61 protein-coding genes (2 of these 61 only partly in view) are annotated in these 54,700 nt (G+C 61.0%); 38 read left to right on the plus strand and 23 right to left on the minus strand.

The features are described 5' to 3' along the window. From ftsY to JTP94_RS27520, 4 genes are all read left to right on the plus strand, one after another. Positions 1–183, plus strand: partial view of a signal recognition particle-docking protein FtsY gene (gene ftsY / locus JTP94_RS27505; RefSeq protein ID WP_204853572.1) — the 3' end only. 1,290 nt of this gene lie to the left of the window's left edge; 183 of the gene's 1,473 nt are visible here — the last part of the coding sequence; its start codon lies off the left edge, out of view; it ends in the stop codon at positions 181–183. Between the two features lie 38 nt (positions 184–221). Further along, positions 222–899: a septation protein A gene (locus JTP94_RS27510; RefSeq protein WP_409456639.1), complete on the plus strand. Its 678-nt coding sequence runs from the start codon at positions 222–224 to the stop codon at positions 897–899. Beyond that, positions 896–1,486 carry a DUF2585 domain-containing protein gene (locus JTP94_RS27515; RefSeq protein WP_204853576.1) on the plus strand — a complete coding sequence of 197 codons (591 nt, stop codon included), beginning with the start codon at positions 896–898 and terminating at the stop codon, positions 1,484–1,486. The genes JTP94_RS27510 and JTP94_RS27515 overlap by 4 nt, the downstream gene beginning before the upstream one ends. Before the next feature lie 124 nt (positions 1,487–1,610). Beyond that, complete coding sequence (locus JTP94_RS27520) at positions 1,611–2,006, plus strand: Rap1a/Tai family immunity protein (RefSeq protein WP_204853580.1); 396 nt, start codon at positions 1,611–1,613, stop codon at positions 2,004–2,006. Between the two features lie 42 nt (positions 2,007–2,048). On the opposite strand, the gene JTP94_RS27525 is transcribed toward JTP94_RS27520, so the two are convergent. The 5 genes from JTP94_RS27525 to ccmA all read right to left on the minus strand — a co-directional run bounded on the left by JTP94_RS27525 (position 2,049) and on the right by ccmA (position 5,229). Further along, positions 2,049–2,663, minus strand: coding sequence for a DsbE family thiol:disulfide interchange protein (locus JTP94_RS27525; protein WP_204853590.1), 615 nt, complete (start codon positions 2,661–2,663; stop codon positions 2,049–2,051). Continuing rightward, positions 2,660–2,833 carry a heme exporter protein CcmD gene (gene ccmD / locus JTP94_RS27530; RefSeq protein ID WP_204853593.1) on the minus strand — a complete coding sequence of 58 codons (174 nt, stop codon included), beginning with the start codon at positions 2,831–2,833 and terminating at the stop codon, positions 2,660–2,662. Before ccmD ends, JTP94_RS27525 begins: the two co-directional genes overlap by 4 nt. A gap of 1 nt (position 2,834) precedes the next feature. After that, positions 2,835–3,596: a heme ABC transporter permease gene (locus JTP94_RS27535; protein ID WP_204853595.1), complete on the minus strand. Its 762-nt coding sequence runs from the start codon at positions 3,594–3,596 to the stop codon at positions 2,835–2,837. Between the two features lie 78 nt (positions 3,597–3,674). Next, a complete protein-coding gene (gene ccmB / locus JTP94_RS27540) occupies positions 3,675–4,334 on the minus strand; it encodes a heme exporter protein CcmB (protein ID WP_204853597.1) in 660 nt (219 codons plus the stop codon). Between the two features lie 247 nt (positions 4,335–4,581). Beyond that, on the minus strand, positions 4,582–5,229 hold the full coding sequence (gene ccmA / locus JTP94_RS27545) for a heme ABC exporter ATP-binding protein CcmA (protein ID WP_204853599.1): 648 nt from the start codon (positions 5,227–5,229) through the stop codon (positions 4,582–4,584). 263 nt (positions 5,230–5,492) lie between these two features. On the opposite strand from ccmA, the gene acnA reads away from it, so the two are divergent. The 3 genes from acnA (at position 5,493) to JTP94_RS27560 (ending at position 9,928) form a co-directional block, all read left to right on the plus strand. Continuing rightward, positions 5,493–8,183 (plus strand): aconitate hydratase AcnA, encoded by a 2,691-nt coding sequence (acnA, locus tag JTP94_RS27550; RefSeq protein ID WP_204853600.1) that lies wholly within the window; start codon positions 5,493–5,495, stop codon positions 8,181–8,183. 266 nt (positions 8,184–8,449) lie between these two features. Beyond that, positions 8,450–9,193, plus strand: coding sequence for a thioredoxin family protein (locus JTP94_RS27555; RefSeq protein ID WP_204853601.1), 744 nt, complete (start codon positions 8,450–8,452; stop codon positions 9,191–9,193). 333 nt (positions 9,194–9,526) lie between these two features. Next, positions 9,527–9,928: a DUF2794 domain-containing protein gene (locus tag JTP94_RS27560; RefSeq protein ID WP_034509026.1), complete on the plus strand. Its 402-nt coding sequence runs from the start codon at positions 9,527–9,529 to the stop codon at positions 9,926–9,928. A gap of 481 nt (positions 9,929–10,409) precedes the next feature. Here JTP94_RS27560 and JTP94_RS27565 read toward each other — a convergent pair whose 3' ends face one another. The 4 genes from JTP94_RS27565 to JTP94_RS27580 all read right to left on the minus strand — a co-directional run bounded on the left by JTP94_RS27565 (position 10,410) and on the right by JTP94_RS27580 (position 15,278). Continuing rightward, on the minus strand, positions 10,410–10,967 hold the full coding sequence (locus tag JTP94_RS27565; RefSeq protein ID WP_204853602.1) for a GNAT family N-acetyltransferase: 558 nt from the start codon (positions 10,965–10,967) through the stop codon (positions 10,410–10,412). Positions 10,968–11,087: 120 nt separating this feature from the next. Beyond that, on the minus strand, positions 11,088–11,828 hold the full coding sequence (locus tag JTP94_RS27570; protein WP_034509023.1) for a Bax inhibitor-1/YccA family protein: 741 nt from the start codon (positions 11,826–11,828) through the stop codon (positions 11,088–11,090). A gap of 196 nt (positions 11,829–12,024) precedes the next feature. Next, positions 12,025–14,565 (minus strand): ABC transporter permease, encoded by a 2,541-nt coding sequence (locus JTP94_RS27575; protein WP_204853603.1) that lies wholly within the window; start codon positions 14,563–14,565, stop codon positions 12,025–12,027. 2 nt (positions 14,566–14,567) lie between these two features. After that, positions 14,568–15,278 carry an ABC transporter ATP-binding protein gene (locus JTP94_RS27580; protein WP_204853604.1) on the minus strand — a complete coding sequence of 237 codons (711 nt, stop codon included), beginning with the start codon at positions 15,276–15,278 and terminating at the stop codon, positions 14,568–14,570. Positions 15,279–15,360: 82 nt separating this feature from the next. On the opposite strand from JTP94_RS27580, the gene JTP94_RS27585 reads away from it, so the two are divergent. Beyond that, positions 15,361–16,011 carry an arylesterase gene (locus JTP94_RS27585; RefSeq protein ID WP_204853605.1) on the plus strand — a complete coding sequence of 217 codons (651 nt, stop codon included), beginning with the start codon at positions 15,361–15,363 and terminating at the stop codon, positions 16,009–16,011. Positions 16,012–16,079: 68 nt separating this feature from the next. Further along, positions 16,080–16,676, plus strand: a complete 597-nt coding sequence (gene thpR, locus JTP94_RS27590) for an RNA 2',3'-cyclic phosphodiesterase (RefSeq protein ID WP_204853613.1) — start codon at positions 16,080–16,082, stop codon at positions 16,674–16,676. On the opposite strand, the gene JTP94_RS27595 is transcribed toward thpR, so the two are convergent. Next, positions 16,607–17,089: a low molecular weight protein-tyrosine-phosphatase gene (locus JTP94_RS27595; protein WP_204853616.1), complete on the minus strand. Its 483-nt coding sequence runs from the start codon at positions 17,087–17,089 to the stop codon at positions 16,607–16,609. The two genes, thpR and JTP94_RS27595, sit on opposite strands and share 70 nt — an antisense overlap. A gap of 35 nt (positions 17,090–17,124) precedes the next feature. On the opposite strand from JTP94_RS27595, the gene JTP94_RS27600 reads away from it, so the two are divergent. The 3 genes from JTP94_RS27600 to JTP94_RS27610 all read left to right on the plus strand — a co-directional run bounded on the left by JTP94_RS27600 (position 17,125) and on the right by JTP94_RS27610 (position 18,769). Further along, positions 17,125–17,430 carry a 4a-hydroxytetrahydrobiopterin dehydratase gene (locus JTP94_RS27600; protein ID WP_204853626.1) on the plus strand — a complete coding sequence of 102 codons (306 nt, stop codon included), beginning with the start codon at positions 17,125–17,127 and terminating at the stop codon, positions 17,428–17,430. A 66-nt stretch (positions 17,431–17,496) separates the two neighbouring features. Continuing rightward, entirely contained in the window at positions 17,497–17,886 is a 390-nt protein-coding gene (locus JTP94_RS27605) for a YkvA family protein (protein ID WP_204853627.1), read from the plus strand. Between the two features lie 334 nt (positions 17,887–18,220). After that, complete coding sequence (locus JTP94_RS27610; RefSeq protein WP_037196846.1) at positions 18,221–18,769, plus strand: invasion associated locus B family protein; 549 nt, start codon at positions 18,221–18,223, stop codon at positions 18,767–18,769. A 22-nt stretch (positions 18,770–18,791) separates the two neighbouring features. Here the strand turns inward: JTP94_RS27610 and JTP94_RS27615 are convergent, their stop codons facing one another. Beyond that, on the minus strand, positions 18,792–19,055 hold the full coding sequence (locus JTP94_RS27615; protein WP_204853628.1) for a hypothetical protein: 264 nt from the start codon (positions 19,053–19,055) through the stop codon (positions 18,792–18,794). On the opposite strand from JTP94_RS27615, the gene rlmN reads away from it, so the two are divergent. Beyond that, entirely contained in the window at positions 19,036–20,271 is a 1,236-nt protein-coding gene (rlmN, locus tag JTP94_RS27620; RefSeq protein WP_204853629.1) for a 23S rRNA (adenine(2503)-C(2))-methyltransferase RlmN, read from the plus strand. The genes JTP94_RS27615 and rlmN overlap by 20 nt on opposite strands. Before the next feature lie 5 nt (positions 20,272–20,276). Continuing rightward, complete coding sequence (locus tag JTP94_RS27625; protein ID WP_204853630.1) at positions 20,277–20,705, plus strand: hypothetical protein; 429 nt, start codon at positions 20,277–20,279, stop codon at positions 20,703–20,705. Here the strand turns inward: JTP94_RS27625 and JTP94_RS27630 are convergent. Together JTP94_RS27630 and JTP94_RS27635 are read right to left on the minus strand one after the other, a co-directional pair. Beyond that, a complete protein-coding gene (locus tag JTP94_RS27630; RefSeq protein WP_204853631.1) occupies positions 20,689–21,330 on the minus strand; it encodes a LysE family translocator in 642 nt (213 codons plus the stop codon). The two genes, JTP94_RS27625 and JTP94_RS27630, sit on opposite strands and share 17 nt — an antisense overlap. A gap of 63 nt (positions 21,331–21,393) precedes the next feature. Beyond that, entirely contained in the window at positions 21,394–22,248 is an 855-nt protein-coding gene (locus JTP94_RS27635) for an SDR family NAD(P)-dependent oxidoreductase (protein WP_204853632.1), read from the minus strand. A gap of 183 nt (positions 22,249–22,431) precedes the next feature. Between JTP94_RS27635 and JTP94_RS27640 the strand changes: the two genes are divergently transcribed. Then, entirely contained in the window at positions 22,432–23,655 is a 1,224-nt protein-coding gene (locus JTP94_RS27640; protein ID WP_204853633.1) for an argininosuccinate synthase, read from the plus strand. Between the two features lie 181 nt (positions 23,656–23,836). On the opposite strand, the gene JTP94_RS27645 is transcribed toward JTP94_RS27640, so the two are convergent. After that, positions 23,837–24,319, minus strand: a complete 483-nt coding sequence (locus tag JTP94_RS27645) for a MarR family winged helix-turn-helix transcriptional regulator (protein WP_204853634.1) — start codon at positions 24,317–24,319, stop codon at positions 23,837–23,839. A gap of 160 nt (positions 24,320–24,479) precedes the next feature. Here JTP94_RS27645 and JTP94_RS27650 point away from each other — a divergent pair, with 160 nt between their 5' ends. From JTP94_RS27650 to ppa, 5 genes are all read left to right on the plus strand, one after another. Next, on the plus strand, positions 24,480–25,121 hold the full coding sequence (locus tag JTP94_RS27650) for a LysE family translocator (RefSeq protein ID WP_034509003.1): 642 nt from the start codon (positions 24,480–24,482) through the stop codon (positions 25,119–25,121). Positions 25,122–25,219: 98 nt separating this feature from the next. After that, the gene (locus JTP94_RS27655) at positions 25,220–27,283 is read left to right on the plus strand and encodes a M3 family metallopeptidase (RefSeq protein WP_204853635.1); all 2,064 of its coding nucleotides are present in this window, start codon (positions 25,220–25,222) and stop codon (positions 27,281–27,283) included. A gap of 174 nt (positions 27,284–27,457) precedes the next feature. Next, the gene (gene typA, locus JTP94_RS27660; RefSeq protein WP_204853636.1) at positions 27,458–29,284 is read left to right on the plus strand and encodes a translational GTPase TypA; all 1,827 of its coding nucleotides are present in this window, start codon (positions 27,458–27,460) and stop codon (positions 29,282–29,284) included. Positions 29,285–29,489: 205 nt separating this feature from the next. Next, entirely contained in the window at positions 29,490–29,996 is a 507-nt protein-coding gene (locus JTP94_RS27665; RefSeq protein ID WP_034509000.1) for a GNAT family N-acetyltransferase, read from the plus strand. A gap of 96 nt (positions 29,997–30,092) precedes the next feature. Then, positions 30,093–30,623: an inorganic diphosphatase gene (ppa, locus tag JTP94_RS27670; RefSeq protein ID WP_034508998.1), complete on the plus strand. Its 531-nt coding sequence runs from the start codon at positions 30,093–30,095 to the stop codon at positions 30,621–30,623. On the opposite strand, the gene JTP94_RS27675 is transcribed toward ppa, so the two are convergent. Together JTP94_RS27675 and JTP94_RS27680 are read right to left on the minus strand one after the other, a co-directional pair. Further along, positions 30,624–30,938, minus strand: coding sequence for a DUF167 domain-containing protein (locus JTP94_RS27675; RefSeq protein ID WP_204853637.1), 315 nt, complete (start codon positions 30,936–30,938; stop codon positions 30,624–30,626). After that, positions 30,935–31,258 carry a YggT family protein gene (locus JTP94_RS27680; RefSeq protein ID WP_155295073.1) on the minus strand — a complete coding sequence of 108 codons (324 nt, stop codon included), beginning with the start codon at positions 31,256–31,258 and terminating at the stop codon, positions 30,935–30,937. The genes JTP94_RS27675 and JTP94_RS27680 overlap by 4 nt, the downstream gene beginning before the upstream one ends. Positions 31,259–31,373: 115 nt before the next feature. On the opposite strand from JTP94_RS27680, the gene JTP94_RS27685 reads away from it, so the two are divergent. Beyond that, a complete protein-coding gene (locus tag JTP94_RS27685) occupies positions 31,374–32,630 on the plus strand; it encodes an MFS transporter (protein WP_204853638.1) in 1,257 nt (418 codons plus the stop codon). Positions 32,631–32,639: 9 nt separating this feature from the next. Continuing rightward, positions 32,640–33,260 (plus strand): poly-gamma-glutamate hydrolase family protein, encoded by a 621-nt coding sequence (locus JTP94_RS27690; RefSeq protein WP_204853639.1) that lies wholly within the window; start codon positions 32,640–32,642, stop codon positions 33,258–33,260. 13 nt (positions 33,261–33,273) lie between these two features. Here JTP94_RS27690 and JTP94_RS27695 read toward each other — a convergent pair whose 3' ends face one another. From JTP94_RS27695 to hemC, 6 genes are all read right to left on the minus strand, one after another. Then, complete coding sequence (locus JTP94_RS27695; RefSeq protein WP_204853682.1) at positions 33,274–33,999, minus strand: glutamine amidotransferase; 726 nt, start codon at positions 33,997–33,999, stop codon at positions 33,274–33,276. Further along, on the minus strand, positions 33,992–34,477 hold the full coding sequence (locus tag JTP94_RS27700; protein ID WP_204853640.1) for a TerB family tellurite resistance protein: 486 nt from the start codon (positions 34,475–34,477) through the stop codon (positions 33,992–33,994). Before JTP94_RS27700 ends, JTP94_RS27695 begins: the two co-directional genes overlap by 8 nt. Positions 34,478–34,529: 52 nt before the next feature. Further along, positions 34,530–36,137 (minus strand): heme biosynthesis protein HemY, encoded by a 1,608-nt coding sequence (locus JTP94_RS27705; protein ID WP_204853641.1) that lies wholly within the window; start codon positions 36,135–36,137, stop codon positions 34,530–34,532. Between the two features lie 15 nt (positions 36,138–36,152). After that, positions 36,153–37,415: a COG4223 family protein gene (locus tag JTP94_RS27710; RefSeq protein ID WP_204853642.1), complete on the minus strand. Its 1,263-nt coding sequence runs from the start codon at positions 37,413–37,415 to the stop codon at positions 36,153–36,155. Between the two features lie 79 nt (positions 37,416–37,494). Continuing rightward, on the minus strand, positions 37,495–38,226 hold the full coding sequence (locus JTP94_RS27715) for a uroporphyrinogen-III synthase (RefSeq protein WP_204853643.1): 732 nt from the start codon (positions 38,224–38,226) through the stop codon (positions 37,495–37,497). A 6-nt stretch (positions 38,227–38,232) separates the two neighbouring features. Then, the gene (gene hemC / locus JTP94_RS27720) at positions 38,233–39,162 is read right to left on the minus strand and encodes a hydroxymethylbilane synthase (protein WP_204853644.1); all 930 of its coding nucleotides are present in this window, start codon (positions 39,160–39,162) and stop codon (positions 38,233–38,235) included. Between the two features lie 84 nt (positions 39,163–39,246). Between hemC and tsaD the strand changes: the two genes are divergently transcribed. The 6 genes from tsaD (at position 39,247) to JTP94_RS27750 (ending at position 43,019) form a co-directional block, all read left to right on the plus strand. Beyond that, on the plus strand, positions 39,247–40,344 hold the full coding sequence (gene tsaD, locus JTP94_RS27725) for a tRNA (adenosine(37)-N6)-threonylcarbamoyltransferase complex transferase subunit TsaD (RefSeq protein ID WP_204853645.1): 1,098 nt from the start codon (positions 39,247–39,249) through the stop codon (positions 40,342–40,344). After that, on the plus strand, positions 40,341–41,330 hold the full coding sequence (locus JTP94_RS27730) for an NAD(P)H-dependent glycerol-3-phosphate dehydrogenase (RefSeq protein WP_204853646.1): 990 nt from the start codon (positions 40,341–40,343) through the stop codon (positions 41,328–41,330). Before tsaD ends, JTP94_RS27730 begins: the two co-directional genes overlap by 4 nt. Before the next feature lie 70 nt (positions 41,331–41,400). Then, complete coding sequence (locus tag JTP94_RS27735; protein WP_204853647.1) at positions 41,401–41,583, plus strand: hypothetical protein; 183 nt, start codon at positions 41,401–41,403, stop codon at positions 41,581–41,583. Between the two features lie 30 nt (positions 41,584–41,613). Next, entirely contained in the window at positions 41,614–41,907 is a 294-nt protein-coding gene (locus JTP94_RS27740) for a YciI-like protein (protein WP_204853648.1), read from the plus strand. Positions 41,908–41,910: 3 nt separating this feature from the next. Then, positions 41,911–42,351: an EVE domain-containing protein gene (locus JTP94_RS27745; protein ID WP_204853649.1), complete on the plus strand. Its 441-nt coding sequence runs from the start codon at positions 41,911–41,913 to the stop codon at positions 42,349–42,351. 17 nt (positions 42,352–42,368) lie between these two features. Further along, a complete protein-coding gene (locus JTP94_RS27750; RefSeq protein ID WP_204853650.1) occupies positions 42,369–43,019 on the plus strand; it encodes a methyltransferase in 651 nt (216 codons plus the stop codon). 71 nt (positions 43,020–43,090) lie between these two features. On the opposite strand, the gene JTP94_RS27755 is transcribed toward JTP94_RS27750, so the two are convergent. After that, a complete protein-coding gene (locus JTP94_RS27755) occupies positions 43,091–43,489 on the minus strand; it encodes a hypothetical protein (RefSeq protein ID WP_204853651.1) in 399 nt (132 codons plus the stop codon). A 303-nt stretch (positions 43,490–43,792) separates the two neighbouring features. Between JTP94_RS27755 and sdhC the strand changes: the two genes are divergently transcribed. The 10 genes from sdhC to JTP94_RS27805 all read left to right on the plus strand — a co-directional run. Beyond that, the gene (sdhC, locus tag JTP94_RS27760) at positions 43,793–44,191 is read left to right on the plus strand and encodes a succinate dehydrogenase, cytochrome b556 subunit (protein WP_204853652.1); all 399 of its coding nucleotides are present in this window, start codon (positions 43,793–43,795) and stop codon (positions 44,189–44,191) included. Between the two features lie 65 nt (positions 44,192–44,256). Beyond that, positions 44,257–44,637, plus strand: a complete 381-nt coding sequence (gene sdhD / locus JTP94_RS27765) for a succinate dehydrogenase, hydrophobic membrane anchor protein (protein WP_034508964.1) — start codon at positions 44,257–44,259, stop codon at positions 44,635–44,637. A gap of 7 nt (positions 44,638–44,644) precedes the next feature. After that, a complete protein-coding gene (gene sdhA, locus JTP94_RS27770) occupies positions 44,645–46,486 on the plus strand; it encodes a succinate dehydrogenase flavoprotein subunit (RefSeq protein WP_204853653.1) in 1,842 nt (613 codons plus the stop codon). A gap of 17 nt (positions 46,487–46,503) precedes the next feature. Then, the gene (locus JTP94_RS27775; protein ID WP_204853654.1) at positions 46,504–47,283 is read left to right on the plus strand and encodes a succinate dehydrogenase iron-sulfur subunit; all 780 of its coding nucleotides are present in this window, start codon (positions 46,504–46,506) and stop codon (positions 47,281–47,283) included. A gap of 393 nt (positions 47,284–47,676) precedes the next feature. Further along, complete coding sequence (locus JTP94_RS27780) at positions 47,677–48,198, plus strand: protease inhibitor Inh/omp19 family protein (RefSeq protein ID WP_204853655.1); 522 nt, start codon at positions 47,677–47,679, stop codon at positions 48,196–48,198. 61 nt (positions 48,199–48,259) lie between these two features. Continuing rightward, on the plus strand, positions 48,260–49,423 hold the full coding sequence (gene zapE, locus JTP94_RS27785) for a cell division protein ZapE (RefSeq protein WP_204853656.1): 1,164 nt from the start codon (positions 48,260–48,262) through the stop codon (positions 49,421–49,423). A gap of 180 nt (positions 49,424–49,603) precedes the next feature. Beyond that, positions 49,604–50,566, plus strand: coding sequence for a malate dehydrogenase (mdh, locus tag JTP94_RS27790; protein ID WP_204853657.1), 963 nt, complete (start codon positions 49,604–49,606; stop codon positions 50,564–50,566). 27 nt (positions 50,567–50,593) lie between these two features. Then, complete coding sequence (gene sucC, locus JTP94_RS27795; RefSeq protein WP_204853658.1) at positions 50,594–51,790, plus strand: ADP-forming succinate--CoA ligase subunit beta; 1,197 nt, start codon at positions 50,594–50,596, stop codon at positions 51,788–51,790. Positions 51,791–51,796: 6 nt separating this feature from the next. Further along, complete coding sequence (gene sucD / locus JTP94_RS27800) at positions 51,797–52,699, plus strand: succinate--CoA ligase subunit alpha (RefSeq protein WP_204853659.1); 903 nt, start codon at positions 51,797–51,799, stop codon at positions 52,697–52,699. Positions 52,700–52,870: 171 nt separating this feature from the next. Beyond that, positions 52,871–54,700 carry the 5' portion of a 2-oxoglutarate dehydrogenase E1 component gene (locus JTP94_RS27805; protein WP_204853660.1) on the plus strand. It continues 1,155 nt past the right edge of the window, so only the first 1,830 of its 2,985 coding nucleotides appear in the window; it begins with the start codon at positions 52,871–52,873; its stop codon lies beyond the right edge, outside the window.

Consider the following 54,700-nt stretch of genomic DNA (forward strand, 5'->3'; position numbering starts at 1 on the left):
GGGCTGATCATGACCAAGCTCGACGGAACGGCGCGCGGCGGCATCCTTGTGGCGATCTCGGCCAAACACAAGCTGCCGGTCTATTTCATCGGCGTCGGCGAGGGTGTAGACGATCTCGAGCCGTTCGAGGCCGAGGATTTCGCCAACGCCATCGCAGGGACAGGTGCCGGAAGCAGCCAATGAATGACAAGAACAAATTCGACGATAGCGAAAGTGCCGCAATGACGACCAGCGACAACGAACTCACCCCAAGTGCTGCCGACAAGCATCATCCGCTGTTGAAGCTGGTGCTGGAACTCGGGCCTTTGCTGGTGTTCTTCTTCGGCAATCTGCGCGGCGAGTGGCTGGGGCAGCAGTTTCCGGCGCTGGCGGCGCTTGGCGGCCCCCTCTTCGTCGCCACCGGCCTGTTCATGGCGGCAACGGTGATCTCGCTCGTCGTCTCGAAAGTCATGCTCGGTCATCTGCCGCTGATGCCCTTCGTTTCAGGCATCGTCGTCCTCGTCTTCGGCGCGCTCGGCATCTACCTGCAGAACGAAACCTTCATCAAGATGAAGCCGACCATCGTCAATGCCCTGTTCGGCTTTGCCCTGCTCGGCGGGCTCGCCTTTGGCAAATCGCTGCTCGGCTACGTCTTTAACGCCGCCTTTCAGCTCGACAGCGAGGGTTGGCGCAAGCTGACGCTTCGCTGGGGCCTCTTCTTCCTGGTGCTTGCCGTGCTCAACGAAGTCGTCTGGCGCTTGTCAAACTGGTACTACCTGCCTGACGCAAAGGCCGCGGATAATCTCTGGGTGAACTTCAAGGTCTGGGGAACGATGCCGATCACCATCCTCTTCACGTTGTCGCAGATGCCGCTGATCATGAAGCATACGATCGAGCAGCCGGCGGAAAGCGGGAAATGACCGAAGCAGTCGACGCGCAAAACCGCTACCGGCAGCAGAGCTTCTGGTTCATCGCCTGCGCTCTGGTTCTGCTCGTGCAGATCGTGGCGGAATATATGATGGGTCGCGTGCCGATCTGCACCTGCGGCTACGTGAAGCTCTTCGAGCCGGTCGTGAAATCCAGCGGCAATTCGCAGCATATCGCCGACTGGTACACGCCGTCGCACATCATTCACGGTTTCCTGTTCTTCGGGCTGACGCATCTGATCATGCGCGGCAAGCCGCTGTCGATGCGCCTGTTCGTTGCCATGCTGATCGAATCCGGCTGGGAGCTGCTGGAGAACTCGCCCATCATCATCAACCGCTACCGTGCGGCGACGATCTCGCTCGACTATGTCGGCGACAGCATTCTGAACTCGGCGATGGACGCGGTGTTCATGGTGGTCGGCTTTTTCTTTGCCTGGCGCGCGCCAGTGGTGGTGACGATCGCCATCGCCATTTTCTTCGAGCTGCTCACGGGCTGGCTGATCCGAGACAATCTGACGCTCAATGTGCTCATGCTGGTGTGGCCGGTCGAGGCGATCAAGACCTGGCAAGGTGGGATCTAGCGATTTTCGGATTTGGTAGGGCTGCGTGAAAATCTACCAAAAATCGCCATAAAGTTGCATATACACTCGCTTCTATCGTGCCGCAACGAGGTCGTTGTGATGCATACGATCTTGCGGGGATCAGATGTCAAGCATCGCAGTTGCAACTCTTTTGGCCGTGATAACATCCAAATCGCCGACAGGTTTTTCCGATGCCGGTCGTCTGCTCGACGATTGTCGCGGCTCCCGGCAATTTGTCTCCGGCTACGTCATCGGCTGGCTGGATAAATGGAATCGCGACGATTTTCTCGCGCGTCGTGGCATCGCCGGGTCGATCCCAAGCGCCAGGGCGATGACGAACTGGGCATATTTCGGCGGCTCCGTTGGCGTCGATATCTGCATCCCAGCGCAGATTGACCCCGCAAAGATCATCGGCATGTTCTGCGATTTCCTCACCCACAATCCAACGCTTAAGGACACGCCGGCAGAAGATGTCATGAACACGTTCACCGGGCTGAATTTCCCCTGCGACAAGAAATAACACTGTCATTATCCAATGGAGGGCAATGCAGTGCAGCGGGTTTCAGGATGTCGGTTTCCCCAGCGCCTTCTCAATCGCCGGATAAAGTCCCTCTTTCAGGCTGGTGGCCGTGAAGGGACCGACCTGCTTGTAGAGGATCGTGCCGTCGGGGGCGACGAGGTAGGATTCCGGAATGCCGTAGACACCCCAGTCGATGGCGGCGGAGCCGTTTGGGTCGATGCCGATCGCATTGTAGGGATTGCCGAGTTCGCCGAGGAAGCGCAGGGCGTTCTCGCTCGTGTCCTTGTAATTGATCGCGACGATGTTCAGCCGGCCGTCTTTCGCGAGTTCCTTTAGCATCGGATGCTCGTCGCGGCAGGGAATGCACCAGGAGGCGAAGACGTTGACGAGTGTCAGCTTGCCCTTGATGGCCTCGTCGGTCAGCGCCGGCAAGTTGGAGCCTTCGAGCGGCGGCAGAGCAAGCTTCGGCGCCTTGGTGCCAATCAGCGCCGAGGGGATGGCGGAGATGTCGGTGCCATGAACCTCCTGGTCGTACATGACCTTGCCGACGGCTAGAGCGATGCAGGCAAAGACGATGAGCGGAATGAGCGCCAGCAGATAGCGCGCGGTGCCGCCGCCTGATTTCGGCTGATCCTTATTGTCGGCATCGGTGGTCATTTCACATCGCCTTCGGGAGCGCGCTGCGAACGGCGGCGGATGCCTGATGCTTCCAGTGCGGCCAATTCGCGACGGCGCAGGCGTCCGTCGATCCATGTCCAGGCAATGATGGCGAGGACCATGACGGCGGCAAACCCGTAGGAGCCGTAGACGTAGAAGGGATGCGTCATCCTATTCCTCCTGGCTTGCCATGCGGGCGGCGATGCGGCGCTGCGCGGCGATGCGGCGGCGCCAGATCTCGTTGCGGATCGCCATCAGATGCAGCGTGAAGAACAGCAGCGTGAAAGCCAGCGCCATGATGAAGAGCGGCCAGAGGAATTCCGCGTCGATGGCCGGGCCATCCAGACGCATGATGCTTTCCGACTGGTGCAAGGTGTTCCACCAATCGACAGAGAATTTGATGATCGGAATGTTGATGAAGCCGACCAGCGTCAGCACGGCGGCGACGCGCGCGCCCTTGGACGGATCGTCCATGGCGCGGTTCAGCGCAATCAGGCCGAGATACATCAGGAACAGGATGAAGACGGAGGTCAGTCGCGCATCCCAGACCCAATAGGTGCCCCACATCGGCTTGCCCCAGAGCGAGCCGGTGACGAGTGCGATCAAGGTGAAGGCGGCGCCGAGCGGGGCGGCGGTCTTGCCGGCGACGTCGGCCAGCGGATGGCGCCAGACGAGCGTGCCGATCGCCGACATGCTCATGATCGTGTAGCACATCATCGAAAGCCAGGCTGCCGGCACGTGAATATACATGATGCGGACGGTGTCGCCCTGCTGGTAATCGCCTTCGGTCGAGAAGGAGAGGTAGAGGCCGATCGCGAAGAGTATGGCCGAGATCGCCGCCAGCCAGGGAATGAGGCGCGCCGAAAAAGCCAGGAACCGCGTGGGGTTGGCGAGGTCGGAAAATCGGCTGATCGCAGGGCTGATATCGCTCATGCGGCTTGTTTAACCCGATATGGCTTTTCCGGCAATCGACAGCATTGTCTCAGATGGACGAAACAGTATCTCATCCGATCAATCAGTCGTGTTGCGCAAGGCGAGTGCTGCGGCCGCCGGGCCGAGCACGGCGAAGAACAGGGTGAGGGCGATCAAGATTAGGAAAGGCGGCAGGAACGGTTGCGGCCCTTCGACCGCGGCATAGGTCGCGCTGACGCCGAAGATCAGCACTGGGATGGCGAGCGGCAGCACCAGGATCGACACCAGCAGCCCACCGCGCGGCAGCGCCACGGCAACGGCTGCGCCTACCGCGCCGATGAAGGTGATCGCCGGCGACCCGACGAGCAAGGTCAGGGCCGTGGCGGCGATCGCTGTTTCGCTCATATTCATAAAGAGACCGAGCAGCGGTGAGGCAATCACCAGCGGCAGCCCGGTCGCCACCCAATGCGCGGCGCATTTGACGAGAACCGTGAGGACCAGCGGCGTCTCCTGCATGACGAGCAGATCAAGCGAGCCGTCGTCGCGCTCGGCCTGAAACAGACGGTCGAGCCCGAGCAGGCAGGCAAGCAGTGCGCCGATCCAGACGATGGCCGGGCCGATGCGCGACAGGAGTTTTAGATCCGGGCCGACCCCGAAGGGTATGACGGCGACGACGGTGAGAAAGAACAGCACGCCGATCAATGCACCGCCGCCGGAGCGCACCGAGAGTTTGAGGTCGCGGAGGAAGAGGGCGGTCATGGGTAGCACCGAGTATGCCGCGCGATACCCCCCTCTGTCCCTTTCGGGACATCTCCCCCACAAGGGGGGAGATTGGTAGCTTGCGGCCCGCGCCTGCTCTGATCAAAAATCGAATCTGTAGAAACTGTGTTGATTGGTTTTGGAATATGGTGCCGCGAACTCCCAACGATCTCCCCCCTTGTGGGGGAGATGTCACGAAGTGACAGAGGGGGGTATCGCAGTATCGGCAGACTCCGCACTTTCGAATTCATCCCCAAACCCCTTCACTCACCCCGGCAAACCCGGTCATCCGCATTTCCTGCACATTATTTAATCCCAGCGGCTGATGCGTCGCCGCGAGGACGATGCCGCCCTTCTTCTGATGTGCGGAGATCAGGTCGGTGAAGAGTTGATCGGCCGAAGTGTCCAGCGCCGCCGTCGGCTCGTCGAGGATCCAGATCGGGCGATGGGCGACCAGGAGTTTCGCGAAGGCGATTCGCCGCTGCTGGCCGGCCGAGAGATAGCCGAAGGGGAGGTGGGTGATATCGGCAAGTCCGACGGCGTCCGCCGCCGCCTCGATGCCGAGGCCGGCGCCGCCTGGCATGTCGCCAAGGAAGGCTTTCCAGAAGGTGAGGTTTTCGGCCACCGTGAGCTCGGATTTCATCGCATTGCGGTGGCCGAGATAGTGGCTGACCTCGCCGGGTAAGCGGTCCGAATCGCCGTCGGCGCCTATGAATGTGACACGGCCCTTTTCCTGCCTCAGAAGACCGGCCACGACACGCAAAAGTGTCGACTTTCCGGAGCCGTTGCGGCCGGTCAGAATGAGGGCGCCGCCACCCTTCAAGCCAAAGGAAACGTTCGAGAAAATCAGGTCTTCACCCCGCCTCGCCGCCAGATTTTCAGCGCTTAGATGCATTCGCTCAGGCTTTCCCTATTTTCGTTGCCGCAACGCGCAAAAAATTGTCCAAATTTGCATCTTGTCACTCTGGCAAGTCTTTACGAAATTATCTATAAGACCTGCAACCACGCCAGCGGTCGGCGTGAATTTCATCCTTGCGCCGAACATAAGGTTTTTTGCCTTACGTGCGGACAGCGGAAATGGCCGTACCCGCATCCTGATGTGCATAAAGTGCATAGGCGTTCGCACGACTGTGTTGGCTATCAGAAACGGGGTATCTCGTGTCTAAATCTCTTGACAGTTTCAATTGTCGTTCCACGCTGACCGTGAACGGGAAAGACTATGTCTACTTCAGCCTGCCCAAGGCTGAGGCCAATGGTCTGCCCGATGTTTCCAAGCTGCCTTATTCCATGAAGGTGCTCCTGGAAAACCTGCTGCGTTTTGAAGACGGGCAGTCGGTCACCAAGGAACATATCCTTGCCGTCGCCGAATGGCTGACCAACAAGGGTACCGTCGAGAACGAAATCGCCTATCGCCCGGCGCGCGTGCTGATGCAGGACTTCACCGGCGTTCCGGCCGTGGTCGACCTTGCGGCCATGCGCGACGCGATGGTGTCCCTCGGCGGCGATCCGGAAAAGATCAATCCGCTGGTTCCGGTCGACCTCGTCATCGACCACTCCGTCATCGTCGACGAATTCGGCACGCCGCAGGCTTTCGCCCGCAACGTCGAGCTTGAATATCAGCGCAACGGCGAGCGTTACCGCTTCCTGAAGTGGGGCCAGCAGGCGTTCAAGAACTTCCGCGTCGTTCCTCCCGGCACCGGCATCTGTCATCAGGTGAACCTTGAATATCTCGGCCAGACCGTCTGGACGAAGGAAGAGGACGGCGAAACGATCGCCTATCCCGACACCTGCGTCGGCACCGATTCGCACACGACCATGATCAACGGTCTCGGCGTTCTCGGCTGGGGCGTCGGCGGCATCGAGGCTGAGGCCGCCATGCTCGGCCAGCCCGTTTCCATGCTGCTGCCTGAAGTCATCGGCTTCAAGCTGACCGGCAAGCTCAAGGAAGGCGTCACCGCGACCGACCTGGTACTGACAGTCGTGCAGATGCTGCGCAAGAAGGGCGTCGTTTCCAAGTTCGTCGAATTCTTCGGCCCCGGCCTCGACGCGCTGCCGCTCGCAGACCGCGCCACCATCGGCAACATGGGTCCGGAATATGGCGCGACCTGCGGCTTCTTCCCGGTCGACAAGGAAACGCTGAACTACCTCAACATGTCCGGCCGCGCGAAGGATCGTATCGCGCTCGTCGAAGCCTATTCGAAGGCGCAGGGCATGTGGCGCGATGGCGACGGCTCCGACCTCGTCTTCACCGACACGCTCGAACTCGAGCTTAGCGACGTCGTGCCGTCGATGGCTGGCCCGAAGCGCCCGGAAGGCCGCATTGCGCTGGAAAACATCGCATCCGGTTTCGCCGGTTCGCTGGATACCGAATATAAGAAGCCAGGCCAGCTTTCGAACCGCTATGCCGTCGAAGGCACGGATTTTGATCTCGGCCATGGTGACGTGGCGATCGCCGCCATCACATCCTGCACCAACACCTCGAACCCGTCGGTGCTGATCGCTGCCGGCCTTCTCGCCCGCAACGCCGTTGCCAAGGGCCTGAAGACCAAGCCGTGGGTCAAGACCTCGCTGGCGCCGGGAAGCCAGGTTGTCGGCGAATATCTCGCCAAGTCCGGCCTGCAGGCTGATCTCGACAAGCTCGGCTTCAATCTGGTCGGCTTCGGCTGCACCACCTGCATCGGCAATTCCGGCCCGCTGCCGGCGCCGATCTCGAAGACGATCAATGACAAGGGCCTGATTGTATCTGGCGTTCTCTCCGGCAACCGCAACTTCGAAGGCCGTATCTCGCCCGACGTTCAGGCCAACTACCTGGCTTCTCCGCCGCTCGTCGTTGCCTATGCGCTCGCCGGCACCGTGCAGCTCGACCTGACCAGCGAACCGATCGGCGAAGACCAGAACGGCAAGCCGGTCTTCCTCAAGGATATCTGGCCGACCTCGCATGAGATCCAGGAATTCATCCTGAAATACGTCACCCGCGAACTCTACGAATCCAAGTACGCCGACGTCTTCAAGGGCGATGCCAACTGGCAGGCCGTGCAGATTCCTCCGGGCCAGACCTATGCCTGGGACGACGACTCGACCTATGTGCAGAACCCGCCTTACTTCGTGGGCATGGGCAAGACCGGCGCCGGTATTTCCGACATCAAGGGCGCCCGCGTTCTCGGCCTCTTCGGCGACAAGATCACCACCGACCACATTTCCCCGGCCGGTTCGATCAAGGCTGCCTCGCCGGCCGGTTCCTACCTTATCGGCCATGGGGTCGGCGTTGCCGACTTCAACCAGTACGGCACGCGCCGCGGCAACCATGAAGTGATGATGCGCGGCACCTTCGCCAATATCCGCATCCGCAACCACATGCTCGGCCCGAACGGCAAGGAAGGTGGCTACACCATTCACTATCCGTCCAAGGAAGAGACGTCGATCTACGATGCGGCCATGCAGTACAAGGCAGAGGGCGTTCCGCTCGTGATCTTCGCCGGTGTCGAATACGGCAACGGCTCGTCGCGCGACTGGGCTGCCAAGGGCACCAACCTGCTCGGCGTGCGCGCCGTGATCGCCCAGTCCTTCGAGCGCATCCATCGCTCGAACCTTGTGGGAATGGGCGTCATCCCCTTCGTCTTCGAGGAGGGCACCACTTGGGCAACCCTCGAGCTTAAGGGCGACGAGACCGTCTCGATCGAGGGCCTGGAACACATCAAGCCGCGCGAGCGCAAGATCGCCAAGATCACCTATGGCGACGGCACGGTTCGCGATATCCCGATCATCTGCCGTATCGATACGCTGGATGAGGTCACCTACGTCAACAATGGCGGCATCCTGCAGACCGTTCTGCGCGATCTCGCCGCCTGATAGGCCTGATAGGCTTTGAAGCCATGATTGCACGCCGCCGGGGAAAGTTTCCCGGCGGCGTCTTGTTTTTCACGTTGATGTGTACGAGGCACCCGTTGCCGGCCCTTAGTCTCACCCCATCGTGACTTTGCGTCATCATGCTAAACTATTATCTCTTGTTTCAGATTTTTCGGGCTTGATAAGGGCTTGGCTGCCCCAAGGAGCGTGAGCGGTTTCGGAGCCTGCTAAGCAGGCAGCTCTCGAAATTTGAGAAGAGGTACAAGGGAATGCGCCTTCGATTTTCGATTCCACTTCTGGCAGGCATCGCGCTGGCAAGTTCGCTGCATGCGCAGGAGGCTGCGAAGATCAAGGGCGTGGTCGAGCTCTTCACCTCGCAGGGCTGTGCTTCCTGTCCTCCCGCCGATGCGGCGTTCCGCAAGCTGATCCGCCAGGGCGATGTCGTGGCGCTCGCCTACCATGTCGATTATTGGAACTATCTCGGCTGGAACGATACCATGGCGTCCAAGGACAATACGGCGCGCCAATATGCCTATGCCCGTACGATGGGCCGCAGCGGCGTCTACACGCCGCAGGCCATCGTCAACGGCCGCGACCATATGAATGGTGCTGACCTCGGCGCCATCAACGTCAAGCTCGACGACTTCCAGCGTGGAGGCGAGGGGCTGACGGTGCCGGTGAATGCCGCCATGAAGGGCGACGAGCTCGAGATCAAGATCGGCGCCGGCCAGGGCAAGGCCAATGTGGTCGTCGTCTATTTCGACAAGGAGCAGATGGTGGCTCCGAAGGGCGGCGAAAACAACGGTCAGCAGATCGCCTATATGCATGCGGTGTCGGATGTCGAAACCGTGGGCATGTGGGACGGCAAGGCCATGAGCGTCGTGCTGCCTTCCAATGTGTTGGACAAGGCCGGCCGAAAAGGGCTTGCTGTCCTCCTGCAGTCGTCGACGCCTTCGGGTGACCCGGCCGCCATCATCGGGGCGACTGTCTTGACGATCGGCTCGGACGGCTGAGTGACTTTTTCTACATCAACTAGAAAGCTCGCTGTTTCGGCTGACGCCGAAACGTTCTCTATTTCGGCTGACGCCGAAAAGAGCGGGTTGCCCGGCGAGGACGCATTCGGGGCTGGGGTATAATCGATGCGCCCCGGCCGGGCCGTTTGACGCGGCGGCGCCAAACGGCTGCCTATAGTTCTTCTAAATTGGGCGTGGTTTTGACTGAAATGCGGCGCTGCCAAGATGCTTTGCGGTGTCGAAAAGAAATTGTGAGCGGCCAGGCGTCTTGCAATTTGAAGCGGCTGAGGCAAACTGTCATTCTCTTGTCATGAGATAGCCCTTGGGGGATTGATGACTGATCAGCCGGATTTGCGACATAGCGAAAGCCGTTCCGTCGACACCACCACCTCCGTCGTTGTTGATCTCAGGGAATACAAACAGAGCAAGGATCCGCTGCCGGTGACCTTCCATCGCCGGGAGCTTGACGCCATTCTGTGGATCTACGGCCGCATGGTCGGCGAGGGCGAGTGGCGGGACTACGCGATCGATCATCTCAAGGACAAGGCGGTCTTCTCTGTCTTCAAGCGCTCCGGCGAGATGCCGCTCTTCCGCATCGAAAAGAACCCGAAGCTGGCCGCCAAGCAGGGCGCCTTCTCGGTGGTCAGCACCAGCGGCATGATCCTGAAGCGCGGGCATGATCTGAGCCAAGTGCTGAAGGTCTTCGACAAGCAATTGAAGCTGGTCGAGAAGTAACTTTCATCAATTGGCGGTGGGGTGTGAGGATAGTGTGCCACCCCCTCTGTCCCTTTCGGGACATCTCCCCCACAAGGGGGAGATCGGTAACTTGCTGCACGCACTTGCCTCAAGTGGACATCGAGCCTGCTGAAACCTCACATTGTTGGTTTGGAGAGGGCGATCCGCAAACTCCTCCTTGTAGGCAGGGGGATCGCATGTGAGATGAGATCGTTGCCACGCAACCCCTTCTCCCCTTGGGGAGAAGGTGCCGCCCTTCGACAAGCTCAGAGGGCGGATGAGGGGGGTACCAAGAGCACAAAGCCGATGGATTCAAAGCGACTAGCCCCCTCATCCGACCCTTCGGGCCACCTTCTCCCCGAGGGGAGATGGAGCTTACGGCACTGGCATGCCCCATATGCAATTGCCTGCCCATGTGGGGGAGATGTCACGAAAGCGACAGAGCGGGGTATGAGAGGCTCGGCATACGGGTAGGTCGATACTACCCCCCAAACAACGTCCCCGGATAAACAGACGGATCCGGATCGGTGTCCGCGCCCTCGCCGAGCGCCTTCTGCATCAGCATGGTATCCAGCCATCGGCCGTGCTTGTAGCCGGTGCCTTTCAGCAGCCCGACCTCGGTGAAGCCGGCGGCGCGATGCACGGCGACGGAGGCCGGGTGGGCTCCGCCGATGACGGCGATCATCTGGCGGAAGCCCAGCGTCTGGCAGCTCTCCACCAAGGCATCCAGCAGCAGCCTGCCGACGCCGCGCCCGCGGGCTTCCGGTGCGAGATAGATCGAATCCTCCACCATCCAGCGATAGGCCGGGCGCGTGCGAAACGCCGAGGCATAGGCATAGCCCAGGAATGTGCCAGCGGCGTCTTCTGCGACGATGTAGGGATAGCCCTTCTCCCGGATTGCCTGAAAGCGGCCTGCCATCTCCTCGTCGCTCGGCGGCGTGATCTCGTAGCTCGCCGTGCCGTTCAAGACGGAATCCCGGTAGATGGCGGTGATGTGGGTAAGGTCGTCTGGGGTTGCGCTGCGAAGGCTGACGGACATTTGCTTCTATTGCCTGATCTGCGATTTTCGAACGTCGATATCAAATCGCACAGCCGGCGGCCAGGCAAATAAAAAAGGCGGCCGAAGCCGCCTTTCCGATGCGTTGTTCAAACCGTGCGGTTAGCGGCGATTGCCCATAAACTGCAGCAGGAACATGAACAGGTTGATGAAGTCCAGGTAGAGCGACAGGGCGCCCATGATGGCCTTGCGGCCGGCCACGGTTGCATCGTCGGCGGTGTAGTACATTTCCTTAATCCGCTGCGTATCGTAGGCGGTCAGGCCTGCGAAGATCAGCACGCCGATCACGGAGATCGCGAACTGCAAGGCGGACGAAGCCAGGAAGATGTTAACCAGCGACGCGATGATCAGGCCGAAGAGACCCATCATCAGGAACGAGCCCATTGCGGAGAGATTCCGCTTCGTCGTGTAGCCGTAGAGCGACAGCGCGCCGAAGGAGGCGGCGGTCACGAAGAAGGTCTGCACGACGCTCTGGCCGGTGTAGATGATGAAGATCGACGACAGCGACAGGCCCACCAGCGCGGCATAGACCCAGAAGGTCGTCGTCGCGGCGGCCACGCTCATGCGGTTGATCCTGAAGCTCAGGAAGAACACCATTGCCAGCGGAGCGAAGATCACCACCCACTTCAGCGGGCTCAGATAGATCGCCTGACCAAAGGTCGTGATCTGTCCGTTCGCGAAAGCGAGGGTGAAGGAGAGATAGGCGGCAACACCTGTGATCGCCAGACCCAGCGCCATCAGGTTATAGACCTTGAGCATGTAAGCTCGAAGGCCTTCGTCTATCATCGCACCGGATTGCGCGCCGCTCTGCGCCCGGTTTTGGTAGTTGCGAAAGTCAGCCATGTTTTCCTCTTTTAAGCTCCGATGTGAGTACGGTGTCGGGCCTTTCAGGCCCAGGCGCCGCTGCGGAGCTCCAGCATGCCTGCACAGAATATGAGGCTTTCATGCCTTATACACAAGGGTCAAGCTGTTGGCGCCGTGTTAAATCGGCGTAATATCGGGCCGTTTTCGCGGCGTTCGGTTAATCCGCGAAGGCGAATCAGAGTTCGCGCAGAACGGGCGCCGCCTTCTGGCCGAGGATGCGCCACGTGCCGATCAGACCGATGCCGACCGTCAGCACCAGGGCGATGATGAGGGTGGAGAAGGCGACTTCGGGCATGAAGGTCGAAGGCAGGTGCATGATGCGGCTGACGATATACCAGGCCGATGCCGAGCCCGCGATCAGCGCGAAGATGGCGGTTGCCGAACCGAGGATCAGATATTCGTAGCTGAAGGCGCGGATCAGCATTGTCCGTGTTGCGCCGAGCGTCTTGAGGATGACCGCGTCATGGGTGCGGGCACGATTGCCGGCGGCCAGCGCGCCAGCAAGCACCAGCACGGACGCGATGAGCGCGACCGAGGCGGCGGCGCGGATGGCGGTGGCGAGTTGTCCCACAAGCGTGTTGACGACATCGAGGGCATCCTTGACGCGGACGCTGGTGATGGTCGGATAGGCATTGGTGACTTTCCTCAGGATCGCCGCTTCCTGCTCGGAGGTGGCGGAGGCATCGGTCAGGGTTGCCAGCCACGCGTGCGGCGCACCCCTGAAGGTGTTGGGCGAGAAGATCATCACGAAGTTGATCGACAACGACTGCCATTGCACCTTGCGGAAGCTGGCGATCTTTGCAGTCACGTTGCGGCCGAGGACATTGACGGTCACCTTGTCGCCGATCTTCAGGCCGAGCGCCTTGCCTTCATCGTTGGAAAAGGAGACCAGCGGCTCGCCGCTGTAATCCTTGTCCCACCATTGCCCTTCGGTAAGGGCGGCGTTTTCGGGCAAGGTTTCGGCATAGGTGATGCCGCGGTCGCCGCGCAGAACCCATTGCCCGGCCGCCGGCACCTTCATCTTCGTGACATCCTCGCCGTTGAAGGCGACGATCCGGCCACGCAGCATCGGCGCCTCGACGAGCTTGCCCTTGGGGTCCTCGTTGAGGACGATCTTGCGGAAGCCCTCGAGTTCCGGTCCCTGAATATCGACGAAGAAGAAGTTCGGCGCCTGTTCGCTCATGCGCCCGGTCAGTTCGTGGCGCATGTTGCCGTCGATCAGCGTCAGGGTCACCAGAAGCGCCAGCCCGAGGCCGAGCGACAGCACGACGGAACCCGTGAGCGCGCCGGGCCGGTGGATATTGCCGATCGCAAGCCGCAGGGCGGGCGAGCGCACGCGCGGGCTGCGCCGGGCAAGCCAGGAGAGCGATGCGGCGACGATACGCAGCACGACGAAGGCGGCGGCGATGGAGACGACGAAGACGATGGCGATAAAGCGATCATAGGCGGTGACGATCGCCAATGCCGCGAGGGCCGCCATCAGCACGCCGGCGGCGAGCAGATAGGGCCAGCCGGGCAGGCGGCGCGCCTCGAAACCCTGCTCGCGGAAAAGCGCCGTTGCCGGCACCTCGCGGGCGTGGCCGAGCGGCGGAATGGCAAAGGCAAGCGTCGTCAGCAGGCCGAAGAGGGCCGCCAGCATCAAGGGGCCGGGATAGAGCCGCGGCGCGGTCGATATGGGTAGGAATTCCGCCATGAATTGTGAGGCGACCAGCGGCGCGATGGCGCCGAGGACAAGACCGACGGCGACACCGGCCAGCGCAATGACGGCAATCTGGATGAGATAGATCAGCACCACGACGAAGGCAGGGGCGCCGAGGCATTTGAAGGTGGCGATGGTGGTGCGCTTCGAATCGAGGAAGGCACGCACGGCATTGGCGACGCCGACGCCGCCGACGATGAGGGCTGCCAGTCCGACCAATGTCAGGAACTGCGAGAAGCGGGTGATATTATCGGCAAGCTCTGGTGCTGCGCGGCTGCTGGTGCGGATCGACCAGCCGGCCTGCGGGAAGGCGGCATTGGCGCGATCGCCGATGTTGCGCAGCCCGGCCGCGGGATCGTCCATGCGGATCCTGTAGGCCTGTTCGACAAGACTGCCCGTCGTAATCAGGCCCGAGGCGGCCAAGGCATCGCGGCTGGTGAGCAGACGGGGCGCGAAGCCGAAACCTTCGGAGACGGCATCCGGCTCATTCGTGATGGTGCCGGTGATGTGGAGCCTGGTGTTGCCCAGCAGCAGATCGCTGCCGACCTTGAGGTTCAAACGCTCAAGCAGGAGGGGAGCGACGACCGCGCCATAGGCGCCATCCTTGGCAGCGAGCAGGGTCGATAGCGGCTGATCGGGATCGGCCTGAAAGGTGCCATAGAGCGGATAGGCGTCATCGACCGCCTTGACCTCGACCAGCGCCTGGTCGGAGCCATCGGGCAGGCGGGACATGGAGCGTAGGTTGGTGGAGCGGGAGAGCTTGCCGAGGCCTTGCAGATAGGCCAGCTCCTCGGGCGTCGCCTCGCGATTGCGCAGCTCGAAGCGGGCGTCGCCGGCCAGCAGCGACTGGCCCTGCGTCGAGATGGCGTCGGTGATCGAGCGGGATACGGAATTGACGGCGGCGATCGCGCCGGTGCCGAGCGCGATGCAGGCGAGGAAGATGTAGAAGCCGCCGAGACCGCCGCGCAGTTCGCGCAATGCCAGGCGGAAGGCGAGCGTCAGGCGCATTCCCGTCATGCTCACGCCATCGCCGCTTGAGTGACACGTGTCGGGGCGCTGTCATTCTCGATTTCGCCCGATCGTACACGGATCTGGCGCGAGCAGCGAGCGGCAAGCGCCGGGTCGTGGGTGACGAGCAGCATGGTCGTGCCGCGCTCGGCCTGCTGGGCAAAGAGCAGGTCGGCGATCTGCCGGCCGGTATCCGTGTCGAGATTGCCTGTCGGTTCGTCGGCGATGAGGACGGCAGGCGAAGGCGCAAGTGCGCGGGCAATCGCCACGCGCTGCTGCTCGCCGCCGGAAAGCTGGCCGGGATAGTGATTGAGCCGCTCGCCCAGCCCCACCGCCTGCAGCTCCCGCCGGGCGATGTCGAAAGCGTCTCTGTTATTGGCGAGCTCCAGCGGCACGGCGACATTTTCCAGCGCCGTCATGTTGGCGATGAGATGGAAGGACTGGAAGACGATGCCGATATTGCGGCCGCGGAAATCAGCGATGCGGTCCTCGCTGAGGCTATGCAGAGGCGTGTCGCGGATCAAGAGTTCGCCGCTGTCGAGCTTTTCGAGGCCGGCCAGCACCATCAGCAGCGTCGACTTGCCAGAACCGGAAGGGCCGATGATACCCACGGCCTCGCCCTCCATGACGGTGAGGTCGATGCCCTTCAGCACATGGACGGAGGCGGCGGAACTGCCGAGCGTCAAATCCGCCTTCTTCAGCTCGATGATGGTTTTTGCCAATGCGAACGCCCTATATATCAGAGAACATCAGAGATAGTGGCGGGCGCGAATTAGCCCGAACAGCGAATTTAGGAAATGGATCATGAGTTTTAAAGTTGCTGCGTTTCAATTCGCTGTCATCACTTTCGGTCTTTTGTTTGGCGCCATGGGTGCGGCCGAGGCGCGGACCATCCAGCTCGTCGGGTTCGGCGACAGCCTGATGGCCGGCTATCAGCTGCCGCCGGGCGACGGCTTTCCCGCAAAGCTTGAGGCCGCGCTGAAGGCCAAGGGGCTCGACGTGGCCGTCGCCGATGCCGGCGTATCGGGCGACACGACATCGGGCGGGCTCTCCCGCATAGACTGGTCGGTGCCCGACGGCGCGGATGGGGTCATCCTGGAGCTTGGCGCCAACGATGCCCTGCGTGGCATTCCGCCGGAACAGACGGAGAAAAATCTCGAGACGATGATCGAAAGATTGAAGGAGCGAAAGATCCCGATCTTTCTCGCCGGCATGTTGGCGCCGCCGAACATGGGGCCGGACTATGCCGAAAAATTCAATCCGATCTACAAGCGTCTGGCCGACAAATACCAGCTCGCGCTCTATCCGTTTTTCCTCGACGGCGTAGCCGCGCATGCGGATTTGCAGCTTGACGACGGCATGCATCCAAACCCCAAGGGCGTCGATGTGATGATCGAGCATATCTTACCGGCCGTGATCAAGTTTGTAGGGATGATTGACGCAGGTGCGAAATAGGTGCTTGCACCGACTGCAAATGCGTGATTCCCTGCTTATACCTGCAAGAGATTCGGGGAGTGCTCGTGATGCCGAGACTTTTTACCGCCCTCGAAATTCCGCGCAACGCGGCCATGAGCCTCTCGTTGTTACGCGGTGGTCTTCCCGGAGCCAGATGGATCGACGTTGAAAATTATCACATCACCCTTCGGTTCATCGGCGATGTCGATGGCCGCACGGCCGATGAGGTCGTCGACCGGCTGGACCGGATAGATCGCCCGGAATTCCAGGTTCGCCTGGAGGGCATAGGCTCCTTCGGTTCCAAGAAGCCGCACTCGGTCTGGGCCGGTGTCTCGCAGACACCGGACATGTACGCGCTGCAAGGCGAGATCGAGCGCATCTGCCAGCGCATCGGATTACAGCCCGACCCCCGCAAGTTCACGCCGCATGTCACGCTCGCCAGGTTGAAGTCCTCGCGGGTCGACGATGTCGTGCACTATCTGTCCGGCCGCGGCAACTTCTATACCCAGCCGTTCACGGTGGGGCGCTTCGTGCTTCTGTCGTCGCGCGAATCGGTCGGCGGCGGTCCCTATCTCACCGAAGAGATATTTCCGCTTCACGAACCCCACAGCGCCTTCCCGGCCTTGGGCAACAGCGCGCCGCAGCCGGTCAAGAGCATGGTGTAGACAGCCTCGAAATCTTCGCGGCCGCCATAATACGGGTCGGGAATGTCCTTGTTGCTGCCAAGCGCGAGGGCGTTGAAGAGGTGCAGCTTGCCGAGCGCATCGGCAGGCGCGACCTTGCGCAAATTCTTTAAATTGTCTTGATCCATTGCCAGGATCAGATCGAACCTGCCGAAATCTGATGATGCGATGCGGCGGGCGCGCTGGCCGGAAATATCGATTCCGTGGCCGGCGGCAACGGCCACCGAGCGGCGATCCGGCGGCTGGCCCTGATGCCAGCCGCCAGTGCCGGCCGAATCGACCTCGAATTCAGAGGAGCGACCGGCCTCGATCGCCAGATGCCTGAAAATGCCTTCGGCCAGGGGCGATCGGCAGATGTTGCCGGCGCAGACAAAAAGAATCCTTTGACGATCCATGATATCGTTCAATCGCTAGAGAGGAGTGACCTGCCATGAAATACGAGAAGCTGGAGCCGACCGCAATCGATGAAAGCCTGAAGGAACTGGGCGGCTGGACGCTTTCGGCCGACCGCCTTTCGATGTCGAAGACTTTCAAGTTCCGCAATTTCGTCGAGGCCTTCGGCTTCATGACAGAGGCGGCGCTGGCGGCGGAGAAATTCAATCATCACCCGGAATGGTTCAATGTCTATTCCCGTGTCGACGTGAAACTGACGACGCATGATGCTGGCGGCCTGACGGATCATGACATCAAGCTCGCAAAGGCGATGGAGAAGGCCGCCGCCCGGCGGATCGATTGAAACGCCTGATGCGATCACCATATGTTTACACGGCTCGGGCAACGGGCCTCGATAGAGGTGAATGGAATGGATGACATCAAGTACGGGGAAATCCTGATGCCTGGTGATGAAGAAACCCAAAAGGAGCAGGAGAAGACGGTGCGCAGCAAATTCTGGCCGACCTTACGGAAGGCGGCTCGTCATATCCCGTTTTCCCGCGACGTCGTGGCCGCCTTCTATTGCGCGTTCGATCCGCAGACACCGACTCGCGTCCGCGGCATCCTGCTGGCCGCGCTCGGCTATTTCGTCATGCCGTTCGATATTATCCCCGATTTTTTTGCCGTGGTCGGCTTTACGGACGATGTCGCGGTGCTGACGCTCGCCTTCAGCATGATCAGGGGCCATATCCGCCAGGAACATTACGACGCTGCCGACAGGGCGTTGGAGAACGAGCCAGAGGCGGCGAAAGCGGCTTGATGCCCGCCCAACAGGGATCGATCTGAATCCTCTCGGGTTTCCAGACCTTTATGAGGCTCCACTGATTTTAGCGAGGACAAATTCTTGCCTGAATCTTTCTGTCTTAAATCGATCCCGTAGGGTGGTGTTCCACCATCCGGGTTTTCCAACTCCTTCTGATGCGTTTCAAGCTCTGCGCGATACCTGGGTTGAAATGGCACGGAGCCAAGGGCGGTGATCGCTCCGTTGACGGTTTGGTAACCTGAATAAAGTCAAAATAAGGCAGCTCACGAGCATAGGCGTGCGTCAATCGGATCGCCACGAGCTCTGGACCGCAAGAAATCGGCAGGAAACCATGTTTGTAAAAAGCTTCGCAATCGCCCTCTCGCTCGTTCTCGCCGGCACCGGCATTGCCTCCGCCCAGACCAAGAAGCAGACGCAGGCAGCGGCAGCAGCGGCGCCGGCGGCTCCCACGCGCATCCAGCAGTTCGACGCCTGGGGCGCCTATTCCTACCAGTCCGCGGCGGGCAAGGTCTGCTACGTTCTCTCCGTGCCCACCGCCAAGGCGCCGACCGCTGGCATCGACCATGGCGACAACTTCTTCATCGTGTCCCAGCGTCCGGGCCAGAACATCTCCTATGAACCGCAGGCGATGATGGGTTATCCGCTCAAGGACAACTCGAAGGTCGACGTCATTATCGACAACAAGACCTTCGTGATGTTCACCAAGGACAAGGCCGCCTGGGTCGAGAATGCCGCGCAGGAGCCTGCATTGGTCGCAGCCCTCAAGTCCGGCCATTCGCTGAAGGTTTCGGCGACTTCGAAAAAGGGTACGGCCACTTCCTATACCTATTCGCTGAAGGGCGTTACCGCCGCGCTGAAGCAAATCGAGAACTGCAAGTAAGTTCGAAGGCCAAGGGATCACGTCAATGTGATCGCCCTGCCGCCGCGACCGCAATGAAGAGGCCGGCCAGTTTGACCGGCCTTTTGCTTTTTGAGGGAAAGGGATGACGAGAGCGCAAATTAGTGCTAAAGGCCGCGCCAACAGCAGGTGTGCGGCAGACAGCTTGTCCCGCCACCGCATGAATCTTCAGATTTCCGTGCTTGCCCGCATCCGCAGCTTTTTTCAGCTTTTGCGGCATCGCCGATGTGAACCGTTGGAATGATCCTATGTCCGCCACCGATGTCATGACCCCCTCCAGACTGAAGCCGATGCCCTTGTCGCAGCCGGTCGAGCTTTCGCCGAAACCGTCGCTCATCGGCTTGACGCGCGAGGAAATGGGTGCCGCGCTCAAGGAAAAGGGCGTTGCCGACAAGCAGATCAAGATGCGCGTCAGCCAGCTCTGGAACTGGATCTACGTGCGCGGCGTCTCCGATTTCGATGCCATGGTCAATGTCTCGAAGGACATGCGCGAGATGCTGAAGACGCATTTCACCATCGCGCGTCCCGAGATCGTCGAGGAGCAGGTGTCCAATGACGGCACCCGCAAATGGCTGCTGCGCTTCCCGCCGCGCGGCGCCGGCCGTCCCGTCGAGATTGAGGCCGTCTATATTCCGGAAGAGGGCCGCGGCACGCTCTGCATTTCCAGTCAGGTCGGCTGTACGCTGACCTGTTCCTTCTGTCACACCGGCACGCAGCGCCTCGTGCGCAACCTGACGGCGGAGGAGATTCTGTCGCAGCTGCTGCTGGCACGCGACCGGCTCGGCGATTTCCCGGACCGCGAAGCGCCGCAAGGGACGGTCATGCCGGCGGAAGGCCGCAAGGTCAGCAATGTCGTCATGATGGGCATGGGCGAGCCGCTTTATAATTTCGAAAGCGTCAAGACGGCGCTGCTGATCGCCTCCGACGGCGACGGCCTGTCCCTGTCGAAGCGACGCATCACCCTTTCGACCTCGGGCGTCGTGCCGGAAATCTATCGCACCGGCGACGAGATCGGCGTCATGCTGGCGATCTCGCTGCATGCGGTGCGCGACGACCTGCGCGATATGCTGGTGCCGATCAACAAGAAATATCCGCTGAAGGAGCTGATGGATGCCTGTCGCGCCTATCCCGGCCTTTCGAATGCGCGGCGCATTACCTTCGAATATGTGATGCTGAAAGGCGTCAACGACAGTCTCGAGGATGCGAAGGGATTGATCCAGCTGCTGAAGGGCATTCCGGCCAAGATCAACCTGATCCCCTTCAATCCCTGGCCCGGCACGAATTACCAGTGTTCGGAGTGGGAGCAGATCGAGAAGTTCGCTGATTTCATCAATTCGGCCGGCTATGCTTCGCCGATCCGCACGCCGCGCGGGCGTGATATTCTCGCCGCCTGCGGCCAGCTGAAGTCGGAATCGGAGCGCATGCGCAAGACCGAACGTCTGGCCTTCGAAGCGATGATGATCGCCAATCACGGCGAGGATTGAGATTGATGCTCGTTGGACTGCGCAAGCCGATCCGGCTCCTGTGGGGCTATGTCGCGGCTTGTGCTCTGATGGGCTTCGTGCTGGCCTGCGTTGCCGCGTGGACGGTGCCGGAGACAGCAGCCCCCGAACTTTTCGTCCTGACCGTCGCGCTCACCAAACTTGCAATGATTGTCAGCATTCTGCCGTCGCTGATCGTCATCCCCATTCTGGAATGGCGCGGCATGCGTCGGTGGTACGGCTATGCCATCTATGGCGCCGTCTTGTCGGCGGTGGCCTCCATCCTGATTTCCGGCGGCGTGGAAAGGCCGCAGACCCTCAATCTGATAACCATTGCGGTCTGCTTTTCCTTCCTAGGTGCGGCCAGCGCCACCGTCTATTGGTGGATCGCCGGCCGGTTCGCCGGGCGTGGTCCCGTCCTCAACGAGCCTGAGTGAAGAAGATCTTCACCGCGAAGATGGAGAAGACGGTGGCAAAGGCATAGTCGAGGCCGCGCATGACGCCCCGGTTCCTCTGCAGCCAGGACGACAGGCCGTCGGCGGCAAGAACGACGAGCACGTTCACCGGAATGCCGATGACGATGAAGAAGAAGCCGAGAAACAGCAGCTTGTGCGTCACGGCCGGATCGCCTGCCGTGACGAATTGCGGCAGGAAGGTCATGAAGAAGATGATGACCTTGGGGTTCAGCAGATTGACTGAGAAGCCGGTGGAAATATTGGCGAGCGGCGTGCCCTTGACGGCGTCGACCTTCTTGATCGACAGGCTGGAGCCGAAGCGGATCGCCTGGATCGCCAGCCACAGAAGATAGGCGGCGCCACCCGTCTTCAGTACCGTGAAGGCGACCGGCGAGGCGGTGATCAGCGCCGAAATGCCGAAGGCCACCAGGCAGGTGTGAACGATGACGCCGAGGCTGGTGCCGAGAACGACGAAAAGCGCTGCCTTCTTGCCCTGCGCCAAAGCGCGGCTGATCGACAACGTCATGTCGGGGCCGGGGGTCAGCGCCAGCAACAGGCTTGCCGCCGAAAAGGCGAGAAGGGTCGGCAGGCTGGGTATGAAGTCCATGAGATGCTCCGAAAGCCGGATAGGGGATGCGTGTTTCTTATCCGGCTTTCGGGGGATTGCAAATCAATCCTTCTTTTCGAGAAATGCCTTGAATTGATCGGCATAGTCGGGGTGCCAGCGCGACAGCGGCGGACGGTTTTCGACAATATCGCCGGCGGCCCAAAGCATGCGGCGCTCGTCGGTCGGTCGGGCCACGTCATTGTCCGGGCAGAGAATATAGAAGTCGCCGCGCCCGAGGCTTTCCACCATGAAGTCGATCGTCTGCTCCGGCGTCCAGGCGGCAGCCGGCTTTTCCCTGCGCTCGCCCTTGGTGAGGCCGGTGAAGACGAAACCGGGGATGAGGAGATGGGCCGAGATCTTCGCGCCCGCGGTATTGCGCAGCTCGTGCTGCAGCGCTTCGGTGAACACTTTCACGCCGGCCTTCGAAACATTGTAGGCCGGATTGCCCGGTGGCGTGGTGATGCCCTGCTTCGAGCCGGTGTTGATGATAACACCCGGTTCGCCGTGGGCCAGCATGCCGGGTCCGAAGGCGCGCGTGCCGTTGATGACGCCGAGCAGATTGACGCCGAGGATGGCGTCCCAGCCGGCCTGTGCGCTGAAGATCGAGGTTTCCGGCCCGACGCCGGCATTGTTCATCAGCACATGAACCCGGCCGAAGCGTTGCAGGACTGCGCGCTCCAGCGCTTCCAACGAGTCCTTGCTGGCGACATCGGTCTCGATGGCCATCACATGCTCTTCGCCTGTGATCGTCTTGAGCTCGGCGCTCGCTTCCGCCAGTCGGTCGCCGCCGAGATCGGCAATGACGACGCTCATGCCGCGTGAGGCGAAATATTTCGCCGCGGCAAAGCCGATGCCGGACGCGCCTCCGGTGATGACGGCAACATTGGATTTCTTGAAAATGTCTTGAATATCGGTCAAAGGGGTGCCCTCCGAGGCTTGCTTGCTCGCCGGCGAATATGGTGCTTTCCGGAGGCGAGTCAAACCCGCGCGCGAGGCTGCGATGCCGCACCTCCCCTTGCGCCTCGCGATAATCTCGCTAAAAGTGCCGCGACACAGGGTTTGCGGGCCTTTCCTTCGGCTTGCATTGAAACGGATCTCATCATGGCATCACATAAAGACGTGAAGAAAGTCGTTCTCGCCTATTCCGGCGGTCTCGACACCTCGATTATCCTGAAGTGGCTGCAGACGGAACTGGGTGCGGAGGTTGTTACCTTCACCGCCGATCTCGGCCAGGGCGAAGAGCTGGAGCCGGCGCGCAAGAAGGCCGAAATGCTCGGCATCAAGGAAATCTATATCGAGGATGTGCGCGAGGAATTCGTGCGCGATTTCGTCTTCCCGATGTTCCGCGCCAATGCCGTCTACGAAGGCGTCTACCTGCTCGGCACGTCGATTGCCCGTCCGCTGATCTCCAAGCACCTGATCGAGATCGCCAGGAAGACCGGCGCTGACGCCATCGCGCACGGCGCGACGGGCAAGGGCAACGACCAGGTTCGTTTCGAGCTGTCTGCCTATGCGCTGAACCCGGACATCAAGATCATCGCTCCCTGGCGCGACTGGTCGTTCAAGAGCCGTACCGACCTGCTCGAATTTGCCGAGAAGCATCAGATTCCGGTTGCCAAGGACAAGAAGGGTGAGGCGCCGTTCTCCGTTGACGCCAACCTTCTGCACTCCTCCTCAGAGGGCAAGGTTCTGGAAGATCCGTCGCAGGAAGCGCCGGAGTATGTGCATATGCGCACGATTTCCCCGGAAGCTGCTCCCGACAAGGCGACGGTCATCAAGATCGGCTTCGAAAAGGGCGATGCCGTCTCGATCAACGGTGAGCGCCTGAGCCCGGCGACGCTGCTGGCAAAGCTCAACGATTACGGTCGCGACAACGGCATTGGCCGTCTCGACCTTGTCGAGAACCGCTATGTCGGCATGAAGTCGCGCGGCGTCTACGAAACGCCCGGCGGCACGATCCTGCTCGCGGCCCATCGCGCCATTGAATCCATCACGCTCGACCGCGGTGCCGCGCACCTCAAGGACGAGCTGATGCCGCGCTATGCCGAGCTCATCTATTACGGCTTCTGGTTCTCGCCGGAGCGCGAGATGCTGCAGGCCCTCATCGACAAGAGCCAGGAGCATGTCGAAGGCGAAGTGACGCTGAAGCTCTACAAGGGCAATGTCATGACCATTGGCCGCGAAAGCGAGAAGTCGCTCTACTCCGACAAGCTCGTCACCTTCGAGGATGACCAGGGCGCCTACGACCAGAAGGACGCAGCTGGTTTCATCAAGCTCAACGCTTTGCGCCTGCGCACGCTCGCCAAGCGCAACCTGTCGAAGTAATCAGAATCCAAACACCAAAAGACCCGCTTCCGGTTGCCGGAGGCGGGTTTTTCTTGTTGGAAAGTGGAAGCCGTGCCGGACATAGAGCGGTTAGGCGATTCCGTGAAACGCCTAACCGCTCTATGTTCTTGTTTTGTGCAATTCCGGACGGAAAACCGCTACGCACTTTCCTGGAATTGCCCTAGTCGACCGGTCTTAGCTCACGTTCGGTCTCGGCAGGCAATTCGGCCTTCTGCAGATTGCTGCGGAACGCGCAGAGCGCGTCGTGCAGCTGCGTCTGCAGCCCCTCATCGAAGCCTTGCGTCGCATTGCGCTCGACCTCGTAGACCTCTCTGTCAATCTGCTTCAGCTTGGCGTCGGCCGTTTCCGACAAGACGATCCGCTTGGCGCGGCGGTCGAGCGGGTCGGGTTGGCGTTCGATCAGGCCTCGCGCCTGCAATTTGTCCAGAAAGGCGCTGACCGTCATCGGCTCCAACCCCATGCGGGAGGCGATGTCGAGTTGCCGGCTACCATTGATGGCGGCGACCTGCATCAGCGTTCGTGCTTCACCCGCTGTCAGGCCGAGCCCTGCGACAAGAATACGTCGCTCGAAGGCCGTCCTGATCAATCGGGCGCAATCGCTCACAAGAAAAGCGAGCGAATCCGTATTAATCCTGCTGTTCATAAGCGCTTCCCTACCTACGCTTTTCAGTTTTGGGCCCCGATACGTTCTTATTGGTTTAGACCCATGAACACAACGGCTTCTTCTGTCATAAAACGAACAGCGACTTGACCCGATTCAGCAGGTTGCTACTCTCGCGCGATCAGCAGTGGGGACCTTCATCATGACGCAATCGCTTGTTGTCGGCGCTTTTCTGGCCGCGCTGTTCTATGTCCTTATTCCCGGCCCCGCTTTTCTGGCGCTGCTCGGCATCGGCGCAGGGCAGGGGCGCAAGGCCGGCGCATTTTTCGTCAGCGGCCATCTGCTGGGCGATATCGTCTGGTCCTCGCTTGCGCTGGTCGCCATCGTCGGCGCCAAGACAATCGGCACCTTCGTCTTCGATCTCCTGGGATTGCTTTGCGGCTTCTATCTTGCTTGGATCGGCTGGAGCGCGGTGACGGCCAAGCCGAAGGGAGATGGGAAATCGCTTGTCAATGTCGACCGGCCGTTTCGCCGGGGCCTGATCTTCGGCGTCACCAACCCGAAGGGATATCCGGTGGCGCTGGCGACGTTCACCGCTTTGGTGGCGGGCTCCGCCGGCGCGCTGACCTTCAGCGCATTGCCGCTGTTGGTCACCGTTTCCTTCGCCGGCTTCGTTACCGCTGATATCATCCTGATCAGCATCATCGGTGCGGGCGCCGTGCGGCGTTTTTATCGCGCGCATGAGCGGCTGATCGTGCGCTGCTCCGGCGTGCTCTTCATGGGCTTCGCGGCGCAGGCGCTCTGGCACGCGACGCCTGGCCTGCTCGGCTGGCGCAAGGCCTGATCCTTCCCCCATGAATTTGTTTGTCGCCGCCATACCAATTTGGCGGGGCGGGCCTTATATCGTGCTTCGATCAGATATCTGTCGAAAGGATGCCCTGCATGTCTTCCCACGCCGCCGTAAATCCCGCGCTCGTCGAATGGACCGGACATCAAGGCCTGCCACGCTTCGACGCGGTGAAGGACACGGATTTCGCTCCCGCCTTCGATGCGGCGCTGGCCGCTCACGAGGCGGAGATCGATACGATCGCCAAGGACAGCGAAGCGCCGACCTTTGCCAATACGGTGACCGTGCTCGAAATCGCCGGCGATGAGCTGTCGCGCATATCAGCGCTCTTCTGGAACAAGGCCGGCGCCCATACCAACGAGACGATCCAGGCGCTGGAGCGCGAAATCGCGCCGAAGATGGCGCGGCATTATTCGAAGATCGGCACGAATGCCGCGCTCTTTGCCCGCCTCGACGCTCTCTGGGAAGGCCGTGACGAACTCGGTCTGACGCTGGAGGAAACCCGCGTGCTCGAGCGGCACTGGAAGGGCTTCGTAAAGTCGGGTGCCAAGCTGCCGAAGGCGGAGCAGGAGCGGCTTTCCGCGATCAACGAAAAGCTTGCCGGCCTCGGTGCCCAGTTCGGCCAGAATGTGCTTGCCGATGAAAAGGACTGGGCGCTTCTGTTGTCCGAGGAGGCCGATCTCGCCGGCCTTCCTAGCTATCTGCGCGATGCGATGGCGGCGGCGGGACGTGAGCGCGGCGAAGAGGGCAAATATGCCGTCACGCTGTCACGCTCGATCATCGAACCGTTCCTGACATCATCCGAGCGCCGTGATCTGCGCGAGCAGGCCTTCAAGGCATGGGTGGCACGCGGCGCCAATGGCGGCAAGACAGACAATCGCGAGATCATTCGCGAGATGTTGGCGCTGAGAGCCGAGAAGGCGAAGCTGCTCGGCTACGGCAACTTTGCCGAATTGAAGCTCGACAACACCATGGCGAAGACGCCTGACGCGGTGAACCAGCTCCTCATGACCGTGTGGCCGAAGGCTGCGGCCCGCGCCGCCGAGGAAGAGCGGGATATCGCCGGGCTGATAGCGGAAGAAGGCCGCAACCACGAGGTCATGCCCTGGGACTGGCGGCACTATGCCGAAAAGATCCGGACGCGGAAGTTCGATTTCTCCGAAACGGAACTCAAGTCCTATCTGCAGCTGGAAAAGATCATTGCCGCCTGCTTCGATGTCGCCGGCCGCCTGTTCGGCATTCATGCCGTCGAGCAGAAGGGTGTTCCCGCCTATCATCCCGATGTGCGCGTCTTCGAGATCCGCGACCGTTCCGACAAGCTCGTCGCGCTGTTCCTCGGCGATTATTTTGCCCGCGGTTCCAAGCGCTCCGGCGCCTGGATGAGCTCGTTCCAATCGCAGCATAAATTGCCGCTGGAGAACGGCAAAGTCGGCGAACTACCGATCATCTACAATGTCTGCAATTTCGCCAAGCCCGCCGAGGGCAAGCCGGCGCTGCTGTCGCTTGACGATGCGCGCACGCTGTTCCACGAGTTTGGCCATGCGCTGCACGGCATGCTTTCGAACGTCACCTATCCCTCTGTATCGGGCACCAGCGTTTCCCGCGATTTCGTAGAACTGCCGTCGCAGCTTTACGAGCACTGGCTGACTGTGCCCGCCATCCTGAAGGAATATGCCGTCCACTACGAGACCGGCGCGCCGATACCGCAGGCGCTGCTCGACAAGGTGCTGGCGGCTCGCACTTTCAATGCCGGCTTCAACACGGTGGAGTTCACCTCGTCGGCGCTGGTCGACATGGCGTTCCATACCCACGGCGCCGTCGAGGATCCGATGGCGGTGCAGGGGCAAGTGCTTGCCGAGATCGGCATGCCGAAATCGATCGTCATGCGTCATGCCACCCCGCACTTCCAGCATGTATTTGCCGGCGACGGCTATTCGGCTGGCTATTATTCCTACATGTGGTCGGAAGTGCTTGATGCCGACGCCTTTTCCGCCTTCGAGGAAACCGGCGACGCCTTCAATGCCGAGATGGCCGAGAAACTCAAGGCCAACATCTATTCCGTCGGCGGCTCGATCGACCCGGAAGATGCCTACAAGGCCTTCCGCGGCAAGCTGCCGAGCCCGGATGCGATGCTGAAGAAGAAGGGGCTGGCGGCCTGATGTTCGCCGTTAGGCCTGAATGTCGGGACGGTGCCGTTTGATGGGTTGAAGAGGCGTGCAAGCGAGCTTTCGCGCCTCCCCCCTTTCGCAATCGCGAAAAAAAGGCTATGAGCGCGCCAAACGTAATTGGCGTGTTTACTTTATATAGCGCCCCAGCCTCAGAGATATAACATTATGGCACTCCGCAACATCGCGATCATCGCGCACGTTGACCATGGGAAAACCACCCTCGTCGACGAGCTTCTGAAGCAGTCCGGTTCCTTCCGCGAGAACCAGCGCACCGTTGAGCGCATGATGGATTCCAACGATCTGGAAAAAGAGCGTGGCATCACCATTCTCGCCAAGGCGACTTCCGTCGTATGGAAGGGCGTTCGCGTCAACATCGTCGACACGCCAGGCCACGCCGACTTCGGCGGTGAAGTCGAGCGCATCCTTTCGATGGTCGATGGCGCCATCGTGCTGGTCGATTCCTCGGAAGGCCCGATGCCGCAGACCAAATTCGTGGTCGGCAAGGCGCTGAAGGTCGGCCTTCGCCCGATCGTTGCGATCAACAAGATCGACCGCCCCGATGCGCGCCATGAGGAAGTTGTCAACGAAGTCTTCGATCTCTTCGCAGCACTGGACGCCACCGACGAGCAGCTCGATTTCCCGATCCTTTACGGCTCGGGCCGCGCCGGCTGGATGAACTATTCACCGGAAGGCCCAGTTGAGGATGGCCTTGGCCCGCTTCTCGATCTCGTGCTGAAGCATGTGCCGGAGCCGAGTGTCGGCGAAGAAGATGGCGCATTCCGCATGATCGGCACGCTTCTCGAAGCCAATCCCTTCCTCGGCCGCGTCATCACTGGCCGCATTCATTCCGGCTCGATCAAGCCGAACCAGGCCGTCAAGGTTCTGGGCCAGGACGGCAAGCTGATCGAAACCGGCCGCATTTCCAAAATCCTCGCCTTCCGCGGCATCGAGCGCACGCCCATCGAGGAAGCCCATGCAGGCGATATCGTCGCCATCGCTGGTCTGTCCAAGGGCACCGTCGCCGACACATTCTGCGATCCGTCCGTCACCGAGGCGCTGCACGCTCAGCCGATCGATCCGCCGACCGTCACCATGTCGTTCATCGTTAACGACAGCCCGCTCGCTGGCACCGAAGGCGACAAGGTCACGTCACGCGTCATCCGCGATCGCCTCTTCAAGGAAGCCGAAGGCAATGTCGCGCTGAAGATCGAAGAAGCCGAAGGAAAGGACTCGTACTACGTCTCCGGCCGCGGCGAATTGCAGCTCGCCGTTCTGATCGAAACCATGCGCCGCGAAGGCTTCGAGCTTGCCGTATCGCGTCCGCGCGTCGTCATGCACAAGGACGAGGCCACCGGCCAGATGCTGGAGCCGATCGAAGAAGTCGTCATCGACGTCGATGAAGAACATTCTGGTGTCGTCGTGCAGAAGATGTCGGAGCGCAAGGCCGAAATGGTCGAGCTTCGTCCGTCCGGCGGCAATCGTCTGCGCCTGAAATTCTTCGCGCCGACCCGCGGTCTCATCGGCTATCAGTCGGAACTGCTGACGGATACGCGCGGCACCGCGATCATGAACCGTCTGTTTCATGATTATCAGCCCTTCAAGGGCGCGATCGGCGGCCGCTCCAACGGCGTCCTGCTCTCCAACGCTTCCGGCGAAGCTGTTGCCTACGCGATGTTCAACCTTGAAGACCGCGGTCCGATGATCATCGATCCGGGTGAAAAGGTTTATGCCGGCATGATTATCGGCATTCATACCCGCGACAACGACCTTGAAGTCAACGTCCTCAAGGGCAAGCAATTGACCAACATCCGCTCGGTCAACAAGGACGAGGCCGTGAAGCTGACGCCGCCGATCCGCATGACGCTCGACCGCGCCCTCTCCTGGATCCAGGACGACGAGCTGATGGAAGTCACGCCGAAGTCGATTCGCCTGCGCAAGATGTATCTCGACCCGAATGAGCGCAAGCGCTTCGAAAAGTCGCGTAGCGCTTAACAGCCAACCTGTATCGCTTTGAAGCATCCAACCCCGGCCATTGTGCCGGGGTTTTATTTTGTGTGTTCGATTTTTGGACCCTTGTGGGAAAGGTTAAAAAGGCGTTAATTTTCAGCAATCGTCCACGGATAAAGGCTGTGGGCAAGTCCGCCGTCCTTATGAATGAGGATGGTTAATTCGGAGTCGCGAGACCAGAGTAGACGTTATGAAGACGTTGTCGATTGATGTTCGGCGGGCAGAACCCCATGACGCCCGGGCCATTTCGGAGGTGCACCGCCAGTCGTGGCAGTACACCTATGCCGGCATTATTCCGCATCGCGCACTCGGCCAGATGATCGAACGCCGTGGCGAATCTTGGTGGCGCAAGGCAACCAGCGGTCCGGCGACACTGCTGGTTCTCGATGTCGCCGGCGAGATTGCCGGTTACGCTACACTTGGGCTCAACCGCGCCCGCGCCCTTCCGCAGGAAGGCGAGATCTATGAGCTTTATCTGCGCCCGCAATATCAGGGCCTCGGCCTCGGGCGGATGCTTTTCGGCGAGGCGCGCCGGCTGTTGAAGTCGCTCGGCTGCAAGGGGCTCGTCGTCTGGTGCCTCGAGGAAAACGAAAATGCCTACCAGTTTTATCGTGGGCAGGGTGGCGCCGATTTCTGCGAGGGCATCGAAACCTTCGACCATCGACAGCTGAAGAAGATCGGTTTTGTCTGGCCCTGATGCCAACTAAATCCTCCGCTTTCTCGATGGATTGTTGCGTTGCGCCATGATTCCTATTATTTGGCTGGCGGCAACCATCCTTATTAGGGGACACGCATGCGCATCGACGCGATTTCCATTGGCAAGAACCCGCCCGAAGACGTCAACGTCATCGTTGAAGTGCCGGTCGGCGGTCATCCGATCAAGTATGAAATGGACAAGGAGGCCGGCACGCTGGTCGTCGACCGTTTCCTCTACACGCCGATGACCTATCCGGGCAATTACGGCTTCGTTCCTCACACGCTCTCCGAAGACGGCGACCCGATCGACGTCCTCATCGCCAGCACCCGTCCGCTGGTTCCGGGCTGCGTCATCAATGTCCGCCCGATCGGCGTGCTGAAGATGGAAGACAATTCCGGAAGGGACGAGAAGATCATCGCCGTTCCCTCGCCGAAGCTGACGCTGCGCTACGAGAAGGTCAAGGAACATACCGACCTGCCCGAGATCACGCTGAAGCAGATCGAGCATTTCTTCGAGCACTACAAGGACCTGGAGCCCGGCAAGTGGGTGAAGATCTTTGGCTGGGGCGGCTCCAAGGAAGCTGGTGAGCTCATTCTCGAAGCCATCGAGCGCGCCAAGAAGGCCTGATCAGTCCTTCGCAATAGCGTTTAATCTTCCTATCAAATCCTCCGGCTCGCCCTCGATCCGGAGGATTTTTTTACGCGCGGTGTCGCCGCTGACCAGACTGAGCGCGGATTTGGGGATGCCGATGCTCTTGGCGATGAGCGCGATCAGCGCCTTGTTGGCCTTACCCTTTTCCGGGGCGACCGAGACACGCGCCTTCAGATAGCACTCGCCGTCGCTGCCGGTCTCCACGCCATCGATGGCGTCACGCCCGCCGTTGGGCGTGAGACGAACGGAAAGCCGCAGGTGATCCGAAGATGCCTGCCAGGGCTTGTTCACCGTATGAAAAGCGGAACGAGCGAGTTCCACATCAGCGAGCGGACGAAGAAGATGATCAGAAGCAGGATGACGGGCGAGATGTCGATGCCGCCGAGATCAGGCAGGATGCGGCGGATCGGGCGCAATGCCGGCTCCGTCACCGCATAGAGGAAATTGCCGACCGAGTTGACGAACTGATTGCTCGAATTGATGACATTGAAAGCATGGAGCCATGAAAAGATGGCGCTGGCGATCAGCACCCAGGTATAAAGATTCAAAGCCAGATCAATGGTTTGAAATAAGGCGAGCATATCCGTCTCCATTTCGCGGTTGACAGACATGTAGACATTGACGACTAAACGGGCAAGTCCCATGCACTGATGCATGTTGAATCATGTTTAAAAGGCAGCCGAGCGTGCTTTTTGTGCAGGCCGCCGCGCCGGAAAGTCTCGCCCCATGTCGTTCGCTGCAAGCGGAGACCGGTTTGCCGCCTTCAGGCACATCGCCTATACCTATTTCTTCTTTGCGCGGTTTCTGACTGGCTTCGCCACCCAAATGGTCAGCGTTTCCGTTGGTTGGCAGATGTATGCGCATACCGGCCAGCCGATCTATCTCGGCCTTATCGGCCTGGTACAGTTCCTGCCGTCGTTGTTGCTTATCCTTGTGACGGGCACGGTTGCCGACCGCTACAACAGGCGCATGATTGCGGCCATCTGCATTTTCGTCGGCACCCTCTGTACGGCCGCCCTACTGTTCCTGACGGTCTCCGGCACCTTCGCGCCGCTGCCGGTCTTCATGATCCTCACGGTCTTCGGCATCGAACGCGCCTTCATGACGCCGGCGACGCAATCGCTGGCGCCCAATCTCATCCCGCCCGAAGACCTGACGAATGCCATCACGTGGAATTCGATGTCATGGGACGCCGCAGCTATCCTCGGTCCGGTGGCGGGCGGCCTGCTTTATGGCGTCGGCCCCGAGGTTGCCTATACGGTGGCCGTTCTTTTCTTTGCGGCCGGTTCGGTGCTGACCTTCCTGATCCCAAAGCCGCAGCAGCGCGTCGCCCATGAGGCGCGAAGCCTGAACGAAATGCTCGCCGGCTTCCGGTTCATCTGGTCGGAAAAAGTGGTGCTCGGCGCGATCTCGCTCGATCTCTTCGCCGTGCTGCTCGGCGGCGCAGTTGCCCTGATGCCGATCTTTGCACGCGATATCCTGACGCTCGGCCCCTGGGGTCTTGGCCTGCTGCGCGCAGCGCCGAGCTTCGGCGCGATCGCCATGGGCCTGTTTCTGGCGACCTATCCCATCCGGCATCGCGCCGGGATCTGCATGTTCATCGGCGTCGCCTTGTTCGGTCTGGGAACGCTGATCTTCGGCATTTCGCATACGGCCTGGCTGTCGATTGCCGCACTCGCCATCATGGGGGCATCCGACCTGATCTCGGTCTATGTCCGCGAAACCTTGATCACGCTCTGGACGCCGGATCACGTGCGCGGCCGTGTCAATGCCGTCAACATGGTCTTCGTCGGGGCGTCGAACGAGCTCGGCGAGTTCCGTGCCGGCACCATGGCTCACTATTTCGGCGCGATCCCCGCCGTCGTCATCGGCGGCATCGGCACGCTTGCCGTTGCCGCTGTCTGGGCGACGGGCTTCCCGCAGCTTCGCCAGATCGACAGCCTGAACGCGCCCGATCGCGACGGCGATCCGCAGCCGGCGTGAGATTGCGGCATGGCAAGGCAGCCGGATCGATATGGTTCGTTTTCAGCGCTGCGTGAGCATAAGATCGAGGGTGTCGACTATCGTATCCGATTGGAAGATCGATCGTCCCGTGTCGCCATTATTGCTCCTCATGGCGGCTTCATCGAACCCGCCACCTCGGAGATTGCGCTGGAAATAGCGTCTGAGCATTTTTCCTTCTACTGCTTCGAGGGTCTGGGCGCGGACAGGCTGCATCATGAGTTGCACGTCACCTCCGAGCATTTCGACGAGCCGATGGCCCGCAGCCTGGTGACCAAATCGTTAGTCGTCGTCGCCATTCATGGCCGCATGGATAGGAGCGATCCGGAAACAACCTGGGTGGGCGGCCTCGATACGTTGCTTCGCGACCTGATCGCGCAGGCATTGAGTCAGAATGACTTCAGGGCTGTTGCAAGAGTGAAGGGGGAGGCACTAGCGGGGACCTCTGTCGGCAACATGTGCAACCGCGGCAAGCGGAATGTCGGGGTTCAGCTGGAGATCCCGAGAGGGATAAGGGATGCCCTTATCTCGGATGCCGAAAAGCTGAAGCGATATGCAGGATCGGTGCGTCACGCGATCGATCAATACGACCAAAGTCTTCCAGCAGGCTAAGGCGTCAGGCGCCTCAGGCAGCCATTGCCTGCTTGCCTGCGAATACCATGTCGAGGAATTCGGAAAGCCAGGCCTTGAGCGCCGGATCGAAGATCATGCGGCCTTCCAGATGCTCGCGGCCCTGTTGGGCGTTCGGCATGCAGAAACGGTGTTCGCCATGCACGACCCAGCGCTGCATCATGGCGCGCGTGAGTTCGGCATGGAACTGCAGGCCCCAGGCGTTGGCGCCGTAGCGATAGGCCTGGTTGGGATAGGTCTCGGCCGTGGCGAGCAGATCGGCGCCGCGCGGCAGCTCGAAACCCTCGCGATGGAAATGATAGACCATCTGCGGCCAGCGCATCAGCAACCGGCCCTTTTCCGTCGGATTTAGCGCATACCAGCCGATCTCGGTCTTGCCGTCGTCGCGCGCTTTCACCTTGGCGCCCAGATGTCGGGCGAGCATCTGCGCGCCGAGACAGATGCCGAGATAGGGACGATTTTCCTTGAGCGGGATCTTCAGCCAGTCGATCTCGGCCTTGACGAACTCGTCCGGGTCGTTGGCGCTCATCGGGCCGCCGAAGATGACGGCGCCGGCATGGGCCGCAAGCGTGGAGGGCAGGCCTTCGCCGAGAACGGGGCGGCGGATATCGAGATCGTAGCCCTTTTGCAGCAGCATCTGGCCGACGCGACCGGGACTGGAGTGCTCCTGATGGAGCACGATCAAAATGAGGCGGCCAGCGCTCTTCGGCGCTTCAATCATCATTGCCTGTCTCCATCTTGGAACCGGGCGCGCGGGCTGCTGCCTCCTGGCGCTTCATGATGCGTTCGCGATCGGAAATGCCCATGAGGTCGGCGATGCGCCAGATCGCGTGGTCTTCCATCTCGCTGCGCTCGCCGTCGGCATAGACGATATCCCAGAGAATGCCGAGCAGCTCCAGCCGCTGGGCGTTGTCGAGATGGCGCTTCAAGTCCGAGGTGAAGCGATAATAGTCGACGGCCTCGCTTTCGGCCTCCTCGCCGGCAGCGATCAGCCGATCGAGCTGACGGCCGTCCAGGCCGTATTGCTCCTTCAGCAGCTTGCGCAGCCGCTTCTTTTCGCTGTTCTCAACCTTGCCGTCCGCTTCCATGACCTGGATGCAGAGTGCCGCCACCGCTATGCGCGGATCATCGGGAGCAAAGCCGGATTTGGGGCGATCCTGGGTCAGGCTATGGAAGAATTCCTGAAAGCGTTCAAACATCCGTTTCCATTCTCAAAACAAGTCGAGCAGGGTTCTTGGGGAGCACCATGCTCTAGAACAACTTGAGCCGTGTCTTGGGTTCCGGTTCAAGTCTTGGGTTTTTCACGCCCGGATCGTCCGGCGCACCACCGAAGAAGGGCCGTGGTTCCGGCTCCTGTTGCGCCGGCTCTGGCGCTGCGGCGGATGCGTCGGGCGCAGGCTTTGTCGCCGTCGGCTCCAACTCCATGACATAGGTATCGGCTGCCGGCGATGCAACTTTCGGTGAGGTCGACTTCTCGGTCACGGTTGCGGGAACTGCTTCGCGCATCGGCGGCAGCGATTTCAACGCCGCATCGACGGACACGGCAGAACCCTCTTCCACAGGTCCCTCGATCTGGCCGAATGGGGCTTTCCATTCGAAGGCGTCGAGGCGGCCCGTGACCGGCGACAGCGGCAGCCATTTGTCGGATACGAAACCATCGGCGACCCAGGCCGGATCGCGCGGAGCCCGCAAGGCCTGCGCCATCCAGTGACGTACGCGGCCCTGATCGTTGGTTTCGGCTTCCTCGATATCGGCCAGGAGCATGAAGGCGCCTTCGCGCGCATCGATCCTCGCGGCGGCTTCGCCCTTGGCACGAGCCTTGTTGAAATCACCGGCATCCAGCGCTGCTTTTGCCGTCAGCAGCAGCGCTTCGACATTGTTCGGGCGGATGGCCTCCAGCCGTTCGGCCCGCTTCAGCCGGTCGATGACGGAATCGCCGCTGCGAGCACGCACATAGGCCTTGCCGATCTCGGGGTGCGGATGCGCCTTCCAGACCTGCTCGAGCATGGATGCGGCCTTGCGTACCTTGTCTTCGCGGAAGAGAGCTTTCGCCGCAATCAAGGCAGCAGGCACGAAATCGGCCACGAGCTTCAGGGCCGCAAGCGCATCGTCGCGGGCGCCTGCCGGATCACTCTCCAGCTTGTCGTTGGCGCGTGCCGTCAGCAGCACGGCGCGCTGGCGGTTGGCCGTGGTCTTGTCGACGACATGGGCGACCTTCTGCTGGTCGAGAAGCTTGATGGCATCATCCCAGCGGCCGGCCTGGCTGCGATATTCGAGCGTCGCCTGTGCTGCCCAGGGCAGATAGGGAGCCTGATCGGCCGCCTTTTCGGCATATTGCCGCGCCGCTTCGTGCGCGCCGAGGCGCTTGGCTTCCAGATAAAGGCCGCGCAATCCCAGTTCGCGGGTTTCCGGATCGTTGGCCATCAGCTCGAATTTCTGGCGCGCCTCGTCGTGCTTGCCTTCGATCAGCGCCGCTTGCGCCTCGAGCAGGTTGATGAGGGGCTCCTGGTCTGCACGGATCAGGCCACGCGTGCGCGCCGCCATCTTCCGGGCAAGCAGGGCGTTGCCGGCACCGGCAGCGATCAGACCGGTGGAGAGCGCCTGATAGCCGCGGTCGCGCTTGCGGGCGCGGAAATAGCGGGTGACCGAATGCGGCGAGGTCCAGATTAAGCGCAGGAACCACCAGAGGATCATGACGGCGGCGATCAGTGCGATCAGGATGCCGGCGGCCACGATCAGCCTGGTCTGGTAAAGCTGGCCTTCCCAGACCAGCGAAAGATCGCCGGGGCGATCCGCGAGCCAAGAGAAGCCGTAGCCGAGTGCCAGGACGAAAACGGCGAAGATAAGCAGTCTGATCATTCCTGCGCTCCGTCCTTAATTCTGTTTCCCGGTATTGGCGATTGCCTTCGACAGCGCATCGCTCACCAGATCCTCGACGCGGATGCGGGCTTCCAGCGATTGCTTGAAGGCGGCGGAGGCCGACTTGGCTGTTTCGGGCAGGCTGTTCCACTCCGTCACCGCGCCCGGCAGATCGCCATTTTTCACCTTGTCTTCGAAACGTGCGGCGACCGCATCGATGCCGTCACCGGGGACATTGCCGACGGGGCGGACCTGCACCAGGGTCTTGGCGCTCGACATCAGGCGGTCGCTCCAGCTCTGGTTCGGGTCGTTGCTCTCAGTCGTGGCGACAATGGCGGTCGCGACATCGGTGACCTGACGGATCAGGTCGGCGCGGGAGGGAACACCCGTCTGGGCGAAGGTCTTGAGATCGGCAACGGCGGGGTCGTCCGAGGCGACATTGGCGAAGGTGTCGAGCTCGGGCTGGAAGGGTCCGCCCCGGTCGATCGCCGCCTTCAGCGCCGCGGCGGCGATAGCGCGGGCGACAGCATTCTCCTGGCTCGGTTGATTGAGCTTCTTTTCGGCGTCATCGAGACGCTTGCCGACCTCAGCGTCGGAGCTGGCCTGGCTTTGGGTTGCCTTGCCGAGGTCCGTCTTCAACTGATCGATTTCCGTACTCAGGGACGCGATCTTCTGATCAGCGTCGCCGCTTGTTGTTCCCGCCGATCCGCCGGTCGAGGTGCCGTTGGCGGCAGCCGTTTCAAGCGCTGAGATGCGGGCAGCAAGCGCGTCGTCGGGCTTGGCTGCAGGTGCTGCGGCAAGGTTCGCGATGCTCTGCTTCAACCCATCAATCTGCGCGTTGAGTGCGGCGATATCGGCGGTACTGTCCTTGCGTGAGCTGCCGCCCGGCAAGAGGCCGGCATATTGAACGGCGCCGGCGCAAACGAGCGCAATCAAGCCGCCGACGATGCCAGCGGCGATCAGGCCGGAGGTTGAACCTTCCCGTCGCTGCGGCTCTTCGGCATAGGAGGGATGAGGCTCGGCCTGTCGCGTCGTCGTGGCCTGCGGCTCTTCCGGGGCGGGATCAGGGATGGGCTCGCGAGTTTCCTCGCGCAACGGCTCCTTGTCGGCCTCCAGCGGCATTTCCACTTCATTGGCGGAGGAGGAGCCGAATTCGTCGTGGGTGCGCTCCGTCATATCCTCAGGGGCCGCGTCCTGCGCAGTTTTTTCGGCTTCCAGATCAATCGTGACCGGCTCGTCGTTGGGCTTCGAATGGTTAGGCGGTTTTCCCGGTACCATGAGGTCCTCTTTTCATGCGCTGCAGCGAAGTTAGACAGACAAGGCGATTATGGAAAGACCTTAGATCAAAATTACGGCCTTACTCAGCGTCAAGCAGCGCCAGAAGTCGGTCCTCATTCGGCATGTCGGCGGTATCGACGTGTAAACGCATTGCAGCCGGAATCGCTTCGGCGATGGCCTCGCTCAAGCAGAGGAATCGGGTCTCGGTGAAGATCTCTCGATTTCGTTGCACGAACGACAAGCCGAAAAAACGTTGCGCCGTCTGATGGGAATAAAGCAGCACCGCATCGACATTCCGGTCGATGAAAAGCCGGCGAAGGCTATCATCCTCGGGAACGATATCTAGCATCCGGTAACATTCCACTGTGCGGAACGGCAGTTGCAGCTCCGCCAATCTGGTCTCGAAGCCGGCGGCGCGGGGATGGCCCGCGAGATAGAGGAGGGGAGCCTTGGCAAGGCTGGCAGCGTGGCCGGAAATCAAGGCGGCCAGCTCCGTGCCGCCGCCTCCTTCGGATATGACAACATTGGTGAAGCCGAGGTTTGCCGCCTCTTTGGCCGTTGCCCTGCCGACGGCAAAGAGCGGCCGGCCGAGATGTTCGGCGAGATCGGAACCCAATAAAGCAAGAACCCGAATCGCTTCGGCGCTGGTGACGGCGATGGCGCCTTCTGTGTCCAGGAGCGCTTGCCAGGCCTCTTCAACGAGATGGACCGGCTCCGCCAGCGGCAGCAACAGCGCCTCATGGCCCATCTGCGCCAACCGCCTGACGGTGCGTTCACCCGAATGCTGGGGGCGGGTGACGACGACGCGCATCGGACGTCAGATCCAGTCTTCGAAGAAGGTGCTGCCCGCCTCGGCGCGAATCGCTTGGCCGGCATTGGTGCCGAGCGCCTCGGCATCGCGACGATTGCCCTCGATGGTGGTCGTATGCACCTGCTGTCCATCAGGCGTCAGGATCATGCCGAAGAACCGCAGGTGATCTCCCTCGCAAATTGCATAGCCGGCAATCGGTGTGCGACAGGAACCGTCAAGGGCTGCCAGGAAGGCGCGCTCGCAGGAGACGGTATCGAAGGTGGGGCTGTCATTGATGGCGGCAAGCAGGTCGTTCATCCTGTTGTCGTCAATGCGGCTTTCGATGGCGATCGCGCCCTGTGCCGGTGCCGGCGGGAATTCGTCGGGATCGAGGATGTCGGTGATGACCTCGACCCTGCCGAGCCGCTTCAGGCCGGCAACGGCGAGCAGCGTTGCATCCGCCTGCCCCTCTTCCAGCTTGCGCAGCCGGGTCTGGACCGAGCCGCGAAAGGTGATGACGTTGATATCGGGGCGCAGGCGGCGGATCAGCGCCTGGCGGCGCAGCGACGCGGAGCCGACGGTCGCGCCATGCGGTAATTCGATCAATCTTGGTGCCGTGCGGCCGATGACGGAATCGCGGATGTCCTCGCGCGGCAGATAGGCTGATAGCGCCAGTCCTTGCGGAAGTTTCGTCGCCATGTCCTTGGCCGAGTGCACGGCGAAGTCGAGCTCGCCCGAGGTCAGCTTCTCTTCCAGCTCTTCCGTGAATAGGCCCTTGCCGCCGATTGCCGCCAACGAGCGATCGGTGATGCGGTCGCCCTTGGTTGTGAGAACGACGATCTCGAACATCTCCTCCGGAAGGCCATGCGCCGCCATCAGGCGGTCGCGGGCCTCGTGTGCCTGGGCGAGCGCCAGCGGGCTGCCGCGCGTGCCGATCCGGAAAGGTTTTGTTTGCATCCGCTTTGATCCGTTGTTACCGACAGTTCCCGTAACCATATTTCCGCTTCATCGCAATCGACCAACAGGCAACGAACGACTTCCATGGCGTCCTTTCTTCGCATTCTCGGCATCGAAACAAGCTGCGACGAAACCGCTGCAGCTATTGTCGAACGCCTAGAAGACGGCACGTCCACGGTTTGCTCCGATGTCGTGCTGAGCCAACTGGACGAGCATAGCGCTTATGGCGGCGTCGTGCCGGAAATTGCTGCGCGGGCGCATGTCGAGGCGCTGGATACGCTGATCGACGAGGCATTGAAACGCGCCAATGTGTCGCTCTCGGACGTCGATGCCATTGCCGCGACGTCAGGCCCCGGCCTCATCGGCGGGCTGCTTGTGGGGTTGATGACCGGCAAGGCGATCTCGCGTGCCACAGGCAAGCCACTCTACGCCATCAACCATCTGGAAGGCCATGCCCTGACGGCGAGGCTGACCGACGGGCTTGCCTTTCCCTATCTGATGCTGCTCGTTTCCGGTGGCCATACGCAGCTTATCCTCGTGCGCGGCGTCGGTGAATACGAGCGCTGGGGCACGACGATCGATGATGCGCTCGGCGAAGCCTTCGACAAGACGGCCAAACTGCTGGGTCTTCCTTATCCCGGCGGCCCGGCCGTGGAGGCGGCAGCCAGGAACGGCGATGCTGATCGCTTCGATTTCCCAAGGCCGTTGGTCGGCGAAACGCGGCTCGACTTTTCCTTCTCCGGCCTGAAGACGGCGGTGCGGCAGGCGGCAACGGCGATTGCGCCGGTCACGGAGCAGGATATCGCCGATATCTGCGCCTCTTTCCAGAGGGCGGTCTCACGTACCTTGAAGGACCGCATCGGCCGCGGCCTGCAACGCTTCAAGGCGGAATTCCCGAAGACGACGGAAACGCCGGCGCTCGTGGTTGCCGGCGGCGTTGCCGCCAATCTCGAGCTGCGCCGCACGCTGCAGGAACTTTGCGACACCAATGGATTCCGGTTCATCGCGCCGCCATTGAGGCTGTGTACGGATAATGCCGTCATGATCGCCTGGGCCGGACTGGAGCGCATGGCAAAGGGCGTCGCCCCTGACGATCTCGATGTGCAGCCGCGTTCGCGCTGGCCGCTGGATCAGAAGGCGGAAACCCTCCTGGGTCATGGCAAACGTGGAGCGAAAGCATGAGCGGCAACGAACGGATCGCAGTCATCGGCGCTGGCGCTTTCGGCACGGCGCTCGCGGCCGTTATCGCACTGACCGGCCGGAGCGATGTGACGCTCGTCGGGCGCAAGGCGGCACTGATGGCCGATCTTGCCGCCGACCGGATGCATGATGCCGTATTGCCTGGGGTCACGCTTCCGGATTCGTTGCAGTTTTCGGCCGACCCGGATTCCGTTTCCGACGCCGGCATCGTCCTTTTCGCCATGCCGTCGCAGGCGCAGGCCGATGCGGCCAAGCTCTATGGGCCTTACCTTGCCAAGGATGCCGTCGTCGTCACCTGCGCCAAGGGCATCGACAAGGTCTCCGGCGATCTTTTGACCGAGATGCTCGAGCGGGAACTGCCGCAACATGCCATCGCCGTCCTCTCCGGACCGGGCTTCGCCACTGATATCGCCAAGGGTCTGCCGACGGCCATGGCGATCGCTGCTGCCGACATGGCGGTGGCAGAAAGGCTTGCGCAGGCGATCTCCGGCCCGAGCTTCCGTCTCTATGCCTCGGATGATCGCATCGGCGTGCAGCTCGGGGGAGCTTTGAAAAACGTCCTGGCCATTGCCTGCGGCATCGTCGAAGGACGGGGCATCGGCGATTCCGCGCGTGCGGCCTTGATCAGCCGCGGGCTGGCCGAAATGTCGCGCTTCGTTGCGGCCAAGGGCGGCAAGGCGGAGACGGTGCGCGGGCTTTCCGGCCTCGGCGACCTCGTGCTGACGGCCACCAGCCATCAATCCCGCAACCTGCGATTCGGCATCGCGCTTGGTCGCGGAGAAGCGGGTGATCCGACGCACGGCACGTTGGTCGAAGGCGCCTATGCTGCTTCCATCGCCGCGCGGCTCGCTGGCGAAATCGGTGTCGACATGCCGATTACCGAAGCAGTTTCAGCCATCATCGACGGCAAGCTCGACATAGCGACTGCCATCGGGCGTTTGATGACGCGGCCGATTACGACGGAATGATTAAGCTGCCGCGCTCCATTGACGATCTTCCTTGTTAGATAATACGTCATTGACGAAGCTGGAGGGTTTCATGGACGAGCCAGAAAAGCACCATGTTGAAAATCGAACGACTTCCGAAGAATTGCCCAAAAAGGGCGGCGTCTTCGCAGCTTTGCGCAATTCACCCCTCGTTGGAGTTGATCTTGATCTCCGGCGACCTCGTACCAAAGTGCGAGAAATTTCATTCGGCGATGATTCCGCGGAGGCGGAATAATCTTCGCCTTTTCAAAAGGAGAGCCAAACAATGCTGTTCGCCTTTGTCTGCAAGGACAAACCCGGTCACCTGAATGTCCGCATGGAGACGCGCCCGGCGCATGTGGAGCATCTGAATAAGCTGAATGCCGAGGGGACGCTGAAGATGGCGGGGCCTTTCCTCGATGCCGACGGCAAGCCGAATGGCAGCCTCGTCGTCGTCAGTGCCGAGACCCTTGATGCGGCAAAGGCGATCGCGGATGCGGATCCCTATGCGAAGGCCGGCCTGTTCGAGAGCGTCGAGATCAAGCCGTTCAATTGGGTCTTCAACAATCCGGAGGCATGAGGCATGGCGCACTGGCTTTATAAATCCGAGCCGTCTTCCTGGTCCTGGCAGCGGCAGAAGGATGCCGGGGAAAAGGGAACCGAGTGGACCGGCGTGCGCAACTATCTCGCCCGCAACAACATGCGGGCGATGCAGATCGGCGACAAGGGTTTCTTCTACCATTCCAATGACGGGCTGGAGATCGTCGGTATCGTCGAGGTTTGCGCGCTGGCGCATCCGGATTCGACCGCCAAGGACGACCCGCGCTGGGAATGCGTCGATATCCGCGCCGTCCGTGATATGCCGAAGTTTGTCTCCTTGAAGGACATCAAGGCCAATCCGAAGCTGTCGCAGATGGCGCTCGTCACCTCCATGCGGCTTTCGGTGCAGCCGGTGACGGATGACGAATGGCTCGAAGTCTGCCGCATGGGTGAACTGAACGGTCTGGACAACCCACCGGTCTGATCCGGTTCGAGGAACGTTTGAAAACCGATCCGGAAAGCTTCATCCGCGCCAATACCAGCCTCATGGCGCCGCCGCATGTGCCGGAAATCCGGCTGCATCTGGCAAGCGAAGCGCATGAGCTCTGGCTGAAGACGGAAGAGGAGCTGGAAGAAATCGGCCTGCCGCCGCCCTTCTGGGCTTTTGCCTGGGCTGGCGGCCAGGGACTGGCACGCTACATTCTCGACCATCCGGAAATGGTTGCCGGCCGGACGGTGCTGGATTTTGCCAGCGGCTCGGGACTCGTGGGAATTGCTGCGAAGCGCGCCGGTGCCCGCCATGTGCTCGCCGTCGATATCGACCCCTGGGCCGGCACCGCAATCCGGCTGAATGCGGCTGAAAATGGTGTAAATCTCGACTTCGCCGGCGACGAGATCATTGGCCATGCCGTGGATGCGGAGGTTATTCTCGCCGGCGACGTCTTCTACGATCCCGGTTTTGCCGCGAGCCTGGTTCCATGGCTGTGGCAATTGGCGGGCGAGGGGAAGCTCGTTCTGGTCGGCGATCCCGGCAGGGCCTATCTCCCCAAGAATCGCCTAGAGGCGCAGGCGACCTATCAGGTGCCGGTGACGCGTGCGCTGGAGGACAGCGAAATCAAGAAGACGACCGTCTGGCGGTTTCTCGGCGGCTAGAGCGCTTTGTTTTGAAGCATTTCCACGCGGAAAACCGCTTCACACTTTTCCTGGAAATGCTCTGAAGACCGTCAGGGCCTGATCACGCAGACGCCGGCTTCGTACGAGCAGGGATTGTCGGCATAGCGGACGTTGATGACCTTGGCGCGCGGCCTTGGCTGCATCGCGGCAGGACGGGCATAGGGATTGTAGCCGCCATAGCCGATGACATAGGTGCCGCCATTCGCCTGATAGACATCGGCCGTACCGGCATAGGTGCCGGTGTTTGCGGCTTCGCGCGGTTCCATGAGGACGATTCTGGCTGGTTGCTGTTGCCGGAAACCCTGCGAGGACGAGATTTCAGGCAGGCGCACGATGCCGGAATGATTGTGATGACGCCAGTGGCGATAATCGCCCGCAAGTGCTGCCGTGGACGAAAGGACGGCTGCCACCAAAACGAGCGCTGCTGCCCTGAAAAGATGCGGCTTCATGATTCGCCCCTGCTTCGACCGGTTAATGAAATATTAACGGCAGAATGCCGCAAGACCGTCGCGAAGTCCACGTCAGGGTTGCCGAAATGGTAAATAGCCCGGAATGGGAAGCCCGTCGTTGCATGCTCGCTAAAGTGCAGAGCGATCCGAATCGATTAAATTCGATGCAGGCATCAATTGTGCTTGTCGATAGGCGTCCGGGTGATTAATGGTCGCAATGATGCAACGCACACTGCATGTCTCTGCGCGCGCGTTGCCCCGGATATCCGGGTTCTAAGCGTACCGTAACGCCGCGAGGTTCTGATGGCGAACGTCACACAAAACCGGCCCCTGTCGCCGCATCTGCAAATCTACAAACCCATTCCCACCATGGTCATGTCGATCGTTCACCGCATTACCGGCGGCGCGCTCTACTTCGGCACGGTGCTGGTTGCCTGGTGGCTGATCGCCGCGGCGACCGGCCAGGGCTATTTTGATCTGGTCAACTGGATCCTGGGCACGATCATCGGCCGACTCATTCTGTTCGGCTATACATGGGCGCTGCTGCATCACATGCTCGGTGGCCTGCGCCATTTCGTCTGGGATCTCGGTTACGGTTTCGATCCTGCCGTCTCGACCAGGATGGCCAAGGTCACGCTTATCGCGTCGATCTGTCTGACCGTGCTGGTCTGGATCATCGGCATCGTCATCAGGCTGGGTTGATTGGTGCGATCGTTTCCGAAAGTCGGTCAGTGATTTTCGGGATCATGCTTTAGAGGATATTTCTCATGGATATGCGCACCCCTTTGGGTAAAGTCCGCGGTCTCGGTTCCGCCAAGGAAGGCACCGATCATTTCTGGCGTCAGCGCCTGACTGCCGTCGCCAACGTTCCGCTCTTCATTTTCTTCGTCATTTTCCTGCTGATCTATGCCGGCGCGCCTTACGCGGAAGTCGTGCATGCGCTGTCGAACCCGCTCGTCGCCGTCATCATGGGGCTCATGGTGATCTCCGGCATCATTCACATGAAGCTCGGCATGCAGGTCATCATCGAGGATTATGTCCACGGCGAATTCGGCAAGATCGTCCTTCTCATGCTCAACACGTTTTTCGCGGTCATCATGGCGGGGCTCTGTCTTTTCGCCATTCTGAAGATCGCGTTCGTAGGATAATTGTATCATGGCACCGAACTCACCTGCTCAGAATGGGACAGCCTACAAATATGTCGATCACTCCTATGACGTGATCGTCGTTGGCGCCGGCGGCGCCGGCCTGCGCGCCACGCTCGGCATGGCCGAGCAGGGCTTCCGCACTGCCTGCATCACCAAGGTCTTCCCGACCCGTTCGCACACCGTCGCAGCCCAGGGCGGCATTGCCGCCTCGCTGCAGAACATGACGCCGGACAGCTGGCAGTGGCATCTCTATGACACCGTCAAGGGCTCCGACTGGCTCGGCGACGTCGACGCCATGCAATACATGGTCATGGAAGCGCCGAAGGCCGTTTATGAACTCGAGCACTACGGCGTGCCGTTCTCGCGCAACGAGGAAGGCAAGATCTATCAGCGCCCGTTCGGCGGCCACATGCAGAATTTCGGCGATGGACCGCCGGTGCAGCGCACCTGTGCTGCCGCCGACCGTACCGGCCACGCCATCCTGCACACGCTCTATGGCCAGTCGCTGCGCAACAATGCCGAATTCTTCATCGAGTATTTCGCGCTCGATCTGATCATGTCTGACGATGGCAGCCGCTGCACCGGCGTCGTCGCCTGGTGTCTCGACGACGGCACGATCCATCGCTTCGCCGCCAAGATGGTGGTGCTGGCGACCGGCGGCTACGGCCGTGCCTATTTCTCGGCGACGTCGGCTCACACCTGCACTGGTGACGGCGGCGGCATGGTGGCCCGCGCCGGGCTGCCGCTGCAGGACATGGAGTTCGTGCAGTTCCATCCGACCGGCATCTACGGTTCGGGATGTCTGATCACCGAAGGCGCGCGCGGCGAAGGCGGCTATCTCGTCAATTCCGAGGGTGAGCGCTTCATGGAACGCTATGCTCCTTCGGCGAAGGACCTTGCCTCGCGCGACGTGGTTTCGCGCTGCATGACGCTGGAAATCCGCGAGGGTCGCGGCGTCGGCAAGAATAAGGATCACATCTTCCTGCATCTCGACCATCTCGATCCGGCCGTGCTGCACGAGCGCCTGCCGGGCATTTCCGAGAGTGCGCGCATTTTCGCCGGCGTCGACGTGACCCGCGAGCCGATCCCGGTGCTGCCGACCGTCCACTACAACATGGGCGGCATTCCCACCAACTATTGGGGCGAGGTGCTGAATGCCGACAGCAACAATCCCGAGCGGATCCTACCGGGCCTGATGGCCGTCGGCGAGGCCGGCTGCGCCTCGGTGCACGGCGCTAACCGTCTCGGCTCCAACTCGCTGATCGACCTTGTGGTCTTCGGCCGCGCCGCAGCTATCCGCGCCGGTCAGGTCATCGACCGCGTCGGCCCTGTTCCGCCGGTCAACGTGGCCGCCTGCGACAAGATCATGGAACGCTTCGACCGTCTGCGCCACGCCAGTGGCAGCACGCCGACGGCGGCGCTGCGCGAGAGGATGCAGCGCGCCATGCAGGAAGACGCTGCGGTGTTCCGCACGCAGGAATCGCTGGAATCCGGCTGCCGCCGCATTTCGGAGATCTGGAAGGAGCTGTCCGACATCAAGGTCACCGACCGTTCGCTGATCTGGAATTCCGATCTCGTCGAGACGCTGGAACTGCACAATCTGATGGCCAACGCCATCACGACGATCTATGGCGCCGAGGCCCGCAAGGAAAGCCGCGGCTCGCATGCCCGCGAGGACTACACCGAGGGCAAGTTCAGCGGCCGCGACGACGAGAACTGGCGCAAACATACGCTCGCCTGGATCAACGAGGCCGGCGATGTGAAGCTCGACTATCGTCCCGTCCACACCGACCTGATCGCCGAGGGCATCGATCCGCACAAGATCGAGCCCAAGGCACGCGTGTACTGATCTGAGAGGAACTGACCATGGTTGAACTCGCTCTCCCCAAGAACTCTCAGATGCGCGAAGGCAAGGTCTGGCCGAAGCCGGTCGGCGCCAAGAATACGCGCGAATTCCGCGTCTATCGCTGGAGCCCGGATGACGGTCTGAACCCGAGCATCGATACCTATTACATCGATATCGACGATTGCGGCCCGATGGTGCTCGACGGTCTGCTCTATATCAAGAACAAGATCGACCCGACGCTGACGCTGCGCCGGTCCTGTCGCGAGGGCATCTGCGGCTCCTGCGCGATGAACATCGACGGCACCAATACGCTCGCCTGCACCAAGGGCCTGGACGAGATCAAGGGTACCGTGAAGATCTATCCGCTGCCGCATCTGCCCGTCGTTAAGGACCTCGTTCCGGATCTGACGAATTTCTATGCGCAGCACCGCTCGATCGAACCCTGGCTGAAGACGGTATCGCCGCCACCGGCCAAGGAATGGAAGCAGAGCCACGAAGACCGCCTGAAGCTCGACGGCCTTTACGAATGCATCCTGTGCGCCTGCTGCTCGACCTCCTGTCCGAGCTATTGGTGGAACGGCGACCGTTATCTCGGCCCCGCCGTCCTGCTGCAGGCCTATCGCTGGCTGATCGACAGCCGCGATGAGGCCACGGGCGAACGTCTCGACAATCTCGAAGATCCATTCCGCCTCTATCGCTGCCACACGATCATGAACTGCGCCCAGACCTGCCCGAAGGGTCTGAACCCGGCCAAGGCAATCGCTGAAATCAAGAAGATGATGGTCGAGCGGCGGGTTTGACCCGCCGTTCGATGCTTTTCAGTGGCATCCGATTCCACAAGGCCTGCCATCGGAGTCATCGCTTCGGCAGCATGACCGAAGCGATGCCGAGGGTGGCAACGGTTTAAAGTCTCCAGGTGAATTTCGCCGTGCCATTGCAAGCTTTCTGCCCACTTCGGCCAAAGTCGCTGATGCGAATGCACCACGCTTGGATACGGAAATTTGTCGACAGCACCCATTCGGGTGAAGTTTCGCGGACTATGTCTTGAAACCACCCGATTCTTGTCCAGCTATGACCGACGGCAATTTATGGCGGTATCGACTTGATTAACCAAAGTGAAATACGATAATTCCCACGTCATTGAGCATTACTTTGCAAATGTCAGCGGTGGACAATTAATTAGGAGTGTGATGATGCAGTTCAGATATGCAGTGACGGCTGCTGCGATAGGTCTGTCGCTTGCCGGTTGCCAGCGCACAGCATACAACGACAATTATTCGGCCCCGCCATTGCAGGCACAGCCTGTTCCCTCCGTTCAGTCAAGTCAGCTTCCTCCTGTGAACGGCGCCAATGGTTCGCAGTTTCCGGCAGCGCCGACGAACGCGCCGAACGCGGGCAACCCACAGCAACAGCAGGCGATGGCTGCTTCCGCCATGGACGTCACCAAGGAATCGATGGTCGGCAGCTGGAAGGTCAGCAATGGCGGATCGAGCTGTGACATGTTCCTCACGCTCACCAACCTCGGCAGCGGCTCCCGTGGCGGCACGCGTGGTTGCTCGGGCGAGCTCACCGCAATGGGATCCTGGGAAGTCTCCGGCAAGCAGGTTCTCTTGAAGAACCGCGATGGCAGCACGATCGGAACGCTCTACAAGACGGCCGATGCGCGCTTTGATGGCTCCACCGCTTCCGGTCAGCCGCTCAGCCTCAGCCGGTAAGCTTATCTGACGGGGCACGCTCCTTGGGCGTGTTCCCTTTTGCACAGGCGGGTATTTCCCCATGCAGCCCATGCCCGACTATTCCCACAGCGTCTGCGAGCAGCTGAAGGCGTTGACGGTCTCCGGATCGCTTCAGGTGGATTCGGCGCAAATGAACGTGGCGAAATTGCTGGATCGGGTGCTTGCCGATCTCAAGCGGAAGCGTCCCGCAAGCAAGTCGAGCGCGCTCGGCTGGATGTTTGCCGCGCGCAAGAAGTCGGTCGAGACCATCAAGGGGCTCTATATCCACGGCAGCGTCGGGCGCGGCAAGACGATGTTGATGGATATGTTCTTCGCCATGGCGCCCTGCCAGAAGAAGCGCAGGGCGCATTTCCATGAATTCATGACTGATGTTCACAACCGTATCGCGGCTCAGCGATTGAAGTTCAAGAATGGCGAGACCAAGCAGGCCGATCCGTTGCCGCCGATTGCCGCCGATCTCTATGCCGAGGCAGAACTGCTTTGCTTCGATGAATTCACCGTCACTGACATCGCCGATGCGATGATCCTGTCGCGGCTGTTTTCCGAGCTGTTCTCGCTCGGATGCGTGCTGATTGCCACGTCGAACGTCGAACCGGACAATCTCTATCGCGATGGGCTCAATCGTGGCCTGTTCCTGCCCTTCATCGATCTTCTGAAGCGCTACGTCGATGTCGTGACGCTGGATTCGCCGACCGACTACCGCATGGAGAAGCTGAACAGCCAGCCTGTTTACCTCACCCCGATCGACGACCGCACCGATATGGCGATGGACGCATCCTGGATGCAGGCCCTGCACGGACGCAAGGCGCAGCCGACGGAAATTCCCAGGAAGGGGCGCTCCATCCACGTGCCGCTAGCCGTCGATCGCATGGCGCGCTTCTCCTTCGCCGATCTTTGCGAGGCGCCACTTGGCCCCGCCGATTTCCTCGCTGTGGCGGAGCGTTTCGATACGATCTTTCTCGATCGCGTGCCGAAACTCGGGCCGGAAAAGCGCAACCAGACCAAGCGTTTCATCATTCTCATCGACACGCTCTACGATCATAATATCCGTCTTTATGTTTCCGCGGCTGCGATGCCGGAGGATCTGCTGTCGGAAAGGCGCGGCACCGAAGGCTTCGAATTCGACCGCACGACCTCTCGGCTTTTCGAGATGCGCAGCGCAGACTATCTGGCGCAGACTCGGGCCAAGCGCGCCGCCGAGTAACAATTTGGTGACAGAGTGACTTACGTTTACGTAAGAACTTTACGATCTAACCGATTGAAATTGCTGCTCTCAAAATAATCAATTGCCAATTTCCGCCTTTGGGTCTATGCGATTGGCGGCTATTGTGGATGCCTCGCTCGGCGTCCCGCCACGGATTTTGATCGCAAAGGATACACCGAAATGGCGCGCAACAAGATCGCACTTATTGGTTCTGGCATGATTGGTGGCACGCTGGCGCATCTCGCCGGCTTGAAGGAACTGGGCGACATCGTCCTGTTCGACATCGCGGACGGCATTCCCCAGGGCAAGGGTCTCGACATCGCCCAGTCTTCGCCGGTCGAAGGCTTCGACGCCAACCTCAGCGGCGCCAGCGACTATTCCGCGATCGAAGGCGCTGACGTCTGTATCGTCACCGCCGGTGTCGCCCGCAAGCCGGGCATGAGCCGCGACGATCTTCTCGGCATCAACCTCAAGGTCATGGAGCAGGTCGGCGCCGGCATCAAGAAGTATGCCCCGAATGCCTTCGTGATCTGCATCACCAATCCGCTCGACGCCATGGTCTGGGCGCTGCAGAAATTCTCGGGCCTGCCGGCCAACAAGGTCGTCGGCATGGCCGGCGTACTCGATAGCTCGCGCTTCCGTCTTTTCCTTGCCAAGGAATTCAACGTATCGGTCGAAGACGTCACCGCTTTCGTTCTCGGCGGCCATGGCGACTCGATGGTTCCGCTCGCCCGCTACTCCACGGTTGCCGGCATTCCGCTGACGGACCTCGTCACCATGGGCTGGCTCACCAACGAGCGCCTCGAAGAAATCATCCAGCGCACCCGTGACGGCGGCGCCGAGATCGTCGGTCTGCTGAAAACCGGCTCGGCCTATTACGCTCCGGCCGCCTCCGCCATCGCAATGGCTGAATCCTACCTCAAGGACAAGAAGCGCGTTCTGCCCAGCGCTGCCCATCTCGACGGCCAGTATGGCGTCAAGGACATGTATGTCGGCGTTCCCACCGTCATCGGCGCCGGCGGTGTCGAGCGCATCATCGAGATCGACCTGAACAAGGCCGAGAAGGAAGCCTTCGACAAGTCGGTCGCGTCCGTCGCCGGCCTTTGCGAAGCCTGCATCGCCATCGCGCCGTCGCTGAAGTAATTTCCGCGCTATAACAGGGATAAGTCCATGAACATTCATGAATATCAGGCCAAGGCTCTGCTGAAGACCTATGGCGCACCCGTCGCGGACGGCGTTGCCATCTTCTCCGCCGACGAAGCCGCTGCTGCTGCCAAGCAGCTTCCAGGCCCGCTCTATGTCGTCAAGAGCCAGATCCACGCCGGTGGCCGCGGCAAGGGCAAGTTCAAGGAACTCGGCCCGGACGCCAAGGGTGGCGTTCGCCTCGCCAAGTCGGTCGAGGACGTCGTTGCCAATTCCAAGGAAATGCTCGGCCACACGCTGGTGACCAAGCAGACCGGCCCGGCCGGCAAGCAGGTCAACCGCCTCTACATCGAAGACGGCGCCGATATCGACCGCGAACTCTACCTCTCGATCCTGGTCGACCGCGCGGTCGGTCAGGTCGCCTTCGTCGTATCGACCGAAGGTGGCATGGACATCGAGACCGTCGCGCATGACACGCCGGAAAAGATCATCACCGTCGCCATCGATCCGACGGCCGGTGTAACCGCCGCCAATTCGGCCGCCCTCTCCGACGCGCTGAAGCTCGAAGGGGCTGCCCGCGAAGACGCCGCCAAGCTCTTCCCGATCCTCTACAAGGCCTTCGTCGAAAAGGACATGGCGCTGCTGGAGGTCAACCCGCTGATCGTCATGACCAACGGCCGCCTGCGCGTTCTCGACGCCAAGGTCTCCTTCGACGGCAACGCGCTGTTCCGTCACGAGGATATCGTTGCGCTGCGCGATACGTCTGAGGAAGACGCCAAGGAAATCGAAGCGCACAAGTATGACCTCGCCTATGTTGCCCTCGACGGCAACATCGGCTGCATGGTCAACGGCGCCGGCCTTGCCATGGCAACCATGGACATCATCAAGCTCTATGGCGCCGAGCCCGCGAACTTCCTCGATGTCGGCGGCGGCGCCACCAAGGAAAAGGTCACCGCAGCCTTCAAGATCATCACCGCGGACCCGGCTGTCGAAGGCATCCTGGTCAATATCTTCGGCGGCATCATGAAGTGCGATGTCATCGCCGAAGGCGTGCTCGCAGCCGTCAAGGAAATCGGTCTGAAGGTTCCGCTCGTCGTTCGCCTCGAAGGCACCAACGTCGAACTGGGCAAGAAGATCATCAACGAATCCGGTCTCAACGTCATCTCTGCCGATGACCTGGACGATGCCGCCCAGAAGATCGTCAAGGCAGTCAAGGGAGCCTGAGACAAGATGTCCATTCTCATCAACAAAGACACCAAGGTTCTGGTTCAGGGCCTGACCGGCAAGACCGGCACCTTCCATACCGAGCAGGCGCTTGCCTATCACGGCACGAAGATGGTCGGCGGTATCCACCCTTCCAAGGGTGGTGAAACCTGGACCGGCAAGGACGGCGAAAAGCTGCCGATCTTCAAGTCGGTCGCCGAAGGCAAGGAAGCGACCGGTGCGAACGCTTCGGTCATCTACGTGCCGCCGGCGGGTGCCGCGGCTGCTATCCTCGAAGCGATCGAAGCGGAAATTCCGCTGATCGTCTGCATCACGGAAGGCATTCCGGTTGCCGACATGATCAAGGTCAAGGATCGCCTCGACAAGTCGAAGTCGCGCCTCATCGGACCGAACTGCCCCGGCGTGCTGACCCCGAACGAATGCAAGATCGGCATCATGCCGGCCTCGATCTTCAAGAAGGGCTCCGTCGGCGTTCTCTCCCGTTCGGGCACGCTGACCTATGAAGCCGTGTTCCAGACCACGAATGAAGGTCTCGGCCAGACGACGGCTGTCGGCATCGGCGGCGACCCGGTCAAGGGCACGGAATTCATCGACATCCTGGAAATGTTCCTCGCCGACGACGAAACCAAGTCGATCATCATGATCGGCGAAATCGGTGGCTCGGCGGAAGAAGACGCCGCGCAGTTCCTCAAGGACGAAGCCAAGAAGGGCCGCAAGAAGCCGATGGTCGGCTTCATCGCCGGCCGCACGGCACCTCCCGGCCGCACCATGGGCCATGCTGGCGCCGTGATCTCCGGCGGCAAGGGCGGCGCGGAAGACAAGATCGCTGCGATGGAAGCGGCAGGCATCCGCGTGTCGCCGTCGCCGGCGCGTCTCGGCAAGACGCTGGTGGAAGTCCTGAAGGGCTGATCTTACCTATAGCAAGACCCGGACGGGGCGGCGACAGCCTATCCCGTCCGGCCTTCGAATTCTCAAGTGCAGACTTACGGCCAAAACGGCCGAACGAAATACGGTCGCCGGATGACCACAAGCCGGCAATGCAACAAGTCGGGAGGCGGACGAGGCTGTCCGCATATCACCATGGCAAGGCAAGAAGCCAACGAGCAATTTCAGATCACCTCGTTCCTGGACGGCGCGAACGCTGCCTATATCGAGCAGCTTTACGCGCGCTACGAGGATGACCCATCGTCGGTCTCCGACGAGTGGCGGTCCTTCTTCAAGGCGCTCGAGGACAGTCCAGACGACGTGAAGAGGGCGGCCAAGGGCGCCTCCTGGCAGCGCAAGAACTGGCCGATCCCGGCAAGGGGCGACCTGGTTTCCGCGCTCGACGGCGATTGGGGCATTGTCGAGAAGGTTATCGAGACCAAGATCAAGGCCAAGGCGGAAACCGCCGGCGCGCCGGCCGATACGACCGACGTCCTGCAGGCGACGCGCGATTCCGTGCGCGCCATCATGATGATCCGCGCCTATCGCATGCGCGGTCACCTGCACGCCAAGCTCGATCCGCTCGGTATCGCCGCTGCGGTCGAGGACTACAAGGAGCTGTCGCCGGAAGCCTATGGCTTTGCCGAGGCCGACCTCGATCGCAAGATCTTCATCGATAACGTGCTCGGCCTCGAATATGCGTCCATTCGCGAGATGATCGAGATCCTCGAGCGCACCTACTGCTCGACGCTCGGCGTCGAGTTCATGCATATCTCCAATCCGGAAGAGAAGGCCTGGATCCAGGAACGCATCGAGGGCGTCGATAAGGGTATCGCTTTCAATCCCGAGCGCAAGAAGGCGATCCTGCAGAAGGTGATCGAAGCCGAAGGCTACGAGCAGTTCCTCGACGTCAAGTTCAAGGGCACGAAGCGTTTCGGCCTCGACGGCGGCGAATCGCTGATCCCGGCGCTGGAGCAGATTCTGAAGAGCGGCAGCCAGCTCGGCCTCAGGGAGGCTCTGTTCGGCATGGCCCATCGCGGCCGCCTGAACGTGCTTTCCCAGGTCATGGGCAAGCCGCATCGGGCGATCTTCCACGAGTTCAAGGGCGGCTCCTACGCGCCGGACGAAGTCGAAGGCTCTGGTGACGTCAAGTACCATCTCGGCGCGTCTTCGGACCGTGATTTCGACGGCGCAAAGGTGCACGTTTCGCTGACGGCCAATCCGTCGCATCTGGAAATCGTCAACCCTGTGGTTATGGGCAAGGCCCGCGCCAAGCAGGATATGGGCGCCACCGTCTGGGATGGCGACGTCATTCCGCTGTCCGAGCGCGCCAAGGTCGTGCCGCTGCTGATCCACGGCGACGCGGCTTTCGCCGGTCAGGGCGTGGTTGCCGAAATCCTCGGCCTGTCGGGCCTGCGCGGCCATCGTGTCGCCGGCACCATGCACGTCATCATCAACAACCAGATCGGCTTCACCACCAATCCGGCCTTCTCGCGCTCGTCGCCCTATCCGTCCGACGTCGCCAAGATGATCGAGGCGCCGATCTTCCATGTGAATGGCGACGATCCGGAAGCCGTTGTTTATGCGGCCAAGATCGCCACCGAATTCCGCATGAAGTTCCACAAGCCTGTCGTCCTCGACCTGTTCTGCTACCGCCGCTACGGCCACAATGAAGGCGATGAACCGTCCTTCACGCAGCCGAAGATGTACAAGGTCATCCGCGCCCACAAGACGGTGCTGCAGCTCTATTCCGAGCGACTGATCGCCGAAGGTGTGCTGACCGAGGGCGAAGTCGAAAAGATGAAGGCTGATTGGCGCGCCCATCTCGAGCAGGAGTTCGAGGCCGGCCAGCATTACAAGCCGAACAAGGCCGACTGGCTGGACGGTGAATGGTCGGGCCTGCATGCGGCTGACAATGCCGATGAGCAACGCCGTGGCAAGACCGCCGTGCCGATGAAGACGCTGAAGGAGATCGGGCGCAAGCTG

Source organism: Martinezella lusitana (assembly GCF_016901135.1).
In the GTDB taxonomy this organism is placed as follows: Bacteria; Pseudomonadota; Alphaproteobacteria; order Rhizobiales; family Rhizobiaceae; genus Rhizobium; species Rhizobium lusitanum_D.

Bases quoted from the DNA above. Each gene is read 5' to 3' on its own strand.
- JTP94_RS27510 (WP_409456639.1), top strand. From the start codon at position 222: ATGACGACCAGCGACAACGAACTCACCCCAAGTGCTGCCGACAAGCAT.
- JTP94_RS27515 (WP_204853576.1), top strand. From the start codon at position 896: ATGACCGAAGCAGTCGACGCGCAAAACCGCTACCGGCAGCAGAGCTTC.
- JTP94_RS27520 (WP_204853580.1), top strand. From the start codon at position 1,611: ATGTCAAGCATCGCAGTTGCAACTCTTTTGGCCGTGATAACATCCAAA.
- JTP94_RS27525 (WP_204853590.1), bottom strand. From the start codon at position 2,663: ATGACCACCGATGCCGACAATAAGGATCAGCCGAAATCAGGCGGCGGC.
- ccmD (WP_204853593.1), bottom strand. From the start codon at position 2,833: ATGACGCATCCCTTCTACGTCTACGGCTCCTACGGGTTTGCCGCCGTC.
- JTP94_RS27535 (WP_204853595.1), bottom strand. From the start codon at position 3,596: ATGAGCGATATCAGCCCTGCGATCAGCCGATTTTCCGACCTCGCCAAC.
- ccmB (WP_204853597.1), bottom strand. From the start codon at position 4,334: ATGACCGCCCTCTTCCTCCGCGACCTCAAACTCTCGGTGCGCTCCGGC.
- ccmA (WP_204853599.1), bottom strand. From the start codon at position 5,229: ATGCATCTAAGCGCTGAAAATCTGGCGGCGAGGCGGGGTGAAGACCTG.
- JTP94_RS27555 (WP_204853601.1), top strand. From the start codon at position 8,450: ATGCGCCTTCGATTTTCGATTCCACTTCTGGCAGGCATCGCGCTGGCA.
- JTP94_RS27560 (WP_034509026.1), top strand. From the start codon at position 9,527: ATGACTGATCAGCCGGATTTGCGACATAGCGAAAGCCGTTCCGTCGAC.
- JTP94_RS27565 (WP_204853602.1), bottom strand. From the start codon at position 10,967: ATGTCCGTCAGCCTTCGCAGCGCAACCCCAGACGACCTTACCCACATC.
- JTP94_RS27570 (WP_034509023.1), bottom strand. From the start codon at position 11,828: ATGGCTGACTTTCGCAACTACCAAAACCGGGCGCAGAGCGGCGCGCAA.
- JTP94_RS27575 (WP_204853603.1), bottom strand. From the start codon at position 14,565: ATGACGGGAATGCGCCTGACGCTCGCCTTCCGCCTGGCATTGCGCGAA.
- JTP94_RS27585 (WP_204853605.1), top strand. From the start codon at position 15,361: ATGAGTTTTAAAGTTGCTGCGTTTCAATTCGCTGTCATCACTTTCGGT.
- thpR (WP_204853613.1), top strand. From the start codon at position 16,080: ATGCCGAGACTTTTTACCGCCCTCGAAATTCCGCGCAACGCGGCCATG.
- JTP94_RS27595 (WP_204853616.1), bottom strand. From the start codon at position 17,089: ATGGATCGTCAAAGGATTCTTTTTGTCTGCGCCGGCAACATCTGCCGA.
- JTP94_RS27600 (WP_204853626.1), top strand. From the start codon at position 17,125: ATGAAATACGAGAAGCTGGAGCCGACCGCAATCGATGAAAGCCTGAAG.
- JTP94_RS27605 (WP_204853627.1), top strand. From the start codon at position 17,497: ATGGATGACATCAAGTACGGGGAAATCCTGATGCCTGGTGATGAAGAA.
- JTP94_RS27610 (WP_037196846.1), top strand. From the start codon at position 18,221: ATGTTTGTAAAAAGCTTCGCAATCGCCCTCTCGCTCGTTCTCGCCGGC.
- rlmN (WP_204853629.1), top strand. From the start codon at position 19,036: ATGTCCGCCACCGATGTCATGACCCCCTCCAGACTGAAGCCGATGCCC.
- JTP94_RS27615 (WP_204853628.1), bottom strand. From the start codon at position 19,055: ATGACATCGGTGGCGGACATAGGATCATTCCAACGGTTCACATCGGCG.
- JTP94_RS27625 (WP_204853630.1), top strand. From the start codon at position 20,277: ATGCTCGTTGGACTGCGCAAGCCGATCCGGCTCCTGTGGGGCTATGTC.
- JTP94_RS27630 (WP_204853631.1), bottom strand. From the start codon at position 21,330: ATGGACTTCATACCCAGCCTGCCGACCCTTCTCGCCTTTTCGGCGGCA.
- JTP94_RS27640 (WP_204853633.1), top strand. From the start codon at position 22,432: ATGGCATCACATAAAGACGTGAAGAAAGTCGTTCTCGCCTATTCCGGC.
- JTP94_RS27645 (WP_204853634.1), bottom strand. From the start codon at position 24,319: ATGAACAGCAGGATTAATACGGATTCGCTCGCTTTTCTTGTGAGCGAT.
- JTP94_RS27650 (WP_034509003.1), top strand. From the start codon at position 24,480: ATGACGCAATCGCTTGTTGTCGGCGCTTTTCTGGCCGCGCTGTTCTAT.
- JTP94_RS27655 (WP_204853635.1), top strand. From the start codon at position 25,220: ATGTCTTCCCACGCCGCCGTAAATCCCGCGCTCGTCGAATGGACCGGA.
- typA (WP_204853636.1), top strand. From the start codon at position 27,458: ATGGCACTCCGCAACATCGCGATCATCGCGCACGTTGACCATGGGAAA.
- JTP94_RS27665 (WP_034509000.1), top strand. From the start codon at position 29,490: ATGAAGACGTTGTCGATTGATGTTCGGCGGGCAGAACCCCATGACGCC.
- ppa (WP_034508998.1), top strand. From the start codon at position 30,093: ATGCGCATCGACGCGATTTCCATTGGCAAGAACCCGCCCGAAGACGTC.
- JTP94_RS27680 (WP_155295073.1), bottom strand. From the start codon at position 31,258: ATGTCTGTCAACCGCGAAATGGAGACGGATATGCTCGCCTTATTTCAA.
- JTP94_RS27685 (WP_204853638.1), top strand. From the start codon at position 31,374: ATGTCGTTCGCTGCAAGCGGAGACCGGTTTGCCGCCTTCAGGCACATC.
- JTP94_RS27690 (WP_204853639.1), top strand. From the start codon at position 32,640: ATGGCAAGGCAGCCGGATCGATATGGTTCGTTTTCAGCGCTGCGTGAG.
- JTP94_RS27695 (WP_204853682.1), bottom strand. From the start codon at position 33,999: ATGATTGAAGCGCCGAAGAGCGCTGGCCGCCTCATTTTGATCGTGCTC.
- JTP94_RS27700 (WP_204853640.1), bottom strand. From the start codon at position 34,477: ATGTTTGAACGCTTTCAGGAATTCTTCCATAGCCTGACCCAGGATCGC.
- JTP94_RS27705 (WP_204853641.1), bottom strand. From the start codon at position 36,137: ATGATCAGACTGCTTATCTTCGCCGTTTTCGTCCTGGCACTCGGCTAC.
- JTP94_RS27710 (WP_204853642.1), bottom strand. From the start codon at position 37,415: ATGGTACCGGGAAAACCGCCTAACCATTCGAAGCCCAACGACGAGCCG.
- JTP94_RS27715 (WP_204853643.1), bottom strand. From the start codon at position 38,226: ATGCGCGTCGTCGTCACCCGCCCCCAGCATTCGGGTGAACGCACCGTC.
- hemC (WP_204853644.1), bottom strand. From the start codon at position 39,162: ATGCAAACAAAACCTTTCCGGATCGGCACGCGCGGCAGCCCGCTGGCG.
- tsaD (WP_204853645.1), top strand. From the start codon at position 39,247: ATGGCGTCCTTTCTTCGCATTCTCGGCATCGAAACAAGCTGCGACGAA.
- JTP94_RS27730 (WP_204853646.1), top strand. From the start codon at position 40,341: ATGAGCGGCAACGAACGGATCGCAGTCATCGGCGCTGGCGCTTTCGGC.
- JTP94_RS27735 (WP_204853647.1), top strand. From the start codon at position 41,401: ATGGACGAGCCAGAAAAGCACCATGTTGAAAATCGAACGACTTCCGAA.
- JTP94_RS27740 (WP_204853648.1), top strand. From the start codon at position 41,614: ATGCTGTTCGCCTTTGTCTGCAAGGACAAACCCGGTCACCTGAATGTC.
- JTP94_RS27745 (WP_204853649.1), top strand. From the start codon at position 41,911: ATGGCGCACTGGCTTTATAAATCCGAGCCGTCTTCCTGGTCCTGGCAG.
- JTP94_RS27755 (WP_204853651.1), bottom strand. From the start codon at position 43,489: ATGAAGCCGCATCTTTTCAGGGCAGCAGCGCTCGTTTTGGTGGCAGCC.
- sdhC (WP_204853652.1), top strand. From the start codon at position 43,793: ATGGCGAACGTCACACAAAACCGGCCCCTGTCGCCGCATCTGCAAATC.
- sdhD (WP_034508964.1), top strand. From the start codon at position 44,257: ATGGATATGCGCACCCCTTTGGGTAAAGTCCGCGGTCTCGGTTCCGCC.
- sdhA (WP_204853653.1), top strand. From the start codon at position 44,645: ATGGCACCGAACTCACCTGCTCAGAATGGGACAGCCTACAAATATGTC.
- JTP94_RS27775 (WP_204853654.1), top strand. From the start codon at position 46,504: ATGGTTGAACTCGCTCTCCCCAAGAACTCTCAGATGCGCGAAGGCAAG.
- JTP94_RS27780 (WP_204853655.1), top strand. From the start codon at position 47,677: ATGCAGTTCAGATATGCAGTGACGGCTGCTGCGATAGGTCTGTCGCTT.
- zapE (WP_204853656.1), top strand. From the start codon at position 48,260: ATGCAGCCCATGCCCGACTATTCCCACAGCGTCTGCGAGCAGCTGAAG.
- mdh (WP_204853657.1), top strand. From the start codon at position 49,604: ATGGCGCGCAACAAGATCGCACTTATTGGTTCTGGCATGATTGGTGGC.
- sucC (WP_204853658.1), top strand. From the start codon at position 50,594: ATGAACATTCATGAATATCAGGCCAAGGCTCTGCTGAAGACCTATGGC.
- sucD (WP_204853659.1), top strand. From the start codon at position 51,797: ATGTCCATTCTCATCAACAAAGACACCAAGGTTCTGGTTCAGGGCCTG.